The organism is uncultured Chloroflexus sp., assembly GCF_937129525.1.
Taxonomy (GTDB): Bacteria; Chloroflexota; Chloroflexia; order Chloroflexales; family Chloroflexaceae; genus Chloroflexus.
Genome location: NZ_CAKZNK010000154.1, coordinates 1 through 49268 on the forward strand (window position 1 = coordinate 1; position 49268 = coordinate 49268).

The following is a 49268-nucleotide window of genomic DNA, read 5'->3' on the forward strand; positions in this document are numbered from 1 at the left end:
ATCGGCTATCGGCTATCGGCTATCGGCTATCGGCTATCGGCTATCGGCTATCGGCTATCGGCTATCGGCTATCGCCTGCGCCAGTCTCCGCCGGAACTGGCGCAGCCATGTGCCGAGTTGACGCCATTCCTTTCGATCGGTGGAACGACGCGCGTAGGCAGCGCGGTGATACGCTTCGGTGAGCGCCTCTAACTCGGGACTGCCTTCTGGCAATTGCTTCGTGATCATCGCAGCGAATTCAGCCGGTGTCTGCGAGGGATAGCGTCGGTAGCCGTAACGGGCAGCTTCGCGTAGCGCAGTGTGATAACTGGTGATTGCTATATCCGTCAACCTGACCTGTTTAGTGGTCGGTTGGCGTCGCTGATTGGCGACTGGCTTTCGCCGGTATCGCCACCGCCCAAAGCGCCATTTCCGCAGCGCCATTACGAACTGCTCTGACCAATGCTGAAATTGATCAGCTACGTTGTGCATCCATTCCTGACGCCGAATGATTGTCCAGAATGCCAGTCCGACCAGCAATAACATACAGATCCAGAAGATGATTCCAGCCCAGATGAACGGTTCACTCTCTGGCGGCGCTGCGATGGCAGGCGGTTGCAGTGGCTGAGCCGGGGCTATGTCGGAATTCTGAAACCGGTCAAGCAACATCAACAGGAGCAGGGGGAGGAGCGCGATCAGACTTGCCAGCCCGATGAAGAAGAGGGCGAGGATGAGTGTAATCAATAAAATGATACTTGCCAGAACCAGCATCGTCTCGCGCCATTCGGCTGGTATCAGGGAAATCTGTTGTCCGGGGAGAGATACTGCAAACAGGATGATCAGTCCGATCACTACTATACTGATCCGGCTCCAGTGCCGATTCAAGTCAGAAGAGATTTCGGCCTCTTCGCTCTGCCAATCGGCCAGACGCGCCCGTTGTTGCGCAAGCATGATCAGGATGAGACCACCACCCAGATAGATCGCCATGATGCCTGTCGCAGTCCATCCCAAACCGGACGGGATCTGTTGCGGATCGAAACTCAGGGCCATCACCAGCCCACCCCAGATAACGCCGCGGCTGATCGCATCGACTGCTGCCTGTCGCCGCGCCACGGCGTCGCTGCGGTAGAACAGTAAATCCAGACTCTGCAAAGGTGTCTTAAGGGGTGGGTTAGGAGTGAGGGCAGCGATGGCAGCGATCCCGCTACGGCTGAGAATGGCGACGAACAGCAGGGCAAACAGGCAAAACAGGAAGGGAACGTCGAATGCAGCCAGCGGATCGGGGATCCACGTTGCGATCGCGGTGATGCCGTTCATACCCTGGCCAAGCGTGGCTACAATCCGGGCCAGCGCCACCAATCCAAACACCTCGGCAGCGAGATAACGCGCTGCGCCACCATGGGTTTCGTGCAAGCCAGCCACCATGCGGCTACGCAATGCAATTGCTTCCAGGCTCACCAGCACACTGGCGCCGCTCAACCAGATCGATTGCCAGTCGGTATGCGCAGAAACCCGCTCGCTCAGCATGGTTAGCGGGAGCGTAATGAGGATGGCGATGATGAATGCCGGGCCAAGAAGTGATGGTTGGGTCATTGCGATGGTATCCGTTTTTGCACACGTGCCAAAACCCGATAGCGCAGGTTGTCGCATCAGTGTAAAGGTATTGTACTCGATCGTATTTTCACCTGCTCATCAGGTACGATGTTAGCTCATCGTGCTATACTACCCGCGACGCCTGCGCCGGCGTTATGTTGTGATCTTTTGCATCGAGTGCATCTATGCGCTGCGTGTTAAGGATAGTATGATTCGTTTACGTCGTTTGCATGCTCATGGTCGCAATGGCCGCAATGGTCGCAATGGTCGCCGCCATGTGCCTCCTCGTTTACTGCGCGGCAGGCCGGTGCCGCCTCCAGTTGCCGGTCGCTGGATCATCAATGTCTTGCTGGCTGCGCTTGGCTTGATGGTTGTTGGGCTGTTCGCTCTGGTCGGGCTGGCATACAACGCCTATGCGCAGGTGGCCGAGAGTCTGAAGCCGCGACTGGCTTTACTCGATAACCGCGAGCTGTTTGAAAACTCGCGCATCTTTGATCGGAATGGCGAGCTGCTCTACGAGTTCTTTGATACTGGCAAACGCACCAAAGTCTCGATTGACGAGATTAGTCCGCTTCTCATTCAGGCCACTATCGCTATCGAAGACAAAACCTTCTACACCAATCCCGGTATCGATCTCGCCGGAATTGTGCGAACCCTGATCGACAGTCTGCGCGCAGGTGAAGAGACCGGAGGCGCTTCGACGATCACCCAGCAGGTGATTAAGAATAGCGTGTTGACGCCGGAAGAGCGACTGCCGGAGCGTCGCTATGAACGTAAACTGAAAGAGATCATTCTGGCTCAAGAGCTGGATCGGATCTATACCAAAGATCAAATTCTTGAACTGTACCTGAACGAGAATTTCTACGGCAATCTGGCCTACGGCATTCAAGCGGCCAGTGAGGTCTATTTTGGCGTGAGCGCCGCCGATCTTGACCTTAATCAAGCTTCACTGCTGGCCGGGTTGCCCCAGTTGCCATCGGTCTATAATCCGGTGAACTATCTCGAGCGCGATGAGCAGGGTGGCTATTTGCCGCCGGTCTACGTCGGTGATAACTGGCTCGATCCAAATGCCCGTCTCCCTGCTAACACGCCATTACCCCGTGTTCGGCAAGTGGCTGTGTTGCGTCGCATGGTCGAAGATGGATATGTAACTGAGGCGCAGGCTCGTCGCGCGTTGGCTACGCCACTCCGTTTCGCGCCGCAGGAGGCGCCGCTCAACGCACCTCATTTCGTCTTCTATGTGCGTGACCTGCTTCTGCAACGCTACGGTGCCCAGATTGTGTATGGTGGCGGATTGCGTATCACCACCACGCTTGATTTGCAATTGCAACGTATGGCGCAGGCCGCAGCCTTCGCCCGCATTACCGAGCTGGAAACGCGAAATATCCACAACGCTGCGGTAGTGATTATGCAGCCGAACACCGGCCAGATTCTGGCTATGGTCGGTAGCATTGATTACAACGCGGTCAAACCTACAACAACACCCGGCGAGTCGGGGAATGTGCTCGATGGACAGGTCAATGTGGCGACCCGTGAACGTCAACCCGGTTCGGCGCTCAAACCATTTACGTATCTGGCGGCAATGGAACAGGGTATGACGCCGGAGACTGTCTTGTGGGATGTGCCAACTGAATTTCCCACCGGTACCGGTGATTGGTACGCGCCACAGAACTATAACGGTCAGTGGAATGGACCAATCCGGATTCGCACGGCGCTGGCTAATTCGCTCAATATGCCGGCAGTGAAGGCGCTAAAATTTGCCGGGATTGACTATACGATTCGGTTGCTCGAACGAGTCGGTATTCGCACCGGTCTTAAGCGCGGCGCCGATTTTTACGGTCTGTCGTTGACCCTTGGCGGGGGCGAGGTGTCGCCATTGGAGCTGACTACAGCCTATAATACGCTTGCCAGCGGTGGTCGCTACTTTGCGCCGGTAGCGATCCTCGAAATTACCGACTCGCAGGGCCGCGTATTGGAACGTTTTAGCCAAACCCCTGGTGAAGAGGTAGTCGATCCGGCTTTGGTCGCGATCATTTCAGACATGCTCAGTGATGACCGCGCCCGCCAGGCGATCTGGGGGCTTAATAGTCCGTTGCGGTTAAGTCTGCCTGCCGCAGTTAAGACCGGCACAACCAACGATTGGCGGGATGCGTGGGCCGTTGGCTATACGCCATTCGTTACTGTCGGCGTCTGGACAGGCAACAACAATAATGAACCGACGGCGCGGGTAGAGAGTTTGACCGGCGGCGGGATTATCTGGCGCAATGTCATGGAGAGCATCTTCCGTCTGATAGCCGAGGATGAACGCTACCGTGAACTCTTCACCGCTCCTTTCCCCAATAACGAGCTACCGACCGAGTTTACATTGCCAGAAGAGGTTGAGCGTCGTCCGATCTGCGAATTGCCTGGCCCCTTCGGCGGCTACCGTGAAGAGCTGTTTACCCGCGCAATGCTCAAGCAGTTGGAAGAAGCGGCATTGCTGAACCCCACGCCGACTGCCGGTGTTGTCGGTCAGGTTGCGATTGAGGGTCTCTGCTCGGCGTATGATAAGGTTATCGTAGTGCGTATTCCCACTCCCGAAGAGTGGACGAGCACCGGTGATCTGCGGCCCAATCCTCCGCTACCACCACCGACCGATCCCAAGGAGTCGCCGCCAGCGCAGGATCTGAGTGCTCTGATCGATGGCGCGTATTGTCGTCCGGCGCCTGAGGCTGCTTATCCGCCTGAGCTGGTACGCGAGATCTATCTATGGAAATTGCCACCGCCCGATCCTAATGAGAAGGTTGAGTATAAGTGGCGTGGTGGCGATGCAACCGTCTCGCTGAGATACGAAGATCTACCTGAATGCACTGAGGCAATGTTCCAGCCACCCATTCCGGTGCCGCCGGTTGAGGGGGCAATCCTGATGCCCGATTTGCGTCGGTTAGGAGAAAATCAGGCTAAGGATGCGCTGGCGTTGCTGGGAATTGATCCCGCTCGGATCTACGTCGATTATCAAGGGCCGGATCGAGCCGGAGAGGACTATTATCGGTATGGGCCGTATGTAGTGTTGAGTTCACTGCCGGCGGCAGGTGAATGGATTTTGCCCGATACTACGATTGTGCTGGGCATTCGCGCGCCCGATCCGGAACCGGCACCAGCGCCCGAATCACCGCCACCAGAAGAGTGAACGAGTGTTTGCCGTCGTTGTGGATTCTTCAGGGGCGGGATGCTGCTGACGGGTTTGAGTTATGAGCACTGGTTGCCTGTGCTGTCGGCAGAGTGTAACTTTTCGTCGATTCTATGCATCGTATTTCACGGGTAACCAGTTTCTCACACCATCCAGATGATGGGGTACGGGTATGAAACAGATTGTTGTGATCGGTGGCGGTCCGGCGGGAGTTGAGGCAGCAGTGGCCGCCGCCCAGGCTAACACACAGGTGACCTTGATCAGTGAGGGGCCGATCGGTGGCCGCACCGGTTGGGATAGTCTGTTGCCGAGCAAAGTGTGGCTGCACGTCGCTGAAGTTGCGGCTGAGGTCGCTCATGCGAGTGTGGCAGGAGTGACGAGTCATGGCGCGCAAGTAGATCCGGTGGCAGTGCTAAATCGAATCAAGCAGGTTGCCGGTCAGTGGAGTGAGCGCGAGACGCAACGTTTGCGCGCTGCCGGCGTGAAGGTCATCAATGGCGTAGCCGCGTTTAGCAGTCCTCACGAGTTGATTGTGCGCAGTGATGACAATCAACAGGCCTTGACTGCCGATGCGGTGATTATCGCAACCGGTTCAGTGCCGCGCTTCCCGCCAACGATGAAGCCTGATGGCCAGCGGATTATTGCGCCGCGCTTTGCCAGCCATCTGAGTGCGCTACCGCCGGATATGATCGTCATCGGTGGCGGTCCGACCGGTAGTGAGTTTGCCTCACTCTTCAGCCGACTCGGTGTCAAAGTAACGTGGCTGGTGGGGTTACCTGGAGTGTTGCCGATGTTTGACCCGGCTGCTGGCGCGGCCCTGGCTGAGGCGATGACGGCTCAGGGGGTGGCGATTCACCAGGTTGATGTGACCAGCGCCGAACGAACTGAAGATGGCGTTGTGGTGACCGCGACTGATGGCACGACCTATACCGCTGCAATGGCCTTCCTGGCGATTGGGCGGGTTCCTGATCTGAGTCGCCTCAATCTTGCTGCTGCCGGGGTGCCGGTAGATGCCAACGGCCAGGTCACGGTGGATAGTTACGGACGCACAGCAGTGAGCCATATCTTCGCAGTCGGTGACGCCGCTGGTGGGCCGATGCTGGCCAATCGCGCGTTGGCCCAGGCCTGGGTGGCCGGTCGGACTGCTGCTGATGTCCCCACGCCGGCCTATTGCCCATACACTGTGGTCAGCGCGGTCTATACGGTGCCAGAAATTGCCCAGGTTGGAATCGTTACCGGTAGTACTGATGAGCTACAGCGCGCGCGTGCCTCATATGCCGTGTCACTCAAATCGTATTTAGCAAATACGACTGAAGGGTGGATCGAGTTAACATTCGATCCAACCAGCCGTCAGATTCGTGGTGGCGTTGCTGTGGGCGCGCATGCAGCCGATCTGCTGGCGCCGGTAGCGCTGGCAATTCAAACCGGTGCGACCCTCGCCGATCTGTCGGCTATCTTTGCCGCATACCCGACGCTCAGTGAAGCAGTGTTTGCCGCAGCGCGGGCGGCAGCCTGATGAGGGCGATCACGCGATAACGATGGCGCAGGCGCGCAGGGCAGGGCTGTCGTTTAGCGACAGCTCGCACTGCCGCTATGAATCACGTTGTGCCTGCGCCATCTGATGGCCGGGTTCCACTGCCATTCGCCGCAGTGCTCGCATCAGCAAAGTCAAGAGCACCAGCAACCCCAATACCCCATACTCAAGTATTGGCACGCGCAGCACATCCGGCAATCGGCGCCACTGGCGCCGCGCGCCGTAATAGCTCAAGACCGAAGCGGCATAGGCAGCGCCAATGCTCCACCGCGCTCGCGCCGGCAGATTGAGGCCGTGCATCTGGTTCATCACGAACATTGCCAGCAGACTGAAGGTAAACATTGCGCCTAACCCGCTGCGCTTATAGAGGGTAGAAACGACTGCGTGTGGCAAGACCATCATCTCGAGCGCTAATGTCCAGCGCGGATCGCGATGGGCATGGGTGTAGAGTAACGCCGACTGCACAAAGAGTAAGAGCGTATGGAAGAGACCGGTGTAGTGCAGCGGTTTAGGATCGATCGGGTGATACCAGAAATTGTAGGTTGCGGCCCATGAGAAGATATAGCCGTGAAAGCGACGGGCAAAACGCACCAATTCCGCCGGTGGCAGCACCTTTCGGCTACCGAAAAAGAGACCTCGGCGCGGCGCTTCAAGGGCTAAGGTCATCATCAGAATAAACGAGACCGATCCCAATGCGCTGCCCTCTGGCACATCGCGAGCCAATCCGTCGTAGGTATAACGGGATTGGAGATAGTGCAAAAGAACGCCGCCAGCATTGACCGCCAGCGCGATCCAGTTGAGCCGGCGGAGATCGGCGGTGTAGCGCAGGCGCTGACGCTGACCGGCATAGACACAACCCCAAATCGCCAATTGATGCGCCAGATAACCGCTCCAGGCCAGCCAGCGTTGAGCCGGGTGCGGATTGGCTGCAATCCACCGGTAATCACCATGCCGGCCACTGTATTCGATGTACTGTTCTGGCGCTCGCCCCACCAGCGCCGCCGCACCGACCGCAGCGGCACACGTCGCGATCGCCGGCCCCAGCAGGTCGTGAGCGTTTGGTGGGGCCGGCGCATCTTCTTGATCGCCTTCGACCCACCGGACATACCGTTGCAATGACCAACCGGTCACGGCTGCGCCTGCTGCTGCGGCCAGCCCGCTGACCAGTGCCCGCCAGGGATGACGACGCGGATCGGCAGCCAGCCCGGCACAGGCTGCGCCTGCTGCGCTGACCAGCGCCAGCCCAAGACCGGGGCGCTGCCCACGGGCGACATCGAGCCAAAACATCGCCGCCATCGGATTAAAGAGGGCTGCGCCTGCAAGCGCATAGTTCGAGCGTGGATTGCTCATTGCCGGCCTCCTGCTTGGCAACGATCGGTCTTGCGGATGAACATGAGACACTACGCTCTGCGGACATCATCCCTCGTCAGGCGCACACCCTTACGCTGTGGCGTTGGGGATGGACATCAATGAATCATAATATGTGCAAAACTCTGACATATCATACCATGCCTGTTAGTGTGGCGAAAAGTTGAAACTTCGAAAGTTAAGAATATACTATGGTTGGTAAATATTTGACTACTCAGATTTGACAGAATGGAAGATGCCTCGTAGGATGAGGCGCTGTGGTGAAATAAAACGCCGATAGTAGAGACGTTGCACTGCAACGTCTCTACTGCAACGTCTCAACCTCCTGATTCAAAGGGGTACGGCACCGCCATGCCCCTACGCCGGGACAGGCAGGGTGTGCGGGATTCGCCAACGCGATAACTGACGAGAGGAACGCAATGACCACGATGGTACTCTATAACGGCCCGATCTACACCCTCAATCCGGCTCAGCCGGTGGCGCAGGCGCTGGCAATTCGCAACGAACAAGTTTTGGCCGTTGGCGATGAAGACTCAGTGCGAGCTGTGGCCGGGCCGCAGATTGAGCCGATCGATTTGCAGGGACGGGCTGTCGTGCCGGGTCTGACCGATGCGCACGTTCATGTCGTCTTGTACGGTCTGGCGCGCCAGGAGGTGCGGCTTACCGGCTGCCCTGATCTTGCCACTGCGCTGGAACAGATTGCTGCTACTTCGCGGCGTCTTCCGCCAGATGCCTGGTTGCGTGGCAATGGTTGGGATCATACCCTCTGGGGTGGACGCTGGCCTACCCGCGCCGATCTCGATCGCGTGTGTCCGGATCGACCCGCCGTTCTGTGGCGCAAGGATGGCCATTCACTCTGGGTTAACAGCCGCGCGCTCGCCCTGGCCGGCATTACCGCAGCAACCCCCGATCCTGATGGTGGTCAGATCCAGCGCGATGAGCACGGCGAACCAACCGGTATCTTGCTCGAAGCGGCGATGGAGCTGGCGCGAACTATTGTGCCGCCGCCGACCCGCGCTGAGCGTCTCGCTGCGCTCGAGCTGGCAATCGATGAGGCGTTGAGTTACGGTCTCACCGGTCTGCATGTGCCGCCATCAACTGATCCATCTGATGGCTCGGACACACTAATCGATCTGCAAGGTGCCCGCGCTGCCGGCAAGCTCAAGCTGCGCGTTCTGATGCATATTGCCGGAGCGCAGCTCGATCATGCTATTGCGCTGGGGCTACGGAGCGGCCTGGGTGACGACTGGCTCCGCATCGGCGGATTGAAATTGTTTGCCGATGGTTCGCTCGGTTCCGAGAGCGCCCACATGCTGGCGCCTTATGAAGGTCGCAATCATACCGGCATTGCTGTCATTCCACCTGCCGAAGTGAAAGCGATTGTGGCGCGGGCCAACGCTCACGGTATCAGTGTTGCGGTTCATGCGATTGGCGATGCTGCCAATCGCAGCGTGCTCGATGCCATTTCCGCTGCCCGCCTGACTGCTGCCCGGCTTGCCTTCCCTAACCGGATTGAGCACGCTCAAATCCTCGATCCGCGCGATATACCACGTTTTGCCGAACTCGGAGTCATTGCCTCAATGCAGCCGATCCATTGTATTGCGGATATGGCGATGGCTGAACGGCTGTGGGGTGCGCGTTGCGCAACCAGCTATGCCTGGCGTAGTCTCCTCAATGCCGGCGCAACGCTGGCCTTTGGCTCTGATGCACCGGTTGAAACGCTTGATCCGTGGGCAGGTATCCACGCTGCTGTAACCCGTCAAACGACTGATGGCAAGCCGGAAGGTGGATGGTATCCTGAGCAGCAACTAACTGTCGCTGAAGCATTAGCAGCCTACTGTGTCGGCCCGGCGTTGGCCGAAGCCGCTGCCGAGCGCAAAGGGCGATTGATTCCTGGCATGCTGGCCGATCTGGTTGTTTTGAATGGCGATCCGTTCCAGGTGCCGGCAACCGCTCTGCATACCTTGCGCGCTGATCTGACGATAGTGGGTGGGCGCGTGATGTTTGAGCGTTCGAGTCAGGTCTGATGCAGAGGTTCGTACTCGCGATGGCTCAGCGCTATAAAAACGATTGCGCAACTGTTGCAGAGAAAGGAATGACCATCCATGTGGCGAAATCGGGTCTTTACGGCGGTTGTTGGCGGCCACTTCATGGTTGATGTTCTGAATAGCGTCGGTGCGGTCTTGCTAGCAGTGCTGGCCAAACCACTCGATCTCAGCAATCAACAGATCGGTCTGGCGCTGACCGTTTATACCCTGCTTGGCGCTCTCTCACAACCGCTCTTCGGCTGGATTGCCGACCGATTGCCGGGTCGCAAGCTCCAACTGGCTGCGCTCGGCGTAGTGTGGATGGCTCTCTGTTACATCGGTGTAGCGCTGGCACCCAGTTGGACGGTGCTGTTGCCATGTTTCTTGCTCGCTGCCCTGGGCAGTGGACTGTTCCACCCAATCGGCACTGCCAGCGCCGCGGCTGCCGTGCCCGATAAACCGGCCAGCGCCACGGCCATCTTTTTCTTTGGCGGGCAGGCCGGTTTCGCAGTTGGGCCATTGCTGGCCGGATTTACGCTGGCTGCTGCCGGCGCTCCGGGTATCATGCCGATGGCTTTGGCCGCCAGTGTGCCGGCAATCGTGTTGCTACTGGCTCAGCCGACTGCGCGGAGTCGGCGCGCTACTCGCGCTCCAGCTTCGAATGCGCCGCAGGTTTGGACGACGCTGGCGATTGCGATCTTGCTCGCCTTTATCGCTCTGGTCGTGGTGCGCTCGTCGATACAGGCAGTGTATCAGTCGTTTCTTCCCAAATTGTTCAGCGATCGCGGATGGGAACCCGCTGTCTATGGCGCTCTGGCCAGCGTGTTTATGGCAAGCGCAGCAGTGGGCAATGTCCTGAATGGCTGGATGGCCGATCGGTTTGGCATGCGGGCGGCGACTGTTTGGCCGCTCATCCTGAGTGTGCCGGCTGGACTGGCCTGTTTTCTGGCTACACCATTGTGGGCAATTTTCATTGCCTGCGGTCTGGCCGGCATGCTGGTCGGGGGTCAGCACAGCATCCTGGTGGTGCATGCCCAGCGCATGCTGCCGGTCAGGCAAGGGCTGGCTTCAGGATTGATCCTGGGCTTTACCTTTGCGACCGGAGCGATTGGCACCTGGCTGAGTGGTATGCTGGCCGACGTGATCGGGTTAGAGATGGTGATGATCGGAGTAACCTTGCTCGGTTTACCGGCGGCGGCACTCGCCTTGACCCTACCCGGTCGCACTCGTTCAGTTGTGACCGAGCCGGCATCAGCAACGGTAGCAGCGCCATCACAGGGAGACTAGGGCAAATTGTTCCGCGCTGCGCGGTTGCGGCATTTGGCAATGGTTGCTATGCCAGCATTCGATAAGACAGCTTATAATAAATAGTATCATCTCACTGAAACGGTGGGCTTAGAAAGGAACTGTAATGACAGTGACGGCTAACAATGTCCCTACTCGCGCCGAACTACCGGTTGAGTATACCTGGGACCTAAGCCAGATCTTTGCCGATGTGACTGCCTGGGAGCAAGAGCTGAACGCCGTCGAGCAGCGCGCCCATGAGCTGGCGGCGTTGCAAGGCACGCTGGCGCAGGGGCCAGCGCAGTTGCTAGCAGGGTTGACGTTGCGCGATGAGGTGGCGCGTCGATTGTATGCATTGTACGTCTACGCAATGCATTTGAAAGACAGCGACGGCACTAATCCGGTTGGGCAAGGCCTGGCCGAGCGTTCTAGCAGCTTTGCGGCGCGCATACAGGCAGCGTTGGCCTTTATCGAACCGGAGATTTTGACCATTCCCGCCGAGACAATTGAATCCTGGCTGGAGTCTACTCCTGATTTGCAGGTCTACCGCTACGAACTTGAGAAGCTGAATCGGCAGCGCGCGCATATTCGCTCGGCAGAAGTTGAGCAGGTGATGGCGGCGTATAGTGATGTGGCGCGCGCGCCATACGCGACGTTTTCAATGCTGACCGACTCGGATCTGCAATTTCCCACGGTCGAGGATGAACACGGTCAGCCGGTGAAGTTGTCGCATGCCCGCTACGGTCGGTTGCTCGAGAGTCCGGATCGACGGGTGCGGCGAGATGCATTTAAAGGTTACTATAGCGCATTTCTGCCCTTCCGTAACACGATTGCCACCACGTTAAGCGCGGCGATCCGCACGCACGTGATCGAAGCGCGATTGCGCAATTATGGATCTGCTCTTGAGGCGGCACTGTCTCCAAACGAAATTCCGGTTGAGGTTTACCACAACCTGATTGCGACAGTTGAGGCCAATCTGCCACGCTTCCATCGCTACCTGTCGTTGCGGCGGCGACTGATGGGGTTGGATGAGCTGCATTTCTACGACCTCTACGTGCAGCCGGTACCCGATGTTGAGCTGACCATTCCTTATCAGGAAGCGTGCGACCTGATGCGCGCCGCCTTTCGTCCGCTTGGGGCCGAGTACAGTGCGGCGCTCGAGCAGATGTTTACCCGGCGCTGGATCGATGTCTACGAGAATGTGGGCAAACGAAGTGGCGCCTACAGTGGTGGTTCGTATGGCACACCGCCATACATCTTGCTCAACTACCAGGATCGGTTGCGCGATGTCTTCACCCTGGCCCACGAGTTAGGCCACTCGCTGCATTCATATTTCACCCGCGCCACCCAACCGTTTGTGTACGGCAACTACACAATCTTTGTCGCCGAAGTGGCCTCGACGCTGAACGAGGCGCTGCTTACGCACCATCTGTTGCAAAGTGGCGCTGATGAGGCGCTGCGGCGGCGCCTGCTGGCTCAACAGATCGAGGAGATTCGCGGTACCATCTTCCGGCAGACCATGTTTGCCGCATTCGAGTTGTGGATGCACGAGCGGGCCGAGCGCGGTCAGCCATTGACTGCCGATGTGCTTAGCCAGCACTATCGCGATCTGGTAGCTCGTTATCACGGCCCTGAGCTGGTGATCGATGACGAACTGGCTTATGAATGGATGCGCATTCCCCACTTCTACTACCAGTTCTATGTCTACCAGTATGCAACTGGTATCTCGGCAGCGCTGGCGCTCAGCCGGCAAATTATCAATGAGGGCCAACCGGCGATTGAGCGCTATCTACGCTTCTTGCGCAGCGGTTCGTCGCGTTCGTCAATCGAGTTGTTGCGTGACGCTGGCGTCGATATGACCTCGCCGGAGCCAATTCAGGCGGCAATGGATACCTTTGCCGATCTGGTTGATCAACTGGAAGCGATTGCAGGGTAGGATTGCCTGACAAACAAGCATGGCCGCGCCCATAAGCGGCCATGCTTTCTGATGTAGTTACCTGCCACACTCGATCCCGCGCGCGCGGTAGTATTCATCCACCGCATCGGTTAACAAGACCGTGTTCGGATCGATACTGGTTTGCAACACCCCCAGCGAACGCAACAATTCCGCTTCTTTGGCCCAGAGCTGACGGTCACTAGCGCCCACGCACTGCGCGCCGATGCCGTAACGCAACAGTTTGATCGTTTCGGTGGCTTCAAACTCAAGATGACCGCGGTCGAAGTCGGGGCTGCGAGCGAGAATGATGTCGATTGCCGCTGCCGGATCGGTTAGCGCCTCTTCCCAACCACGCAGCGTTGCCTGTACGAAGGCGCGTACCGTGTTAGGGTTGTTGCGCGCAAATTCAGCAGTGGTGAAGAGAACATCACCCATCAGCTCGACCCCGTAATCACGGGCGACGATCAGCTCAATATCGGCGCCGGCGGCGCGAGCTGTGTAGGGCTGGTCGGTTGCATAAACCGGCCAGACATCGGCCTGTCGTTCGAGGAAGGGGGCCAGGCTGTAATCGCCGGGTATCTCGTTGACGCTGGCCGGATCGACACCGGTTGCTGCCAGTAAAGCCCGGTATTCGGTCTCAACATTATCGCCGTAGAACATACCAACCCGCCGACCAACGAAGTCTTGCGGCGAGCGAATCCCGCTGTCACGATGCACCATAAAAGCCACCGGACTGGCCTGAAACCAGGTTGCCAGCGCGACAACTTCGATGCCCTGTTCGCGGCTGATCAATACCGTATCGGCACCGGTGCTGCCAAAGGTATCGGCGCCGGTAGCTACCAGTGGCAGCGGCACAGCGTCTGGGCCGCCGGGCAGGATTGTCACCGAAAGGCCGGCGTCACGGTAGTAGCCGCGCGCTTCGGCAACCAGATAGCCGGCAAACTGAAATTGCGGCAGCCATTGTAACCGCATCGTGACCTCAGTGACTTCAGGCGCATTGGTAGTAGCCGGCGTGTTGGTGGCCGGGTTTGTACTGGCACAGGCGGTAGTAAAAGTAAGTAGTACTACAATAAGTAGAATAAAAAGATGACGACGCGCCATAACCATAACCTCTCATCACATTGCACCACGCCACGTTACCGATCTCGTTCCCAATAGACGACGATGCGTTCGAGCCAGAGAAAGCAGCCGTGGAGGGCTAGCGCCAATCCGGCGGCGGCAGCAACCGCAGCAAACGCGCGATCGGTGGCCAGCCGGTAAGTTGAGGTGGTGATCAGGTAGCCGAGACCCTGACCGGCGCCCGACAGTTCACTGACCAGGGCGCCGATGACTGCCAGCGCGCCGGCAACGCGCAGGCCGCTGAAGATGAACGGTAACGCTGCCGGCAGGCGGAGCAGTCGAAAGATTTGCCATTGCGATGCGCCATACGCTTGCATCATTGCCAGTTGTTCCGGGGCGGGGCGGCGCAGGCCGCTGATGGCAGCGATCAAGAGCGGAAAGCTGGCGAAGAGTGCCGCCATAGCGGCGCGAGGAGCCAGACCACTACCGAGCCAGATGGTGAGCAGTGGAGCCAGTGCGACTGATGGCAGGCTTTGACCGAGCAAGACCCACGGGTAGAGCGCATCTTCGAGTGGACGGAGGAAGAGAAATGCGATCGCCAGCATGAACGCCATGAAGGCTCCGATGGCAAGACCGATCAGCGCCGCGTTGGCGGTTGCAAGCGTGTGATAGGCTAAGCGCACCTCTGGTTGGAGGGCAGCGGCTACCACTCGCGACGGTGGCGGTAACAAATAGACAGGAATGCCGGCAGCCGGCAAACCCCATTCAAGCGCGACGAGAATGGCAATTCCGAGCAACAACGCCGGTCCAATGCGACGGATCAGGTTGTGTGGCGTGATATGTCTTTCCATAGCGCCTTATCTTACCATGAAGCGAGCGGGAAGATGGCGGATCCACTGCGATGAGCGTGAGAGGGCATTTCGCCGTCTGTTTGATGGAAAGCAGGTTTCGCGCAATGTAAGATACTCGCGTTAGCGGGCCTGATGGTAACGAGACGTTGCGGAATTGGTCTTTCATCATCGCTCGCTATCATCGGGCATTTGTCAGTCGAACCGTTACCTGGGGTGGTAGGTGTATTCGTCGTCAATGAGTTCGGAAGCCGGGGGAAAGCTGCTGTTGCAGTGGTCGCGACAGTTCGTTATTGGATCTGTCACCTGCTCTGGCGACCTCCTGCCGCTTCCGGTCTCCCCATCCCTGTCGCTCTTCAAGGCGATGCCCATCCGTTGCCAAAATTGCCCTTTTCGGTCATACTTGCGCCGGAAACAACTGCCAGAGCAGGCAGTTTGCTAATTGAGGGAGCAATATGTACGAAGGTGAGCGCACTCAACGCGAAGCAGCGCGTTCGTTAGCGCGGTTATTACCGCGAGTGGCGCAAGCGTTTGCCGATGCCGGCGGCAGTGCTGATGATTGGACGGTATTCGAGCAGCGCTTGCGTCGGGAATGGCCACGTCTCTTTGCATTGTTACTTGGCTTGTATGGGACGCAGTACGACTTCTTCTATCACCTCGAGCAATTATTGCTGGCGATGGCGCAGAGCTGGTGTGAGCGACCAGTCTGGTTGAAGCAGCGCGATGCTGCTCGTGAGGCAGATACTGAATGGTTCCAATCTGAGCGCATGATGGGTGGTGTGCTCTATGTTGATCGCTTCTGCGGCACGCTAAACCGTTTGCGCGAATTCATTCCTTATTTTAAAGAGCTAGGCTTCACCTACCTGCACCTGATGCCACTGTTTGAAGCGCCGGAGGGCAACAACGACGGCGGCTACGCAGTCAGCAGTTACCGGCGGATCAATCCGCAGATCGGCACAACTGCGGAGTTAGCCGGGCTGGCGCGCGAACTTGACGCAGCGGGAATCAGCCTTGTCCTGGATTTTGTGTTCAACCACACCTCCGACGAGCATGAATGGGCACGGCGGGCGCAAGCCGGTGATCCCGATTACCAGGAGTTCTACTTTCTCTTTCCCGATCGTTCAATGCCCGACGCATACGAACGCACCCTACGCGAAATCTTCCCGACCGTGCGTCGCGGCAGCTTCACCTGGCGGCCTGATATGCAGCGCTGGGTTTGGACGACATTCAACAGTTTTCAATGGGATCTCAACTATGCGAATCCGGCAGTATTTCGAGCAATGGCCGGCGAGATGCTCTTTCTCGCCAACCTGGGAATAGCCGTACTGCGACTCGATGCAGTGCCGTTCATCTGGAAGCGGTTGGGTACCAATTGCGAGAATCAACCCGAAGCGCACCAGATCATTCAGGCATTCAATGCGATTGCCCGCATTGCTGCGCCGGCACTCCTCTTCAAATCTGAGGCGATTGTGCATCCTGACGATGTACTCAGCTACATCAGCCCGTGGGAATGTCAACTCTCATACAATCCACTGTTAATGGCGCTGTTATGGGAATCGTTAGCAACCCGTGAAGTCAAGTTATTAGCCCATTCACTCAGCCATCGGTTTCGCTTGCCGGCGGGATGCGCCTGGATCAACTACCTGCGTTCACACGACGATATTGGCTGGACGTTTGACGACAACGATGCGCGCGCAGTGGGGATCGATCCGTGGGGGCATCGCCAGTTTCTCAACACCTTCTACACCGGTCGATTCCCCGGCTCATTTGCCCGCGGTTTACCGTTCCAGGAGAACCCTGATACCGGTGATGCGCGGGTCTCTGGCACGCTGGCCTCGTTGGCCGGATTGGAACAAGCGTTGGGCAGCGGCGATCCAAACCAGATCGACATTGCTATTCGGCGCATCCTGTTGCTGCACAGCGTGATCCTGAGCATCGGCGGCATTCCACTGATCTATGTGGGTGACGAAGTGGGCACACTCAACGACTACCGCTACGTAACTGACCCGACCAAAGCCGCCGATAGCCGGTGGGTTCATCGTCCTAAACGCAATCAGGCGGCGATGGATCAGCGCCACGACACAACAACGGTGGCCGGCAGGATTTTCGGGGAACTGGTGCGGCTCATCCGTCTGCGCGCACAGTTGCCGGCGTTACGTGATGGGGGCATGGAGATCGCGCGCAGCGAAAACCGGCATGTGCTGGCCTATGTGCGGCAAAGCGGTTCACAGCGCGTATTTGTGCTGGCGAATTTCTCCGAGTATTCGCAAACGATTGCCGGCAATCTCCTGCGCATGTATGGCCCAGGCAACGAACTCTTCGATCTGGTTGGCGAGCGAACGGTGTCGGCAAACGAGGCACTGATATTGGCGCCGTACCAGTTTGTGTGGCTGACACCCGAGCGCTAACGCTGCCCGGCGCCTCGCTGCGCGTCAGTGATGGCGCGCAGCGGGGGTATTGTACAGGCTTTACCGAAGCTAATCACCTCATAATCGACGCGACCATATCATCTTTCACCAAACGTTCCCTATAGTTGATAGGCTTCTGCGCATACGGAACGCGAGAAGGGTGTGCCACTTTAACAGTAATTGCGCATGTTGAGATTATATGGTTGTGTTAGATTGACTCTGGCATTCTATAAGCATAGAATAGCACTGAAGATTTTATCGTTTTCCTGTCTTCGTCTCTCAGTTACGCAAGCCGTGGCTGGTGACAGACAGCTTGCGCAACGGGTTCATTCAACGTAAAGCTGTCTCTTCATATACAAGCGCGCAGGCAGGATGCGTGTCAGTACCCGGAGTCTGGGTTTGTGTTTTGAGTGTTGTTGATTGCGAATGATCGCGGCTCTATTCATCGGCTACCAGATACCCTTACGAGGTTGTTTATGACAGATGCTGACACGTTAGCTCACGAAGTTGATCGCCTGCGCGCCCAAATTGCTATCCTGGAGGAACAGGTTGCCTACTGGAAAAACCTGGTCGATACGTCCAATGCGCTGATCGTCGATTCGGCAGCAGATGGCTCAGTCCTCTACCTCAATTCAACTGCGCAACGAGTCTTTCAAACAACGCTGCAAGAAAGTGTCGGTACGTCGTTGTTTGCAGTGATTGTGGAAGAAGATCGTGAACGAGTGCGGCAAGCATTCTATGAAGCGATACGCTTGCGATCGACTCACCTTACACTTCAGTGTCGGGTACAATCACCGCGCGGTAGTGAGTTTCAGGGATTGTGGTCAATTGTATTGCGTTATGATGCAGATGGGAACTATGCTGGCGCATCGGCTACAGCGTATGATGTGGGGCCGGTCGGGCAAGCGCGACGCGAGGCAGAGGCTAGTCGAGAGATGTTACAGTTGGTCATCGATAGTTTGCCGCAAGCGGTGTTTTGGAAGGATCGCGACTCGCGCTATCTGGGCGCGAACCGGCGCTTATTGGCGGATGCCGGATTGAATTCGTTGGATGAGATTGTTGGCAAGACCGATGACGAATTACCTTGGGCCGAACAGGCGCCTCTCTATCAGGCGGATGATCGGGCTGTCATGGAGCATGGGCCAAAGTTGCGCATTGAAGAGCCGTTGACACGCGCCGATGGATCGCGCATCTGGCTGCGCACCGACAAATTACCGTTGATGCGAGATGGTGAGGTTATCGGTGTGCTGGCGATATATGAAGATGTGACTGAAGCACAGCAGCGTCTGGCGGAATTGCGAATCTTTAAAGCGCTGGTTGATAATGCCTCGGATGGTATTATTGTCGCTGATCCCAATTCTCAGATTGTATATGCCAATGCGGCAATGGCAGCAATGTTAGGCTATCCATCGCTGACCGGTATGGATGCGATGCAGATCGTGCATCCTGACTCACTGTCACAATTATCTGTCTTGACCAGGAGCGTGTTGCAGGGAACGAAAGTAAATCAGGAGTTCCGTTATTGCCATCGCGATGGTTCGACAGTAGTGATGAATACATCAGGGATTGCGATCTTTAACGAACAAGGTCAGCCGATCGCGTTTGCATCGATTAATCGTGATCTCAGCGAACAGTTGTACCTGGAAGAACAACGCCGTCGCATGCAAGAGCAGATTATCGAAGCGCAACAGGCATTGCTGCGAGAGTTGAGCACTCCATTACTACCAATTGCCGATCAGGTCATCGCAATGCCGATTGTCGGTTCCATTGACAGCAATCGTGCCATGCAGATTATGGAAACCCTGCTAGAAGGGGTTGCACGTTTTGCCGCGCAAACGGCGATTCTTGACATTATCGGCGTCCAGATAGTGGATACGCAGGTAGCAGGAGCGTTAATCCGGGCAGCGCAAGCGGCAAAATTACTGGGGGCGCAAGTTATCATTACCGGTATCAGTCCCGAAGTGGCGCAAACGTTGGTGTCTATTGGCACTGAATTGACCGGTATGGTTTCAAAACCCAATTTGCAAGAAGGTATTGCATTTGCGCTGCGCCGACGCAATGGTAACGCAGGCGCGCGCAAGTTATAATAATTGAGAAAGCGTTTGCAAGCGTGAATTCCGCTCGCTGATTGCGGTAGCATTGCAGCGCATTTGACGCGAAAACGGGCGCTTCACCGACTGATGCGGCAGACCTCTGCCGCATTGTTGTCTACCTGAGCGCATTGTCTGCTGCGTTGTCAGCACGATAGGGTCACAGAAAGGAGGTGATACCGGTGAAAGCAGCGCAGTTACTGTCCGATTACGCCGATCATCCCGCGTTTCGCGCGATGTGTCGTATGGCGAAGCAGTTGATGAAAGAGGGGGTCGATCCGGTGTCGGTGCGGCAAGAGGTAGCCAAACAATATGGCCCGCCGCCGGCGGCTTTGCGCCTGCGTGATCAGCCGCAGCCGCTGAAGATTATTGGCGAGCATCTGGTGGAGCCGGGTGCGATTGAGCAGATCCGCACTGCTTTGCGGTTGCCGCCGGCCATCCGCGGCGCGTTGATGCCCGATGCTCATCAGGGGTATGCGTTGCCGGTCGGCGGGGTGATCGCGTATGACCGCGCAGTCGCGCCGTATCAGGTTGGGGTCGATATTGGCTGTCGGATGCATTTGTCAATCCTGGCCGGTTTGACGCCGGCTGATGCGCAGCGTGACCGCCAACACCTGCTCGATACCATCAGTCGAGTCACCGTGTTCGGGATCGGTTCGCCTAAGCGTCCGGTTGCCGATCATCCGATTTTGTCTGATTCGCGCTGGCGAGCAACGAAGCTGCTCCGGGAATTGCACGAACTGGCAAAGCTACAAATCGGTACGTCTGGCGGCGGTAACCATTTTGCCGAGATCGTGATCGGTGAGTGGCTCGCCGATGGGAAGTCGTTCGTTGGTTTGCTCACCCATAGCGGTAGTCGTGGCGTAGGCGCGAAGATTGCTAACTATTACGCCGAACTGGCCGACCGCGAGACGGCAAGGGTTGCCAGGGGCATTCCTCGCACGTATGGCTGGTTGAGCACGGAAACCGAAGCTGGCCAGGAGTATTTGCTCGCGATGCGGTTGGCCGGTGATTTTGCCCGCGCCAACCACGAGGTCATTCACGCGCGCTTTAGTAAGGCGTTGGGCGTCTCGGTGGAGAAGGTGATCGAGAATCATCACAATTTTGCCTGGGAACGTCCTGATGGAACGATCATTCATCGCAAAGGCGCGACGCCGGCTGAAGCCGGGGTGTTGGGAATCATCCCCGGTTCGATGGCAACGGCAAGCTATATCGTTGAGGGTCTGGGCAACAACGCAGCCCTGGCCAGCGCTGCTCACGGGGCCGGTCGCCGCTTCAGTCGCTCGGAAGCGCGGCGGACGATTTCGCCGCAGATGGCTGCGGCGGTCGCGCGCGAAGCCGGTGTGCTGGTGCGTGGTCTGGCCGTCGATGAGTCACCGCTTGCTTACAAGGATATCGAAGCAGTGATGGAAGTGCAGGTCGCCGCTGGCTTGATCCGCCCGGTTGCTCGCATGCGTCCTCTGGTAGTGGTGATGTCGGGTACAGTTGGCGAAGACTAACGAATCATCCCCTCTCCTGTTCAGGACAGGGGAGGGGATGAAGGGACAAGGTGCTGTTCATTACTTCTTGTCGATCGCCCCGTTGACAATGCCCATCATCACTTTGCCCAGTTCGGCCTGCGCTTCGATCACCCGCTGCATCGCTTCTTGCCAGCTCTGCATCACCTTCTGTACCTGTGCGCTGTCCCAGCCGCGCATCATGTTGGTCGGATCTGACTTCTTGAGCATATCGAACCAACCCTCGATGAAGCGGGCCTGGCTCTCGTTGAAGTTGCGGGTCATCTCCAGCACCTGCCGGCTCCACTCGACGACTGCCGTCGGCGAGACCGGATTGAGACCTGGCACTGCCGGCATGCCCGGCACGGTCGGCATTGTCGGCATATTGACGCTGTTGGCGGCAACCGTCTCGGCCCAGAGCCGGGTTAGCTCAACCTGCGCTTCCAGCGCCTGCTTGACCGTTCCACGCCAGCTATCGACGGTCTTTTGCCATGCCTCCGGGCTTTGCGGGGCAGCCATGTATTGCATCGACGCCATCCAGCTTTCCCATACCTTCTGCTGCGTCCCCGTCCACATCTTGATCATGTCGTTTGCTTGCTTTGCCCAGTCCATTGGAACCTCCATTCAGCGTCATCCGCTGTCTTCCCCTGATTTGTGCCGCGCGTTGTGCGGGTCTGTTGTCAGGGTAGAGGAATAGGTTACACTAGAGTTACTAATCCGTTTCGATGCAACTGTTTGCGCGGCAAGAGAGTTACAGCCCCATGCGAATGTAATGAGGTTATGGTATACCATTTGACAGAAGTGAAGCGTCTCTCTACCATACTGACAAGTCCACGAACTTGTGTATCTTTGCATCTTTGTGTCACCTGTTTGAAGGAGGTCGATGATGACCATCATGGAGATTGCCGCGCTGCCGCGCTTTGTGCATATTCGCGAGGTGGGGCCGCGTGATGGTCTGCAAAATGAGCCGGTGATCTTGAGCACAGCCCAGAAGGTGAAGCTGATCGATATGCTGGCGGATACCGGCTTGCAAGCCATAGAGGTAGGGGCGTTTGTGCGTCCGCAGCAGGTGCCACAGATGGCCGATACCGAGGCCGTCTTTGCCGGGATCGCTCGCCGTTCAGGTGTGGTTTATAGCGCGATTGCGCCAAATGTGATTGGGGCGCGCCGCGCGCTTGCCGCCGGCGCGGACGTGGTGCAGGTTTTTTTGAGCGCCAGCGAGAGCCATAATCGCAGTAATGTCAATATGAGCATCGAGCAGTCACTGGCGCAGGTGGCTGAAATGGCGGCGCTAGTACATAGCGCCGGTAAGCCGTTTGATGCAGTGCTGTCAGTGGCATTTGGGTGTCCGTTTGAGGGTGATGTGCCGGTTGAGCGCGTGCTCGATCTCTGTCAGCGGTTGCTCGATTTGGGCGCTGAGCAGTTGACGCTCGGTGATACGACCGGCATGGCCCACCCGCTGCTGGTGCAAGAGGTGGTGCGCGCCTTTCGCGCCCGCTTTCCGCGACAACCGCTGCGGTTGCATTTGCATAGCGCGCGCGGGGCCGGTCTGGCTAACCTGCTGGCCGGGTTGCAGTTGGGCATCGATCTGTTCGATTCGAGCATTGGCGGAATCGGCGGCTGCCCATTCGCTCCTGGCGCGCCCGGCAATCTCTGCACTGAAGATGTGGTGCATCTCTTGCACGAAATGGGAATTGCAACCGGCTTGAATTTGCCGGCTTTGATGGCAACGGCCCGCGAACTCGAGCGGATGTTGGGTCACGAGGTGCCCGGTCAGACGATTAAAGCCGGGATCTGTAAACATTTGCGTGATCGAGGTGATAGTTCGCTGTCATAGCGAGGGCGCTTCGCCGTGGATTGCAAAGGGGCGTTGTGACCACTGGAGAGTAGATTTGGATCCGCGTCATCGAGTGGTGATTATTACCGGCGCTTCGAGTGGCATCGGCGCGGCAACTGCGCGTTGTTTTGCCGCAGTAGGCGCGCGATTAGCCCTGGCGGCTCGTTCGGCAGATGCGCTGACGCGGCTCGCGGCAGAGTTGCCGCAAGCGATTGCTGTGCCGACCGATGTGTCCGATCCGGCGGCCTGCGCTCGCCTGGTCGAGCAGACGGTAGCTACCTATGGCGGAGTTGATATTCTCATCAACAATGCCGGTATCGGTTTGACCGGGCCGGTGACCAGTCTGGCTCGCGCCGATCTCGAACGGGTGCTGGCTGTCGATCTGCTCGGCCCGATCTGGTTGATTCAGGCGGTCGCGCCGGTGATGCGAGCTGCCGGGCGGGGACAGATCATCAATGTCTCGTCGGTGCTGGCAGTGCAGCCGTTGCCCTACCTGGGGGGCTATGCCGCAGCAAAAGCGGCGCTTGAGCAGATTAGCAATGCGTTGCGGATCGAATTGCACGGTAGTGGCATTGTGGTGACGGTGGTGCGCCCCGGCACAACTCGCACTGCGTTCAATCAGCGTCGATTGGGAAGCGGACGCGAGCGGCGGTGCATTGCCCCGCCTGGAGTGCCACCGGAAGCCGTCGCTCGCGCTATCTTGCGGGCAGCCCGCACTGAGCCACGGCTGGCCTACGTGAGCTGGATCGATCGGCTCGCCCTCCTGGCCGGGAGGCTGGCACCTGGGCTGATTGATGCCGTGTTGGCCCGCGCGTTCGGATGGGAAGAGCAGCGGTGAGGCAGGTCGATCCGCTGGCAGAGATGGGATATTCAGCAAACTCAACCCACAGCTCAATCACGCTTGACTCTGGTTGATCACTGCAATGATGAATGGAGCAGCCTTGTCGTCTTCACCTCAAGCTTTCTTGCGCCAGCCGGCACTCGATCCTGATGGTCGCCAGCTTGCCTTCGTCACTGCCGGCGATGTCTGGCTGGTTTCAATCGACGGCGGTACTGCCGAACGGTTGACAGCGCATCCGGCGCGTCATTATGGGCCGCGGTTTAGTCCTGATGGCCGCCAGTTACTGTTTGCTGCCGGACGCGATGGCGCCGGCGATCTCTATGTGCTCGATCTCGATGGTGGCGCGCCGCGTCAGATTACCTTTCAGGATGAACCGTGCTATCCCGAAGATTGGGCCGATGATGGCAAAGCAGTCTTCTTTTCCTGCGATATGGAGCAGATGGGTTTTGCAATCTATCGGGTGAGCGTGTACGGCGGGACGCCGGCGCCGATCTATCTTGAACCGTATGAACAACTTGACCAGGCTGCCGTGTCTCCCGACGGCCAAACCCTTGCGTTCGTCAATCGGCGCGAACGATGGTCGCGGCGAGGCCCCCACCCATTCTCGCCTGACGAGATCTGGCTAGGGCCGACTCGGCCTGATTATCAGGCATTGCGGCAACTGGCCGGCCCGTTTGGTGAACGATTCCAGTACGCCGGCAAACTGGGCTGGCCGCTCTGGGCACCCGACGGGCGGGGGATATATGTGGTGTGCGATTGCGACGGTCACGAGAATCTCTGGTATCTCCCGCTTGACGATGGCGTGCCACGCCAGATTACCTGCTTTCGCGGTGGCCGGTTACTCTTTCCGGCAATTGCCCGCCGCGCCGGCACGATTGTGTGTGAACGTGGCGATGGACAGTTGTGGCGGATCGATCCTGTCAGTGGCGATGCTGCTCCCATCCCGATTCGGGTGCGGATCGATATCAAGCGCACGCCTGTGCGGATCGAGCACTGGAGCAGCGGTTTCAGCGAGGTTCGGCTCAGTCCTGATGGCAAGAAAGTGGCGCTGGTGGCGCGTGGCGATGTCTTTGCCGATTTTGCCGATAAAGAGACTGATCGGGAATTGCGCCAGGGGCCGGCGTTTCGCATCACCAATACTCCCGCTCGTGAATGGTCGATAACGTGGACCCCCGACTCGCGCAATCTGCTCTACCTGTCTGATCGCAATGGCGAAGTAGAGCTGTTTCGATACGATTTTGAAACCGGTAGCGAGGTCCAGCTTACCCATGATGGCAGGCCTAAACTCTTGCCGCGCATCGCTCCTAATGGCAAAGCCATCGCCTATATACGAGATAGGATGGTCATCGAATTGCTGGAAGAGTCAGGTGCCCAACCGCGTGAACTCTGTCGGGCGCGCTTCACTGTGGCTGCGGATCTCTGCTGGTCGCCTGATTCTCGCTACCTTGCCTTCATTGCCCAAGATGACCGCCTCTTCAGCAATGTCTACATTGTGCCGGTAGCCGGTGGCGAGCCGCGTCAGATCACCTTTCTCAGTAATCTGGGTGGCGGTAATCTAAGCTGGTCGCCTGATGGTAGCTTTATCATTTTCACGACCGAACAATACCGGCTGGAAGCGCAGATTGCGCGGGTTGATCTGCGCCCACCGCCACCTGTCTTTCGCGAGACAATATTCGAGCAGTTGTTTAAAAAAGGCGAGAAAGAGAACAACAAAACCGATCATCGATCTGACCAGGAGAAGCCGGCGGTGGTCAGTGAGCCGATCGTATATGAAGGCATCGAACGACGACTACGATTGCTCACGCCACCACAGATGAATGCAATCGCCGGCCCGATCAGCCCAAACGGAAAAGACCTGCTCTTTCTGGCCTCTGTTGCCGGCAAAGTTGATGTCTGGACAATGCCGCTCGATGAGCCACGGGCCGATGAGCCACCGCGTCAGTTGACCGCTAATGCCGCGCATAAAAGCTGGTTGCAATTCGCGCCCGATGGGCGGAGCTTCTACTATCTCGAAGACGGTCAGCTTGTGGTGCGTCGCTTTCCCAGTGGCAATGAGCCAAACCGATTATCGTTGCGGGCCGAAGTAGAAGTGGATTTTCACCGCGCGAAAGAGCAGATCTTCACCGAGGCGTGGCGCGAGTTACGCGACAGCTTCTACGATCCAACCTTCCGCGGCCAGGATTGGCAAGCGGTGCGTGAACGGTTTGCGCCGTTGATCGGCGCTGTGCAGACCACCGAAGAGTTGCATACGCTGATCAACCTGATGGTTGGCGAATTGCAGGCTTCGCATCTTGGGAGCGGTTTCTACGGTTGGGAGAGTGACGATGGCTTTATCGGTATCATCTTCGCGGTCGAGCCGCTGTTGCGCGAGAGTCGGCTAGTGGTGGAACGGGTGTTGCCCGACGGCCCGGCGGCGCTGGCGTCTGAGCCGCCGCGTCCCGGCGAGGAACTGGTGGCGGTCGAGGGAACGCGCCTGAGCGCAACCGTTTCGTTGCACAAACTCTTGTTGCGCAGTGCTGGTCGGCGCGTGCGATTGACATTCCGCGCTGCCGATGGCAACGAGCGCGATCTCGTCGCGCGTCCGATTAATGCCGAAGCCTACAGGCGTCTGCGCTATCGGGATTGGGTTGCGACCAATGAACAGTACGTGCATCGGATGAGCCGCGGAAAGCTGGGGTATGTCCACATCGAGGAGATGAGCTATGCAGCCTATCAGCAGTTTCTGGTCGATCTCGATGCCGAGACGCACAGCAAAGCAGGCGTCATTATCGATGTGCGGTACAATAGCGGCGGCTATACGGCCACGTTCGTGCTCGATGTGTTGATGCGACGTTCAGCGTTACGGAGTGGATTTCGCGATCTCGGCGTGACCGATGCCAGCCATCTGGCCGGCAATCGCGTGCTCGATCGACCCACGGTGCTGGTAACCAATGAACGCTCGGCCAGTAACACCGAGATGCTCAGCGAAAGTTACCGACGGTTGCGGTTGGGGAAGGTAGTAGGGCGACCGACGGCTGGCGCAGTCATCTGGACGTACCGCATCCAGTTGCTCGATGGAGCCTGGCTGAGGCTACCGCAATTCTATGTGGTCACGCCAGAAGGGGAAGATCTGGAAGGTCGTGGTCGTCCGGTTGATGTGGAGGTTGCGCGCCCCTTAGGTGAATGGGCACAGGGACGGGATCGACAACTCGATGTTGCCGTGGCAACGCTCCTCAAAGCAGTGCGACGACGCAAAGAGCGGTAGATGCGCATTCGCTGCAAGGTTGTCGATCGACAGTATAATGGGAAGTACAATGAAAGAAACCCGAATCGGCTTGTGGACGGAAGAAAAAAAGTTCCTTTCTCACGCTATCCGGTCTCATTTGCGCCCAAACCGATGTGGCGCGGAAAAGAGAGGTTGAAGATGTCGACCCTTGCACCCCTTCGCTTCTCAGTCTGTCTCGATATGATCTTCACCGATCGTCCGTTTGAGCAGCGACTTGAACATATTGCCGATTTGGGCTTTCGCGCCTACGAATTCTGGACGCGACGGGGCAAAGATATGAATATCACCATCGCTTTGCAGACAGCGCTACGGCTGCACTGCGTGGCGATTGTGGGTAGCGAAGCAGCGCCGAACGATCCCGATCAGCGCGCGCAATTTCGTGATGAGATTACCCGCAGCGCTGCGCTGGCGGTTGACCTGGCCTGTGATAACCTGATTGTGTATGGCGGGGTCACGCGGCCTGACCTTGATTACACCAGTCAGCGTTCATGCCTGATCGAGGCGCTGCGCGAAGCAGCCGAGACGGCGGCTGATGCCGGCTTGAATCTGCTCCTCGAGCCGCGTAACCAGATTGATCACCCGGGGAGCTTTCTCTGGTCGTCAGATGAAGGTTTTGCTATTGTGCGCGAAGTCGGTCAGCCGCGCGTCAAATTGTTGTTTGATTGTTATCACCAGCAGATCAGTGAAGGCAATCTCACCAAACGCATTCTCGCCAACCTTGATCTGATCGGTCATATCCACGTGGCCGATGTGCCCGGTCGTCACGAACCCGGCACCGGCGAGATTAACTACGAGCATATTTTTGGCATCCTGCGCGAACACGCTTATAGCGGCTATGTCGGTCTGGAATACACACCACGGATCGACTCTGCGGCCAGTCTGCGCGCAGTGCGGATGATGGGGCAGTAATGCGGGCTGCTGCGTGTTTTGTCATATGTGGCTGATACCATTCTCACGGTAATCGTACTTGATATCATCGTTGTCTAGCTAACGTGGGGAAGGTGATGAATAACTTCTGCCGAATTGGTGTCTTCTACGATGGTTCCTACTTTTCCTATGCGCAGGCATATTTCTACAATGAAAAGAAGGTTGGCTGGCTCTCCTTCACACCGTTCCATCGCTTGATCGAGCAATTTATCAGCAGCAAAGAACAGCGCTACGCGGCGCACCGGATCGTGTATGCGAGCTGGCATCAGGGACTCTTTCCGCCATCACAGACCAACGAAAAACAATTTCAGGTTGAGCGCAATCGCCATATCGACTTGATGCATGCCGGTATCGAGCCGAAGTATGTGCCGATGTCGCCAAACGGGCACGAGAAGGGGGTCGATGTATCGCTGGCTATTGATGGGATGGAACGGGCCATCGAGGGCAAGATTGACGTTGCAGTGCTGGTTTCCGGCGATGGCGATCTGACGCCGCTGACCCGATCGCTCATGAAGCACGGGGTGCGGGTGGCGGTGTTCTATTTCGAATATGACTCGTCAGCGCGCAATAGCCGGATCAATGGCCGTTTGCTGAATGCCTGCAATTACTCATTTAATGTGAACAGTCTTGAGAATGATCCCCGGTATGCCGCAGTCTTCCAGAGCCTGTTTCGTCAACCACAAGCGGTAGCGGCGAAGAAATAGGCCGGCGCCAGCGGGGGGATGTGTGCATTGCGCAGGCGGCTTTCGCTCTCGTTCCGCACAACGTCTGAGCGCATTCAAGCCAGGTAGCGAAGGTAAGTTGTCACGCGGGGCTGTCATCCCGTGATGCTGCCCTGCGCAATCGCGTTACTCGACTCCTTCGAGTGTCCGCGCATCCAGTAAATGCCCCATTCGCAACTGCTTTGTCAGCAGATACGGCGCGCTATAGGCATTGGCCGGGGCCTGTAACGGTACCCGTTCGCGCACAACGATACCGTGGCGTTCGAGGCCGGTAATCTTGGCAGGATTGTTGGTCAGCAGTCGTGTCGTTGTAATACCCAGATCGCGCAAGATGGCGGCGGCAACGCCATAGTCGCGCATATCGTCGGGGAGACCCAGCGCCCGATTGGCGTCAACGGTATCAAGCCCTTGCTGTTGCAGCGCGTAAGCGCGAATCTTGTTTACCAGCCCGATCCCGCGCCCTTCCTGTCGCAAATAGAGCAAGACCCCGCGGCGTTCGTGTTGGATGGCTGTTAATGCCGCCGCCAATTGCTCGCCACAGTCGCAACGGTGCGAACCGAAAATGTCACCAGTCAAACATTCAGAATGAAGCCGAACCAGTATTGGTTCCGACCCGACCAGATCGCCGCAGGTGAGCGCTACCTGCTCTCTCTGGTGGGCATCGAGATAGACGACAATTTGGAAGTCACCGAACTTTGTTGGCAAATGTGCTATTGCTGCGCGAGTGATCAGTGTTGTCATGACAGAGCCTCTGAATCTTCGGAAGAGCGAAACATACGCGGTGGGGATGGCGTCGGTCGAGCGAGCGCAATCAGGCTGATCAGCCATGCGCCGGTAAGCAGCACGCTACTGCCGAGGTAGGGAGCGGTAGGGCCAAAATAGTCGAAGCTGATGCCAAAACCAGCCGGTCCGAGCAGTAACGCGAGACTGATCAGTGCCTGCATACCGCCAAGTACTGCGCCCTGGCGACCAGATCCAGCGCGGAGCGAGACCAGGCTGGTGATGGCAGGCACAGCCAACCCCATCCCAATCGCGAGCAGCGCTGCCGGTGGGAAGAGCATCCAGCCAGACTGTTGGATCAGTCCGACGAAGGCGAAGGATAATGCCATCAGACCCAATCCACCGCCGGCCAGACCGGCTTCGCTAAAACGTGGTTGTAACCGCCCGACGAGCACACCCTGGGTGAACGCAGCGCATAATCCAACAAACACAAACAGGAGAGCGTTTTGCGCTGGTCCCCAGCCAAACCGGGTTAGCGTGAAGAGCGCAACATTGCTTTGCAGGCCGGAAAAGGCAAGATTGAGCAGCGTTACGGCAATCAGCAATGGGCGCACAGTCGGAAGCTGAAGCGCCGTCAGTGCCGGCGCAAGCCAGTTGTGAAAGCGAATCGGGTGGGAGCGGCGGCGCGCTGGTGGCAACGATTCGGGCAGCGCGATTGTGGCATAGAGTGCGTTAAGGAAGGCAATACCTGCGGCCAGGAGAGGTGGCAGCGCCAGACTGTACTGGCTGAGGAAACCGCCCATCGCTGCCCCACCGATCAGCCCCAGACCAAATGCCGCCCCCAGCAAACCCAGGCCGCGTGCCCGGTCGTCAGGCCCGGTCACATCGGCGATGTAGGCTTGAGCTACCGGCATACTCGACCCGGCAGCGCCGCTGATGGCGATTGCTAACGCCAGCATCGGCAATGAATTGGCCAGCGCCAGCCCCAGATACGCGACGGATGAACCAAACAGACACCCCAGGATCACTGGTCGTCGGCCAATCCGGTCGGAGATCGTTCCCACCAGTGGCGCCACCAGCAGTTGCATCGCTGCGTAAAGTGAGCCGAGCAGGCCGACGATGGTAGCGTCGCCAGACCATGCCTGTACCATGAAGGGTAATAACGGCATGATTAAACCGTAACCCAGCATATCAACCAGTACCGAGCCGGCGACGATGTAGCGATGGCGCATCGGCAACGTCTCCTCCAGGCTATCTATGACAGAATGTCTTATCGCGCGTCTGCGCGGTCATCGTTGGCGCAATCTGCGCTATTGGTGCGTTCCCCGCTGGCCTACGATATTCCGTTGATGCTGTATACAGATGTCATCTGTTACAGCATCATGCCTGCATCGCCTGCTGCATCAGACGGTGAGCAATCGCCAGGACTGCCGGACGAAGGCCGGTAGTGGCCGTCAGCATTGGCCCAAACTGCACGCGCACCGGCGCAGTGGCAAGATGTGGCCACAGTACCTGCACGATAGCGGCCAGCCACTGCCGTTCAGCCGGATCGCGGCGCAGGCGGGTCAGAGGATGGCGGAGCGCAGCCGGCGCCTGCACATCACTCACGATGGCCGTCACGACAGGCACGCCCGGCGCTAATCGTCCGAAGAGATCGAGGCTGCTCGACCAGGCCGACAGACTGGCAGTTGCCGCCGGATCGCGGGCCGGATCTGGCTCGATCTGTCCGGCAGGAAAGGTCAGGATGGCTCCGCCCTGTTGGAGATGGCGAATCGCGACCCGGATCGCAGCCATTCGACTCAGCGGTGTCGTACCGACCGGAATGATGGCGGTAGCAGTGTTGGGTAGCGCGCGCAGCAATGGTCGCGCAATGGCGATAATGCGCAAATCGGCGCGGCCAAGGGCTGTAATCAGCGCGGCAGCGTCGAGCAAACCGGGATGGTTGGCGACTACAAGCAGCGGCCCATGACGTGGCGGCAACGGGCCATCGATGCGCAGACCGGGCGCAAATCGGGAACAGATCCACTCGCTACCAGCCGGCAATCCCGCGCTTGCCACCATGTGATCGAACATCAGTAACTGACGGGCAAACCGGCGCGCTGCTGGCCGGGAGAGCACCGTGACAATGCCGCCAAGCCATGGTGGACGGCTGATCCCAAAGCCTCGCAAGATGTCAGCCGTATTGAGCCAGATCAGATCGGCGAGAGTATCCGAAGGTAAACGCTGCGACAGTGAGTCGCAGCGACGGTGACAAACAGTAACAGTAGCCACGATAGATACTTAAAACCTGTAAGGTTGAGTTGCGATCGATTAACGCTGTATTTGTATCATACCACTACTTGCCAAAAAATCGCGGTACAATTAAGGATGCATACCCTTTCCAATAGAGGAGCATGGCTATGACGACAGTCACGATCAACGATGTCGAGATGGAAGCGCGACCTGGCGAGCGCCTCCTCGACATTGCCCGGCGCAACGGCGCTCACATCGGCTTCGTCTGCGATGGCACTGGTTTCTGCCAGACTTGCAAATTGAAGGTACTTGCCGGTAGTGAATCGCTCAATCCACCGACTGAACTTGAGAAGACCTGGATTCCCGAGCAACGGTTGCAAGAGGGATGGCGACTGGGATGTCAGGCGGCAGTGCGAGGTAGAGGGCCGGTTGTTGCCCTGACGAACGCCGAAGAGCTACGACGGCAGACGTTTGCCGTGTTCAATCCACCCCCAGGGACGAATGTCGCCGATAATGTCAGTGCCCTCACCCGAAACATTTTGCAACAGAACATCGATCAGATTGCCGGTTATCCGTTCAATATGCTCAACGCTGTGAGCAGGATCGGTCTGGGCCGACTGATCAATCCCTGGCAATCGGTGGAACGCTTCAATCAGTGGCTATCCGACACAGCAAAAGTCATCGATCAAACTCTACGCTCCCCGGTTCCGGCGCCATCCGCTGACCCGCTCGATCGGGTGCGGGCAGCGGCGGCTGACGCGCGGCGAGCCAGCGAATAATCGATCCTGCTGTGATGCAGAGTGGTGAATTTGTTCCATCCAGCGCTGCTCTGCATCACGACAATATCTCAGTGGTACGCCTAATTTTCCACTCGATGGAACACCTCGGCCAGTGGCACGCCAAACGCTTCTCCCCGCTCAGCAGCCCACTGGCGTACCATGGCAGCCAGTTGCGTCTGATCGGTTCCTAATTGAGAAACGTGACAGCGCAACGCAGCCAGCTTCTGTTCAATCGTCGCGCTAATATCAACCGCCAGATTCACGACCGGCGCGCCCATTACAAACAGTTCACGAACGCGCGATGGCGGGTAACCCTCGGCAAGCAATTCGGGGAAATCCCAGCTATTCTGCGCTGCCGGATACACGGCGGCTAAGGTTGCGTTGGCAGCAGCGAGATGGTCGGGATGAAATCGCGGAAGGGAGTACTGCGGCGTCCAAACCCGATCAGGAGACTGACAAACGACGCGCTGGACCCGAATTCGCCGAATCTGGCGCACAATATCGCGGCGCAATTCGAGGGTTGGTTGTAGCATACCGTCAGGGTAATCGAGGAAGACGACCTCTTTCAAGCCAAGAATGGCAGCAGCCGCTTGCTGCTCGGCTTTGCGAATGTCACTGATTCGCCGACGGGCCTCTGGACCGACATCGGTCGCATCATCAGGGCCGCCACTACTGCCATCGGTGCAGATCACGAGCGTAATCTCCCACCCCTCTGCTGCCCAGGCTGCCAGAGTGCCGCCACAACCAAACTCTGCATCATCAGGGTGAGCTACCACAACCAGGGCAGTCTTAGGGGTTGATGTATCGTTGTCCATGTCTCCTCCTGGTAGTATTGTGTTATCTGATGTTAGGATAACATACCTTGTCGGTATCGATCTGTTCGCTGTCTGGTATGTCAGCCTCACGTCTCAGGTGACATTCCAATCAGTTGACGCCAAACTCAGACTCGGATATACTACCAGAGGCGGGCCGGTAGCTCAGCGGTAGAGCACCTGACTTTTAATCAGAGGGTCGTGGGTTCGATCCCCACCCGGCTCACCAGCTCAGGTAGCCTGATGTCGTTTCGGCATCAGGCTGCTTTTTTGTTGTTGACAAATTGATAGAGACATGTAGGGCGGCAAATGCAGGAGTAGGGGCTGAGCGGGTTTAGGTTCGGCGCCTTGGGCAATAATCTTCGCGCCTCGATCAATTCCTGCTGTAAGGCATAAAAATGTTGGATAGGGCAAACGCTGAGTCTTTTTTGGCGTGATATTCCGATCTTGCAAAGCGAGATGTGATGTGTGGCCCCTGGCGGGCAGGCGAGTCACATCGATCACTCATCAAGAGTATGCCATCATTTTGCTGAATTTGAGATCAAGTGATGGAAGAAAGGGCAAGAGAACAGAGGTGGTTCCTGGCTGGAAGGACATACTTTTCGTAAAAAGTTTGAAAAATTGGATGACGGCGCATCTGCGCAGAGGAGTTTCTTGTTGTGAAATGTGCTCGTTCGTGATTGGCTAAAGGTGAAATATTCGCTGTCAGGTTCGATCCCTACCCGGTTCACCAGTTTAGACTGACTGGAGGCAATATCGCCTCCAGTCGGTTTGCTGTACACGCGGCATTACCGTCTACCAGCTTTCACTGGCAAAGCGGAACAGGGCCAGACCGCCGGCAAAGAGGATGGTTGGCGCAAGGGCCAGACATGCCGGCAGTCCAAGCTGCTTGAGACTGAAGACGCGCCGTCGATAGCCAAGCAGCGCTGCCATCACCATGGTAAAGATGGTGAAGATCTCGCTCATAATACCGGCTACGCCGAAAAGCGCCAGCGGCCAGTAGAGCAGGGCAAGCCCGCTGTGAGCGAGAAGAATGAAGAGACCGTTCAAGACCAGCAAACCGCCAAAGTCGCTCCAATCAAGCACGGGACGCTCTGGTTCTGGATTGCTGCGGAGTGTATGGTTGAAGACCCACAGGATAAGTGGGGTGATCGCGATACCGAATAGTGCGCCTGTGATTGTGCGCACATCGTTGCGCGGCAGGTAGAAGTAGGTTTGCCCCGTATCTTCAAGCACCGAATTCACGCCATCGACGAGCATCGTCAACACGCCTGCGCCGAGTGTGACCAGCAACGATAGCGGAGGGAGTGACGCGGCGCGGCTGTGTCCGCGCAACCAGAGGTAGAGCAGGCTGATCAGAAAGCTACTGTAGATGCCGAGATTGCGCGCGCAGAGTGGCAGTGGTTGCTCACCCAAAAAGATGAGGTGTTTTTGCGCAACCAGACCATGCACGGCGGCGTACAGCTTCCATTCGAGGTCGGCGCCTGGCCAGAGAACGAAGATAAGGATCAGCGTAGCAAGCAGAAACAAAAAAGCAAGACCCCAGACTCGTTCCGCTCTGGTTGGCTGTCCTGCTGCTATGCGGCGGGCTGCAATTCGCTGGCGGGCCAGTTCCAGGATTTCTTCAGGCGATGGCTGGTTCATACGCTTGGCGGTGATAGCGCGAATGATTATCGATGATTGTTACTATGATAGCCGGATTGTTCGCGCTCTGGCAAGTGGCGGCTGTTGGACTGGCATGCAGCTTGTGGCGTTGCTGCGTTTCGGCTGCGTTTTGCGGTTGAGATGGTCTTGGTTGCAGCGGTAGCCGGCTTGATGAGTGCGAGCAGCTAAAACCGCACTGCTTGCCGGCACGTCGTTAACCTCGCGTCAGGTGGCGAACGCAAACGAGCTATCGCCATCCGGCATTGTGCATCGTCGCTCGGCTCTGTCTTCCGGTTACGCACCTCGCAGCTCAGGGGAGCTTGCCCATCCGTCGCCAGCTCTCAAGCAGGATACTCAGCCCGATCAGCAAAAGCAGACCGGGGAAGAAGAGGCGTGGCATGAGGAAGAGAAATCCCAGGCCAAACAACCAGATTGCGTTGCGAATGCCGCTGATCAGAGCGCCGCGCTGGAAGTGGACGATTAGCTGAATAATGCCGAGGAGCATCAGTATATTCGGCCAAACTGCCAGCGGTAGCCGGAGGAACAGCGGGATAAGCAAGGCAGCGCCAATCAGCAGGAAAACAATACCTGCTTCATTCCCGCGCGAAGCTGGTTGTGGTTGCGGCGTTGGCGCAGTTCGCGCTTGAGAGCTGGGCGCCTGCGCAGATCGGGCATGGATCGGTTCACCGCAGTAGACACAAAAGCGGGCATAGCGCGGATTGACAAATTGACAATGCGGGCACGTGATAATCGTATCGGCGCTGGCCGGCAATTGAACAGTTTCACCGGTATTTACCCGAACTGCTGTGCCGCATTCGATGCAGAAGCGAGCATCATTGGGTAGTCTGGTTTGACATTGTGGACAATGCATCACGCTCTCCTTTTCGCTCACGCTCTGAGTGCAGGCGCGCAGGCATTCATGCGGTGCTCGTCAGATTAAGCCAAACGGGTGAACATGATTGTAGCAATAGTCTGGTTTGCTACCATTAAAACTGATTGTGCTACCCTGCGACATTCTCACTCTCTTGCGCAGTCTTGCGTGAATTTCCTGCTGATATGACGCAACCATTTCAATTATGGTTGCGCATACCGGCGCAAACAGGCCAGAGCTTCGCGTTGCATAAGAGTCGGCGCATTGTCCAGAGATAATTCGCCAATCGTTGCGCTGTAGAGAAACGACTCGACACCGAAGATGGCGCAACGAGCTGCCGGGGTTGGCGGCAAACCGGGGGCGGTGGCGGCGTGAGCGGCGGCAGCGGCGCGGGCCGGATCGGTCTGGATGCTTTCATCGGTGAGCAAGGCGCGCAGAGCCGGCAATCTACCCAATGCAGCGCTGAGGCGGAGCTGCACTGCCGGCTGGTAGAGGGCTTCCAGCAGGCCGGCAATATCATCGGCATCGGCTTGCCCGGCACGATGACGTATGAGCAGGCTGCCCCCAATTAAGGGGCGGGCCGGAGTGCCGTTGAAGGCCGGCAATGGCGCGATGTTGACCTGAAACGTATCACTGATTGCCCGGTACGTTGACCATGCCCAATCGCCATCGATAGCATATGCCGCAAATCCCTGCGCCAGCAGCCGTTGACCGCGCGCGTAACTGTCGCCATTGCGCGGCGCTGCCCGATAAAGTTCCCGCAGCAGGTTGAGCGTTGCGCGCATCTCTGGGGTGTCGAGCGTTGGTTCGTTGCCATCAGGGGTGGTGAATGCGCCGCCGGCAGCATACAGCCACGGCGCCAACCAGCGCGCTGCGCCCCAACCCTGCACAAACCCGGCCCGTTCGGATGTGCGCGCGGCCTGTGATAAAGCTACCAGCTCGGCGGCAGTATCCGGTGGTGTCCGGTCAGGCTGATAAAGCAGTATCAGCATATCTTGCGCAGTCAGTGGCGCACCCCACAACGCATCATTGCTGCTGGCGAGCGCGCGCAATCCCGGCAAGAGGTCAGTGGGCAAGTCGGTTGCCAGCGGCGCTAGCGTTTCAGCAGCCAGCAGGCCGACCAGCGCTTCTTGATCGGCCCAGATCAGATCGGGCGGAGGCAGGCCGAGCAGTTGATCGGTTGCCAGACCGATCAGCAAGCCATCGGGGTCGCGTGGCACGATCGTGAGTTGCAGACCGGCGCTTTCGGCAGCGTTGCGCAATTCGGCGGCAACGACCGGTTGCGCCTCTTCTCCTTCGGCCAGCCAGATTGTCAGGCGACGCGCAACTGGTGTCGCCGTTGGGACGCTGGTGGCGGCAGGCATTGGGGTCGCCGTGGGCGCTGCGGTCATCGTAGGCGCTATCGTCGCGGTAGGCGCTGTCGTCGCCGTGGGAACCGGCGTTGGCGCAGCGCAAGCAGCGCAGATCAACGCCGCGATGCCGATCAGCACCGCGGCGCGGGCAATGCGAGCACTCACAACGTTATCCCTGCAAATGGGCCTCGAGGAACCAGAGATCTTTGTCGATTGCGCGGGCAATTTCGGTGAGCAGATCGGCGGTAGCCTGATCGCTCAGCTCGGCGGCAAAATCGATAGCCTGGCGGGTCGTCTTGCCATAAGCGGCAAATCGGTCAGCCAATGCCGCAACGTGAGCCAGGCCATCGGTAATGTCAGAAGGGTATTCCGGCAAACGCGATGTTGTTGCCGCCATGCGCGCTGTGCCCATTGCCATGCCGCCGAGTGCGGTCACTCGCTCGGCCAGCAGATCAACAAATCCGCTCAATTGTCCGGCCAGCTCATCAAACAGTTCGTGCAGTTCCAGGAACTGCGGCCCCTTGACATTCCAGTGGGCCTGTTTTGCCTGACTCATCAGATCGAAGGTGTCGGCCAGTTGCTGGTTGAGCATCGCAATTAACGAACGACGTCGCTCAAGCGGTATGTCGATTCGAGTGGCAAATTCGGTCGTCTGAGCCATTGCATACCTCCTTTATTTCATTCCTCTGCCGATCCGCAACGTCGCGGTCGGTAAAGTTGAAATTCACCTCAGTGCTTTCATCTTACCAGAGTCGCAGTCGTTGTGCCAATCGGCGGATAGGGTAAATAAGTCCGGATACCGAATTCTATGGCCGATCATATCTCTACGGAATCGATATAACACCGGTGGCTGCGCCTGCGTTGTCATTGGCTGGCGCGTGATGTAGCGGTGATTGCAGCCAATGATTCTGGGTCAGGCAGTGTATCGGCTACGGCGCATTAGCGCCAGATTGCTCGAGTTGGGATACATTGCTTTCGAATGACTGCGCGTAGAGAAGCAGTAACGCACTGGCGCCTGTCGCGATTGCTTGCCGCATACGTTTCGCTCGAGCAGAGTTGTGTTACCATGCCAATGCCTGAACAACGAAGGCGCAGTGCCTTTGTTCCCACACAAGACATCTTAAGCGCGGAGTTTGAGCGTGCCTACCGTTTTCGAAACCACTATTGCCGAAATTCATCGAGTTTCGACTGCTATCCGCGACCGTATTGGCCAGATCATCGTTGGGAAAGAAACTATCATTGACCTCTTGCTGGCCGCATTGTTGTGTGAAGGTCATGTCTTGCTTGAAGATGTGCCCGGTACCGGCAAGACCACGCTGGCGCGCGCGTTAGCCGGCGCGCTCGGTTGTAGCTTCCAACGAATTCAGTTTACGCCCGATCTGCTGCCGTCTGACGTGACCGGCCTCTCATTCTTTAACCAGAAACTCGGTGAGTTTCAGTTCAGACCTGGCCCGATCTTTGCCCAGATTGTGCTAACCGACGAAATCAATCGAGCGACTCCACGCACCCAGAGCGCGTTGCTTGAGGCGATGCAAGAGCGAACAGTCTCGATTGATGGCGAAACTCGTCAGTTGCCGCGTCCATTCCTGGTTATTGCCACCCAAAACCCGATTGAGCTGGAAGGAACCTTTCCGTTACCGGAAGCGCAACTCGACCGATTTTTGATCAAGGTAGCGATGGGCTATCCGAGCGTTGCGGAAGAAGAAGAGATTGTGCAACGATCGCTTACCCCACTCGTTGCCGCCGATCAGCCACCGGTCGTGACCGCCGAGACAGTGCGCGCGCTTCAGGTTGCGGCGCGTGGGATAGCGATTAGTCCTCCGGTGCGCCAATATCTGGTTGCCATCGCGCGCGCCACCCGCGATCATCCCGACATCGAGCTGGGCGCCAGTCCACGCGGTTCGTTGGCCCTGGCCCATCTGGCTCAAGCAAGGGCAGCGATGGCCGGGCGCAGTTTTGTCTTGCCCGATGATGTGAAAGCGATTACCATACCGGCGCTTAATCATCGGTTGATCCTAACCGCAGAAGCGCGCTTACGCGGTCAGACTGCAACTGCGATCCTCGAGCGGATACTGGAACAGATTCCGGCGCCGGTAGAGGGCTAACATGGGCTAACATGGATGGAGAGTATCCTGTTAACGGATATGCGCTCGCAACGGCACATATTTCTCTCAATCGGTCAATAACCGTTTGCCTTGCGAATGCATAATCAGCGGCCACACCTCATCGGCAGGCACTGGCTGCGCGATCAAGTATCCCTGCAACACGTCGCAACCCATACTGACGAGTGCCGCGCGTTGCTGCTCGCTCTCAACGCCCTCAGCGATCACGGCGAGGCCGAGACTATGGGCCAGATTGACAATTGCGCGCAACAAGGCCCGGCTGTTGGTCACCACATGACTCTGTTCATCGATTGCGCGCACAAACGCCTGGTCGATTTTGAGCGCATCGAGGCGAAGCTGACGCAGATACGCCAGCGATGAATAGCCGGTGCCGAAATCATCGAGCGCAATCCGCACGCCCATCTGGCGCAACTGATCGATCTGGCGCGCGGCGTAGATCGGGTCATCGAGCATGACGCCTTCGGTAATTTCGAGTTCGAGGTACGGCGCAGGGAGACCGGTCGTATTGAGGACAGCCGCCACTTCGGCAACGAATTCTGGCCGCAGCAACTGACGCGCCGAGATGTTAACGCTGATGCGCAGCAGCGGGTACCCGGCCTGATGCCAGGCCATGACCTGCCGGCACGCCTCGCGCAAGACCCAGGAGCCAAGCTCAATAATTAAATCGCTCTGTTCTGCAATCGGCACGAACTCACCAGGTGGAATCGAGCCGCGTTGCGGATGATTCCAGCGCACCAGCGCTTCGACGCTGGTGATCGTCTCGCTGACCAGATCGTATTGGGGCTGGTAATAGACTGCTAATTCATGACGTTCAATGGCGCGACGCAATTGCGCTTCGAGCGCGAGGCGGGTATGAGCGCGGCGACTGTGTTCAGGCCGGTAATGGAGAAAGCCGCTGCGTTTGAGTTCCTTTGCGCGGTGCATCGCGCTATCGGCGTTTTTGAGCAGCGTTACCACATCGACCCCATCGCGCGGAAACAGGCTGATGCCAATGCTTGCGGTGAGGCGTAATTCTTGCCCTTCATGGACGTATGGCGTCTGAAGTGCATCAAGCAGCCGTTGTGCGGCAATATCCGCCAGGCGGGCGTCGGGCAGATCGGGCATCACCAGCAAAAACTCATCGCCCCCCATGCGACCGAGGGTGTCTTGCGGTCGAACACATGCCGCAAACGCTTGACTGACATGCTTGAGAAACCGGTCACCGATGGGATGCCCTAACGAGTCATTCACCTGTTTAAACCCATCGAGATCGATAAAGAGCAGCGCGACACTATGACGTCGTTCGCGCGCATCGCGCAGCGCCAGTTCGATCCGTTCTTGCAACAGATGGCGATTGGGAAGGCCGGTCAGCGCATCGTAGCGCACCTGATAGTGCAGTTGCGCGTTGAGCTGGGCATGTTCGGCGATGAGGTAGAAGAGTTCGGCAGTGATGCGCAGCAAGGATTGATCACGCTCATGCATCCAGCCGGTTTGCGGGCACAAAATGATGAGGGCGCCGTTGGTGTTGCGCAGCGGCCAGACCCATCCACGCTGCACACCATACTGGTGGAACTGTTCCCAGAAACCGTGCAGTTCGATGAGATGCGGCGGCGACTGGTGGTGTGCGATCAATGTCGGGACACGCGCCGCAATCTGCCCGGCATCTTCAGCCAACCGTTCGCTCCACGCTGCGGCCTGATTGCCAATGCCAACCCAGACTAACCAGTGCGGTCGTTGCCGTTCAATCAGATTGACCAACCGTTCGAGTATGGCAGTCGTCGGCGCGTGTTGCAACAGAAGGGCGAGAATCTCGGAACGGTCATGTTCGAGGAACGTTGTCAGCTTTTGAGCGCTAATATCACGATGGAGCGCAATATAGTGCGACGTCTGTCCGTGTTCACCCGTTACAGGTGAGAGGCTCAGATCGACCCAAATGGGTTCGCCGGCACGGGTGTAGTACAAAAGTTCTAACCGTATCGGTTGGCGTTGTTCCATCGCCTCCCACAGCGCGGTCAGCGCTGCCGCATCGGTGGCCGGGCCGTGAAGAATGCGGAGACTCCGCCCGATCAGTTCGTTGACCGCGTAGCCGGTCAGGCGGCTACACGCTGCGTTCGCGTAGCGAATGAACGGGCCAGGCGCGTGGATTGGTTCGGCATCAAGAATCAACACCGCGTCATTGGTCTGTACCACCACTGATTCCAGCAAGCGCAGACGCTCTTCGGTATACTTGCGCGCGGTGATGTCGCGCGCGACAATCAAGGTGCCGCCGTTTGCCAGCTCATCGTGGTAGAGTGGATCGATGCTCACGTCAACGATCAGTTCGCGTCCGTCAGGCAGCCGGTGAATCATTTCGCCCCGCCAACCGGCGCCGTTTTGCGCCGGTGACGAAGCGCGCGGGTGCGGCAATTGCTCGGCAGTAAACAACACGCTCAGCGGTTGATTGATGACCGCTTCCGGTCGAACGCCGTACAGATACGCAGCCATATCGTTCAGGTACATGATGGCGCCGCTACTGTCGGTGACAATCACCGCTTCACTGATTTGCGCTAATACCCGCGCTCGCACATTGAGCTGCCGCTCTGCTTCCAGCCGATCGGTAATCTCATACCCGATACTCAAGACCTGCCATTCACCAAAGCTCTGGATGAGCGTACCTTGCACCTCGACCACGCGCATCACCTGATCGCGAGCGTAAATGCGGAAGCGCGCCGGCGTGAGTGTTCGTTTCTCGCGCAACTCCCGACGACGCTGCCAAAAGAGATCGTGTTCTTCGCCGGCGAGAAACTCGGTGAGCGGGCAGTTGATAAGGTCAGCCGGATCGTCCACGCCAAAGATACGCGCGCCGGCGGGGTTGCAGTACCGAATCACGCCTTCGGGAAAACTGCTGATCATAATCAGCATTGGCGCCAGGTCAAGCACCTGCTGATGACGGCTTTCGCTCACTCGCAGCGCATAATCGGCTGCGAGCGGCGCCGTCACGTCGCGCCCGCTGACAATAAATCCCTCAATTGCGCGATGATGCAGATAGTTACAGCAACACAGCTCGAAGATGCGCCAACCACCTTCAGCGTGGCCCAAACGAGCATGCACCCGCCTCGGTACACATTGACCGGCTTCCAGGCGCGCCAGTTGTGACTGCAATGCGTGGTGATCGTCGGGATGCACCAGATCGGAAAAGGAGCTGTGGAGTATTTCTGCAGGTGTGTAGCCGAGCAGCGAGTGAACTGATGGGCTGGCGAAGCGGATTGTGCCATCGGTGGCTACGACCAACACAATTTCAGTGAGATGCTCTAACAGCGCATCGAGCAGTGGTGCGGTGGTTATACCGTTGAGAAGTGTCGGTTGATCGGGTACATGATTGTCAGTCATAAACTGGCCAGATCGGGTGTGGATCGTTTGCCGCTGCTGCTAAGTATACCGCGTTTACTGCAGAGCGTTGCAATGATAATGAAAAAAGCCTGCCGGTGGCGGCAAGGCGTGAACGACAGGGTTCAGCGACCAATCGGGATCAGGTGAAAAGTTGCCAGACATCAAACCCAAGTGAAAAGAGGATGATAAAGAGAATAACACTTGACAGCGGGAGCATGTCGAAACGACGAGGGTGACGGGTTTGCCAGAAATAGCGCAGACTGCGCACCAGCATGGCAATGGCCAGCAAATCAAGCAAGACGACCAGCGGCAACGAAATGTCGGTAGTCAGCCCGATGAGCGGTAAGACGATCGGCAACAAGACGTATTGCAACGTACAGCGGGTGGCCGAAATGAACAACGAGAGACTGAAAGCGCGTTCGCCTGGTGTTGCCGGCACTACGTCGTCAATTGCGCTATCGTCAAGATCTTCGTCGGCAGACTGCAGCGCCGCCGGTTGCGGTGGCAGGAAAAGAAGCCGATCAAACATGCGATCAAGCGTGTCGGTGATGGCAGACATAGGCAATTACCACCTTGCGCTAATTTCTTCCTTGCTTTGTCATTATACCAGCATTTGCTGCCATATCAAAACGGTGTCGTTTCCTCCACTGACGGAGATATATCAGATCAGGTTGGGGTATACTGAGCTTAGCGAAGCAATATCGCTGGCAAGCGCATGCATCGTCGGCCAGATTGATGCGCGCGGTAACCCACAGATGTTGCTGGTCTGGCTTGTGGTAATATCGACCTGTTTTTACATTTGGTAGAATCTGCTCTATGCAACACCTCAAAAGTGTCATTGCGCTCGGATTGCTTCCACTTGCCGGCTGGTGGTGGTTTGAAAGCAATGTCTTTATCACAGCATGGCTGCTCGGCCATAGCGAAGGCTTTCAGCGGTTTGTGATCTGGATGATCTCAACGTTGCAAAGCAGTGGCTATGTGACGATCATTGTTCTCGGCGTAGTGTATCTCCTGTCCAGTCTGATCGAGCTAATCTGGTGGCCGACGGGTGGCATGGCAAAGCGCTGGGGCGTCACGGCGGTGATCTTCTGGCTGGTGGTGGTGGGCTTGGAAGCGATTGGCATTTTCAACGGCTACAGTGTGCGCTACTTCGGCATGTTTGCAGTCGATGGCCAACCGCCGCCCGAGTGGGGGCTTTGGTTGAGTGGCGTGCCGCTGGCGTTGCTGTTTGCTGCCGGCCCTGAAGGTGTGATCCGGTGGGCGCTGATCACGATCGCTACCTGGTCACGCCAGATCTTCTTTCGCCAGGCGCCGGCGCGCGAAGGGTGACGGCTCAACCGGTGCCGGTTGACAACCGCCGCGCCACCGACCAGATCAGGGCGAGACACGGTCTCGCCCTGACAGGCGCCTGACTGTTAATTCTCTTCCTCTCTGGTGAGCTGTTCAGGAATCAACCGCTCGACAATGACGACATCGCGCCAGCGGCCATCGAGGCGGGCATGTTTTTCGTAGATCCCCACTTCGCGAAAGCCAACCGATGCCAGCATCGCCCGACTGGCGGTATTCTCAACGAACACCCGTGAAAGCAACTTCCAGAAGCCGGCGCGGGCAGCAGCTTCGATCAGCGCCAGCATGGTGAGGCGACCGATGCCGCGTCCTCGCCATTCCCGCTCGACATACACCGAGAACTCGGCGATGCCGGCGTAGCACGCCCGCGTCCGGTACGGGAAGGTGGCGGCAAAGGCGACGATCTGGTCGTTGACCACCGTGACTACAATCGGGAAGCGGTTGCCAAACCATTGCGCCACCTCGTCGGCAGTGCGCATGCGTGTTTCAAAGGTGGCAATGCGGTCGGCAATGCCCTGATTGTAGATGGTGGCAATCGCTGCCGCATCAGCCGGTGTGGCCAAACGGGTGAATACACTGCTCATCGGTTGACATCCACTACCACCCGCCCGCGCGTCTGGGCATTGGTGATCTGCTCGGCGTAGGCCGGTAGATCGGCAAACGGGATAACGGTTGTCATTCGGTCAAGAAGATCTGGCGAGAGATCGCGCGCCATGCGTTCCCAGGCCCGTAGCCGTTCCTCGCGCGGCACCATCACCGACTCGACACCGATCATCGTTACCCCACGCAGAATGAACGGGTACACCGTAGTGGTAAACTCGGCTCCGCCGGCGTTGCCGCAGATCGCAACCGCGCTCCGCATCGCCATCGAGCGCAACACTCCGGCGAGTACGGCTCCGCCAACCGTATCAACGGCGCCACCCCAGCGTTCGCTTTCGAGCGGACGACCGGGCGCACTCAGTACGTTCCGGTCAAGAATGCCGCTAGCGCCAAGTTCGCGCAGATATGCCTCTTCGTGGGGGCGACCGGTGGCAGCGATCACCTTGTGACCGGCTTTTGCCAGTAAGGCGACGGCGACGCTGCCAACGCCGCCGGCAGCGCCGGTAACCAGCACTTCGCGGTCGGGAATGAAGCCGTGACGTTCGAGAGCCAGCACGCAGAGCATCGCAGTGAACCCTGCTGTACCCAGCGTCATCGCATGCAGCAGGCTCATTCCTGTCGGTAGCGGCACCAGCCACTCGCCTTTGACACGGGTATACTGACTATAACCACCCCAATGTCGCTCGCCAACTCCCCAACCGGTGAGGATAACCTCATCGCCGGGCCGGTAACGCGGATCTGCCGATTCGACGACGGTGCCGGCGAAGTCAATTCCCGGCGCGAGTGGGCTCGCGCGCAAAATTTTGCCTTTGCCGGTAATCGCCAGGCCATCTTTGTAGTTGAGCGTCGAATAAGCCACTTTGACTAACACCTCGCCAGAGGGGAGTGCGCTTAACGGCAACTCGCGGAACTCGACTCGCCGGCCATCAGCTCCTTCTTCCACGACCAGGGCGGTAAAGCGTTCTTCGCTCATCGGTATGCTCCCTTGCTGCTGTAGCGCTTGTCTGCTGTACTGTCGATTATAATAAATGCAGATGCCTTTGCCAAACCGGGTAGCTGTGGTAACATCAGGCGTCAGGATATGCATCTGGTGCGGTAGCTGTCAAGATTTGTTTGTATGTCTGGCAGCGCTGCAAGTGTATGAGCTACGATACAACGGTCGCTACCTGATCAGGAGCAGTTTAGTCCGTTGCCTGTCCTGACCGCATCACATTCGGAGTCATTATGATCCATGCACTTGATCACGTCGTTATTCTTGTCGAACATCTACCGTCGGCAGTGGCCGCGTATACCGCAGCCGGTTTTGTCGTTGCTCCTGGTGGTGAGCATGCCGATGGCGCAACTCATAACGCGCTGATTAGCTTCCCCGATGGTACCTATCTGGAGTTGCTCGCCTTTCGGCGCGCTGCGCCCGAACACCGCTGGTGGCGACATGTGGCCGCCGGGCCGGGGTTGATCGATTTTGCCCTGCTGCCGACCAATACCACTATTGCAGTCGCCGCCGCTGCCGATCGCGGTCTGATGATGAACGGCCCGGTTCCCGGTGGTCGTATCCGACCCGATGGGTTGAGTCTGGCCTGGGAAACGGCGTGGCCGCCGAGTCCTGATCTGCCGTTTCTCTGCGGCGATGTGACCGACCGCGCCTTTCGCGTTCCCGATGCCGATTTTTGGGGGCACAGTAACGGTGCGCGCGGGATTGCTGAGGTGATCGTGGCTGTCACCGATCTGGTGGCTAGCGCCGGACGGTATGCTGCTCTGCTCGGCATCACGCCGCAGGCTGCTCCCGCTGAAGCGCGCATTCCACTCGGTGAAAGCGCAATTGTGTTGCGCGGTCCCGACTCTGGCGACCAGCAGGTGCTCGATCGACTGGCGCGGCGCGGTGAAGGGATCTGCGCAATCACGCTGCGCGGCCTGAACTTTCCCGATCTTTCTGCGACGTTGGGGGCAGCGATTATGGCTGCGCAATAAACGCTTTACACATCAGTAGTGAGAGTAGTGAGGTTTGCATTCATTTTGTTTCAAGACCCGACCCTCACTAACCAGCTTTCATCATGTCAAACGATTTTGACCATTTTAGCCAGCGAGTGCGCGCCGAGCGCGGCAATTTTTTTGATCGCGAACGTTCGATCACACTGGTGCGCGCGCCGGGATGGGTTGATCTGTTCGGCGGTCTGGTCGCCGACACCGGACTTCTCTCATTGCTCTGGCCAACCGGAGGCGGGGTACTGGTTGCGATCCAACCTGATCCCGAACCGATCATCCGGTTTCGGGTTGGTCAGCGCACCGACTCGATCCCCTGCACGGCGCTCTTTCTGCCCGGCGGGCCGCGCGAATATGCTGACGCGGTCGGCGAGATTGATCGCCATCAGCCGCCGCGCAGTCCATGGTGGGGGCCGGCGCTGATGGCATGGGTAGCCCTGATGCGGGAAGAGTTTGTCCGGTTTGGCGGCGGCGCTCGCGTCATCCTTCAATTTAGTGACACTTCGGTCCCGGCAGCCAGTGTGATTGTGGCGGTCGCGCAGGCCCTTGTCACCGCTTACAGCATTCACGTAGCGCCGCGCGAGCTGGCAATCACCTGCGCCGAAGGGTTAGTTCGGCTGACCAACCGCGGCGCCGAACTGCCTGGAACACTGGTCGCGGTGAGCGCTCAGGCTGGCGAAGCGATGATGGTGAACGCGCGCGCGGCCCAGATCGCCAGCAGCGTCCATCTCCCGCCTGGCTGCGCAGTATGGACGATACGGGCAGGCGATGAGCCGCGTCAACCATTGGCGCGAGTGCGTTCGGCGTTAGCCCGCATTGATCAACTCGTGAGCGAGAGCAAGGCCGAGGCGACCCTGGCCGATCTTGGGATCAGAGGCGTGCTTCATCATTTGCGTTATCAGTTGACGGAAACGATCTTTGCTGGTGAGCGTCAGCCTTCCGTAACACTGACAGCGCTGGCCACGTTTGCGTTAGCCGAGCATCAACGATCCAGAATCGGCCTGGCGTTGTTACGCGCCGCCGCCAACCGCATGCAACGCGAGGATGATCTGCGTCTCACAGGCGAATTGTTGACCCAAAGCCATTGGGAACAGGCAGCACTGGGATTAACCGATCCGCATGCCGATGCACTGGTTGACCGGCTTGTTTCACCGGCCATCTTCGGAGCGCGTCAGCCGGTGGCGACCACACAGGCTACGCTGGTAGTGTTTGGTCGCAGTGATGCCGATGATGAGGTGCGACGGGTTGCCGCTGACTATCACGCTACCACCGGCTTGCCGGTCAGCGTAACCGGTGGCAGTGTAGCCGGGGTGAGCGTGTCCGGGGTGCGAAGCGGAGGACACAACTGACACCTGATCGGTGCCCTCGCCAGGAGTTAACGATATGTCGCATCCACACTATTGCGCGCAATGCGGTTCGCCGGTGGCAGCCGATGAGCGATTTTGCCCTCATTGTGGCGCGCGGATTCCGGAACTACCGCTACCGGTCATGCCACCGTTACCGCCGGCGCCGGCCAGCGTCGCGCCGCAGCGCACAGGTAGCAAGATCGCGATCTGGATTGCAATCGGGCTGATCGGGCTGGTTATTGTGGGTGGGGGCATTAGTTTCGCGTTGACGAATCGTTCTGCGACAACAGCGAGTCCATCCACTGCAACTGCCACGCTGCGCCAGCCGGAAACTGCGACCGGCGTACCGCAGCCATCGGCCACACCGCTAAGCGGGGTGATCGGCCAGCCAACTCCGATAGGCGCTGCTGCGCTGGCCCGCGCGACGCAAGCGCAGACTGCACAGGCTCAGGCCCTGCGCGCTCCTACACAAACTGCACAAGCCCTTACTCAGACTGCACTGGTCATTGAAGCTGAAGTGAATGCGCTTTTTGCCGAGTCCCGGCGCGTGTTTTACGATGAATTCATCGATAACCGCAACGCCTGGTTTACCGGCATCTTCCAGGAGATCGAACTCGATCTGATCGAAGACGGCGTGTTTAAAGTGTTCTGGACTGGCAAAGGCACATCATATGAACTCTACGAACTCAGCTCATTCACCAATTTTATCAGTGAGGTAGATTGTCGTATCGCGCGCGGTGGCGGCGATGGCAGTTGTAGTCTGGTCTTTGGGCATCGCCGTGATACCGGTTTTTACAAGTTTGAATTCTTTATCGACTACTACCGGCTCTTTACCGTTCCGATTGAAGGCGAGCTGGTGACGCTTGCCGAAGGCGATCCTCGCCAGTTCACAACCATAGGTGAGATGAACCGGTTGCGTGTCATTCGCCAGGGTGACCGGATTCGTTTATTTATCAACGGTGTTCTGGTCGGTGACCTGCGCGATACCACCTTTGCCGCCGGACGCATCGGGGTTTCGACCACATGCTATCGCGATGAAGGTGGGGTTGAAGTCCACTTCGATAACTTCGCGATCTGGTCACTGCCGGATGGTTCATGATCGCCCGGCGGCTCGATGGCATCGTTAACAGAAACAGCGAGGAGGTGACATAGTGGAGTCTCCTTTTCCCCATCTTCTTGAGGAATTTATCGTTGTCAATGCGCCGATGGCGCAGGTCGAGCGCGTGATGACTGAGCAATCACTCATGCAACGCTGGATGTCGCTGGCGGTTCGGTTCGAGCCACTCGATGGATGGCGATTCGACGTGGGCGCGCCATGGCGGTTGCAGCTCACCGGCCTTGGCCCGCTCCTTGAAGCCGGTTATGTGGTGGCCGATCGGCGGCCCGGACTGGTATTGTGGGCGTTTGATGGCTTCTGGGAGGGATTTGATGCCTGGCAGTGGTTGCCGTGGCAAGGTCGCAGCGATCAGACCCTGATCCACAACCGAATCGAATATCGCTTGAAGGTTCCCGGTCTCGATCTGATCTGGCCGTTGACTATCGCGCCCCTGATGAAATTCGATGCCGGCGTTCAGATGAAGCGGTTGCAGCAGGTATGTGAAGAACATTGATCACATATGCGCGATGTGCTCCATGTGTTAGTGGAAATCTGCACTATATTATATCATTATACGGTTGCGACTGATACCAAACTGCCCTGAATGCCTGACGCCATAGATACCGTGTTCGCAG

The 49268-nt window shown here is 57.8% G+C and carries 37 protein-coding genes and 1 tRNA gene; 21 read left to right on the forward strand and 17 right to left on the reverse strand.

Annotated elements, in window-relative coordinates; genetic code table 11:
* Positions 1-54 precede the first annotated feature (54 nt).
* Entirely contained in the window at positions 55-1572 is a 1518-nt protein-coding gene (locus Q0650_RS18355) for a DUF4129 domain-containing protein (protein ID WP_298821654.1), read from the reverse strand.
* 208 nt (positions 1573-1780) lie between these two features.
* Between Q0650_RS18355 and Q0650_RS18360 the strand changes: the two genes are divergently transcribed.
* Together Q0650_RS18360 and Q0650_RS18365 are read left to right on the forward strand one after the other, a co-directional pair.
* Positions 1781-4741 carry a transglycosylase domain-containing protein gene (locus Q0650_RS18360; RefSeq protein ID WP_298821656.1) on the forward strand — a complete coding sequence of 987 codons (2961 nt, stop codon included), beginning with the start codon at positions 1781-1783 and terminating at the stop codon, positions 4739-4741.
* A 172-nt stretch (positions 4742-4913) separates the two neighbouring features.
* A complete protein-coding gene (locus Q0650_RS18365; RefSeq protein WP_298821658.1) occupies positions 4914-6257 on the forward strand; it encodes an NAD(P)/FAD-dependent oxidoreductase in 1344 nt (447 codons plus the stop codon).
* Positions 6258-6332: 75 nt separating this feature from the next.
* Here Q0650_RS18365 and Q0650_RS18370 read toward each other — a convergent pair whose 3' ends face one another.
* Positions 6333-7625 carry a hypothetical protein gene (locus tag Q0650_RS18370; protein WP_298821660.1) on the reverse strand — a complete coding sequence of 431 codons (1293 nt, stop codon included), beginning with the start codon at positions 7623-7625 and terminating at the stop codon, positions 6333-6335.
* 437 nt (positions 7626-8062) lie between these two features.
* Here Q0650_RS18370 and Q0650_RS18375 point away from each other — a divergent pair, with 437 nt between their 5' ends.
* From Q0650_RS18375 to pepF, 3 genes are all read left to right on the forward strand, one after another.
* Positions 8063-9670: an amidohydrolase gene (locus Q0650_RS18375; RefSeq protein ID WP_298821662.1), complete on the forward strand. Its 1608-nt coding sequence runs from the start codon at positions 8063-8065 to the stop codon at positions 9668-9670.
* A 78-nt stretch (positions 9671-9748) separates the two neighbouring features.
* Complete coding sequence (locus tag Q0650_RS18380) at positions 9749-10957, forward strand: MFS transporter (protein ID WP_298821664.1); 1209 nt, start codon at positions 9749-9751, stop codon at positions 10955-10957.
* Between the two features lie 124 nt (positions 10958-11081).
* Positions 11082-12890 carry an oligoendopeptidase F gene (pepF, locus tag Q0650_RS18385; protein WP_298821666.1) on the forward strand — a complete coding sequence of 603 codons (1809 nt, stop codon included), beginning with the start codon at positions 11082-11084 and terminating at the stop codon, positions 12888-12890.
* Between the two features lie 57 nt (positions 12891-12947).
* Here the strand turns inward: pepF and Q0650_RS18390 are convergent, their stop codons facing one another.
* Entirely contained in the window at positions 12948-13991 is a 1044-nt protein-coding gene (locus Q0650_RS18390; protein WP_298821668.1) for an ABC transporter substrate-binding protein, read from the reverse strand.
* A gap of 35 nt (positions 13992-14026) precedes the next feature.
* Positions 14027-14800, reverse strand: coding sequence for an ABC transporter permease (locus Q0650_RS18395; RefSeq protein WP_298821670.1), 774 nt, complete (start codon positions 14798-14800; stop codon positions 14027-14029).
* Positions 14801-15252: 452 nt separating this feature from the next.
* On the opposite strand from Q0650_RS18395, the gene Q0650_RS18400 reads away from it, so the two are divergent.
* The 3 genes from Q0650_RS18400 (at position 15253) to Q0650_RS18410 (ending at position 20794) form a co-directional block, all read left to right on the forward strand.
* Positions 15253-17205, forward strand: a complete 1953-nt coding sequence (locus Q0650_RS18400) for an alpha-amylase family glycosyl hydrolase (protein WP_298821672.1) — start codon at positions 15253-15255, stop codon at positions 17203-17205.
* A 476-nt stretch (positions 17206-17681) separates the two neighbouring features.
* Complete coding sequence (locus tag Q0650_RS18405; RefSeq protein ID WP_298821674.1) at positions 17682-19292, forward strand: PAS domain-containing protein; 1611 nt, start codon at positions 17682-17684, stop codon at positions 19290-19292.
* A gap of 185 nt (positions 19293-19477) precedes the next feature.
* On the forward strand, positions 19478-20794 hold the full coding sequence (locus Q0650_RS18410; protein ID WP_298821677.1) for an RtcB family protein: 1317 nt from the start codon (positions 19478-19480) through the stop codon (positions 20792-20794).
* 60 nt (positions 20795-20854) lie between these two features.
* Here Q0650_RS18410 and Q0650_RS18415 read toward each other — a convergent pair whose 3' ends face one another.
* Complete coding sequence (locus Q0650_RS18415; RefSeq protein ID WP_298821679.1) at positions 20855-21403, reverse strand: hypothetical protein; 549 nt, start codon at positions 21401-21403, stop codon at positions 20855-20857.
* A 274-nt stretch (positions 21404-21677) separates the two neighbouring features.
* Between Q0650_RS18415 and Q0650_RS18420 the strand changes: the two genes are divergently transcribed.
* From Q0650_RS18420 to Q0650_RS18440, 5 genes are all read left to right on the forward strand, one after another.
* The gene (locus Q0650_RS18420; protein ID WP_367280837.1) at positions 21678-22628 is read left to right on the forward strand and encodes a hydroxymethylglutaryl-CoA lyase; all 951 of its coding nucleotides are present in this window, start codon (positions 21678-21680) and stop codon (positions 22626-22628) included.
* Between the two features lie 55 nt (positions 22629-22683).
* The gene (locus tag Q0650_RS18425; RefSeq protein ID WP_298821683.1) at positions 22684-23466 is read left to right on the forward strand and encodes an SDR family oxidoreductase; all 783 of its coding nucleotides are present in this window, start codon (positions 22684-22686) and stop codon (positions 23464-23466) included.
* Between the two features lie 103 nt (positions 23467-23569).
* The gene (locus Q0650_RS18430; RefSeq protein ID WP_298821684.1) at positions 23570-26713 is read left to right on the forward strand and encodes a S41 family peptidase; all 3144 of its coding nucleotides are present in this window, start codon (positions 23570-23572) and stop codon (positions 26711-26713) included.
* Positions 26714-26872: 159 nt separating this feature from the next.
* On the forward strand, positions 26873-27643 hold the full coding sequence (locus Q0650_RS18435) for a hydroxypyruvate isomerase family protein (protein WP_298821686.1): 771 nt from the start codon (positions 26873-26875) through the stop codon (positions 27641-27643).
* 95 nt (positions 27644-27738) lie between these two features.
* Positions 27739-28365: an NYN domain-containing protein gene (locus tag Q0650_RS18440; RefSeq protein ID WP_298821688.1), complete on the forward strand. Its 627-nt coding sequence runs from the start codon at positions 27739-27741 to the stop codon at positions 28363-28365.
* 144 nt (positions 28366-28509) lie between these two features.
* Here Q0650_RS18440 and ribA read toward each other — a convergent pair whose 3' ends face one another.
* From ribA to Q0650_RS18455, 3 genes are all read right to left on the reverse strand, one after another.
* Complete coding sequence (ribA, locus tag Q0650_RS18445; protein ID WP_298821689.1) at positions 28510-29124, reverse strand: GTP cyclohydrolase II; 615 nt, start codon at positions 29122-29124, stop codon at positions 28510-28512.
* Positions 29121-30377, reverse strand: a complete 1257-nt coding sequence (locus Q0650_RS18450; protein ID WP_367280838.1) for an MFS transporter — start codon at positions 30375-30377, stop codon at positions 29121-29123. The genes ribA and Q0650_RS18450 overlap by 4 nt, the downstream gene beginning before the upstream one ends.
* Before the next feature lie 106 nt (positions 30378-30483).
* A complete protein-coding gene (locus tag Q0650_RS18455; RefSeq protein WP_298821691.1) occupies positions 30484-31374 on the reverse strand; it encodes a 1-acyl-sn-glycerol-3-phosphate acyltransferase in 891 nt (296 codons plus the stop codon).
* A 128-nt stretch (positions 31375-31502) separates the two neighbouring features.
* On the opposite strand from Q0650_RS18455, the gene Q0650_RS18460 reads away from it, so the two are divergent.
* Positions 31503-32114 carry a 2Fe-2S iron-sulfur cluster-binding protein gene (locus tag Q0650_RS18460; RefSeq protein ID WP_298821693.1) on the forward strand — a complete coding sequence of 204 codons (612 nt, stop codon included), beginning with the start codon at positions 31503-31505 and terminating at the stop codon, positions 32112-32114.
* Positions 32115-32194: 80 nt separating this feature from the next.
* Here the strand turns inward: Q0650_RS18460 and Q0650_RS18465 are convergent, their stop codons facing one another.
* Entirely contained in the window at positions 32195-32929 is a 735-nt protein-coding gene (locus Q0650_RS18465; protein WP_298821695.1) for a PIG-L deacetylase family protein, read from the reverse strand.
* A gap of 151 nt (positions 32930-33080) precedes the next feature.
* Between Q0650_RS18465 and Q0650_RS18470 the strand changes: the two genes are divergently transcribed.
* Positions 33081-33155: transfer RNA gene (locus tag Q0650_RS18470), tRNA-Lys, on the forward strand.
* Positions 33156-33721: 566 nt separating this feature from the next.
* Here Q0650_RS18470 and Q0650_RS18475 read toward each other — a convergent pair.
* The 4 genes from Q0650_RS18475 to dps all read right to left on the reverse strand — a co-directional run bounded on the left by Q0650_RS18475 (position 33722) and on the right by dps (position 37454).
* Positions 33722-34570: a DUF2085 domain-containing protein gene (locus Q0650_RS18475; protein ID WP_298821697.1), complete on the reverse strand. Its 849-nt coding sequence runs from the start codon at positions 34568-34570 to the stop codon at positions 33722-33724.
* A 310-nt stretch (positions 34571-34880) separates the two neighbouring features.
* Entirely contained in the window at positions 34881-35441 is a 561-nt protein-coding gene (locus Q0650_RS18480) for a zinc ribbon domain-containing protein (protein ID WP_298821700.1), read from the reverse strand.
* Between the two features lie 203 nt (positions 35442-35644).
* Positions 35645-36958, reverse strand: a complete 1314-nt coding sequence (locus Q0650_RS18485) for an extracellular solute-binding protein (RefSeq protein WP_298821702.1) — start codon at positions 36956-36958, stop codon at positions 35645-35647.
* A 4-nt stretch (positions 36959-36962) separates the two neighbouring features.
* The gene (dps, locus tag Q0650_RS18490) at positions 36963-37454 is read right to left on the reverse strand and encodes a DNA starvation/stationary phase protection protein Dps (protein WP_298821704.1); all 492 of its coding nucleotides are present in this window, start codon (positions 37452-37454) and stop codon (positions 36963-36965) included.
* 478 nt (positions 37455-37932) lie between these two features.
* Between dps and Q0650_RS18495 the strand changes: the two genes are divergently transcribed.
* Positions 37933-38898: a MoxR family ATPase gene (locus Q0650_RS18495; protein WP_298821706.1), complete on the forward strand. Its 966-nt coding sequence runs from the start codon at positions 37933-37935 to the stop codon at positions 38896-38898.
* A 66-nt stretch (positions 38899-38964) separates the two neighbouring features.
* Here Q0650_RS18495 and Q0650_RS18500 read toward each other — a convergent pair whose 3' ends face one another.
* A complete protein-coding gene (locus Q0650_RS18500) occupies positions 38965-42264 on the reverse strand; it encodes an EAL domain-containing protein (protein ID WP_298821709.1) in 3300 nt (1099 codons plus the stop codon).
* 139 nt (positions 42265-42403) lie between these two features.
* Entirely contained in the window at positions 42404-42823 is a 420-nt protein-coding gene (locus tag Q0650_RS18505) for a hypothetical protein (RefSeq protein WP_298821712.1), read from the reverse strand.
* A gap of 257 nt (positions 42824-43080) precedes the next feature.
* On the opposite strand from Q0650_RS18505, the gene Q0650_RS18510 reads away from it, so the two are divergent.
* Positions 43081-43593, forward strand: a complete 513-nt coding sequence (locus Q0650_RS18510) for a hypothetical protein (protein ID WP_298821714.1) — start codon at positions 43081-43083, stop codon at positions 43591-43593.
* A gap of 86 nt (positions 43594-43679) precedes the next feature.
* Here the strand turns inward: Q0650_RS18510 and Q0650_RS18515 are convergent, their stop codons facing one another.
* Together Q0650_RS18515 and Q0650_RS18520 are read right to left on the reverse strand one after the other, a co-directional pair.
* On the reverse strand, positions 43680-44195 hold the full coding sequence (locus tag Q0650_RS18515) for an arsinothricin resistance N-acetyltransferase ArsN1 family A (protein ID WP_298821716.1): 516 nt from the start codon (positions 44193-44195) through the stop codon (positions 43680-43682).
* Positions 44192-45184, reverse strand: coding sequence for an MDR family oxidoreductase (locus tag Q0650_RS18520; protein ID WP_298821718.1), 993 nt, complete (start codon positions 45182-45184; stop codon positions 44192-44194). Before Q0650_RS18520 ends, Q0650_RS18515 begins: the two co-directional genes overlap by 4 nt.
* A gap of 251 nt (positions 45185-45435) precedes the next feature.
* Between Q0650_RS18520 and Q0650_RS18525 the strand changes: the two genes are divergently transcribed.
* The 4 genes from Q0650_RS18525 to Q0650_RS18540 all read left to right on the forward strand — a co-directional run bounded on the left by Q0650_RS18525 (position 45436) and on the right by Q0650_RS18540 (position 49147).
* Complete coding sequence (locus Q0650_RS18525; RefSeq protein WP_298821719.1) at positions 45436-46179, forward strand: VOC family protein; 744 nt, start codon at positions 45436-45438, stop codon at positions 46177-46179.
* An 83-nt stretch (positions 46180-46262) separates the two neighbouring features.
* Entirely contained in the window at positions 46263-47540 is a 1278-nt protein-coding gene (locus Q0650_RS18530) for a hypothetical protein (protein WP_298821721.1), read from the forward strand.
* A gap of 34 nt (positions 47541-47574) precedes the next feature.
* Positions 47575-48636 carry a zinc-ribbon domain-containing protein gene (locus Q0650_RS18535; protein WP_298821723.1) on the forward strand — a complete coding sequence of 354 codons (1062 nt, stop codon included), beginning with the start codon at positions 47575-47577 and terminating at the stop codon, positions 48634-48636.
* A 52-nt stretch (positions 48637-48688) separates the two neighbouring features.
* Positions 48689-49147 carry an SRPBCC family protein gene (locus Q0650_RS18540; RefSeq protein WP_298821725.1) on the forward strand — a complete coding sequence of 153 codons (459 nt, stop codon included), beginning with the start codon at positions 48689-48691 and terminating at the stop codon, positions 49145-49147.
* Positions 49148-49268 lie beyond the last annotated feature (121 nt).

What these genes read in the sequence shown, in the direction of transcription:
- Q0650_RS18355 (WP_298821654.1), bottom strand. Translation starts at nt 1,572, where the DNA reads ATGACCCAACCATCACTTCTTGGCCCGGCATTCATCATCGCCATCCTC.
- Q0650_RS18360 (WP_298821656.1), top strand. Translation starts at nt 1,781, where the DNA reads ATGATTCGTTTACGTCGTTTGCATGCTCATGGTCGCAATGGCCGCAAT.
- Q0650_RS18365 (WP_298821658.1), top strand. Translation starts at nt 4,914, where the DNA reads ATGAAACAGATTGTTGTGATCGGTGGCGGTCCGGCGGGAGTTGAGGCA.
- Q0650_RS18370 (WP_298821660.1), bottom strand. Translation starts at nt 7,625, where the DNA reads ATGAGCAATCCACGCTCGAACTATGCGCTTGCAGGCGCAGCCCTCTTT.
- Q0650_RS18375 (WP_298821662.1), top strand. Translation starts at nt 8,063, where the DNA reads ATGACCACGATGGTACTCTATAACGGCCCGATCTACACCCTCAATCCG.
- Q0650_RS18380 (WP_298821664.1), top strand. Translation starts at nt 9,749, where the DNA reads ATGTGGCGAAATCGGGTCTTTACGGCGGTTGTTGGCGGCCACTTCATG.
- pepF (WP_298821666.1), top strand. Translation starts at nt 11,082, where the DNA reads ATGACAGTGACGGCTAACAATGTCCCTACTCGCGCCGAACTACCGGTT.
- Q0650_RS18390 (WP_298821668.1), bottom strand. Translation starts at nt 13,991, where the DNA reads ATGGCGCGTCGTCATCTTTTTATTCTACTTATTGTAGTACTACTTACT.
- Q0650_RS18395 (WP_298821670.1), bottom strand. Translation starts at nt 14,800, where the DNA reads ATGGAAAGACATATCACGCCACACAACCTGATCCGTCGCATTGGACCG.
- Q0650_RS18400 (WP_298821672.1), top strand. Translation starts at nt 15,253, where the DNA reads ATGTACGAAGGTGAGCGCACTCAACGCGAAGCAGCGCGTTCGTTAGCG.
- Q0650_RS18405 (WP_298821674.1), top strand. Translation starts at nt 17,682, where the DNA reads ATGACAGATGCTGACACGTTAGCTCACGAAGTTGATCGCCTGCGCGCC.
- Q0650_RS18415 (WP_298821679.1), bottom strand. Translation starts at nt 21,403, where the DNA reads ATGGACTGGGCAAAGCAAGCAAACGACATGATCAAGATGTGGACGGGG.
- Q0650_RS18420 (WP_367280837.1), top strand. Translation starts at nt 21,678, where the DNA reads ATGACCATCATGGAGATTGCCGCGCTGCCGCGCTTTGTGCATATTCGC.
- Q0650_RS18435 (WP_298821686.1), top strand. Translation starts at nt 26,873, where the DNA reads ATGTCGACCCTTGCACCCCTTCGCTTCTCAGTCTGTCTCGATATGATC.
- Q0650_RS18440 (WP_298821688.1), top strand. Translation starts at nt 27,739, where the DNA reads ATGAATAACTTCTGCCGAATTGGTGTCTTCTACGATGGTTCCTACTTT.
- ribA (WP_298821689.1), bottom strand. Translation starts at nt 29,124, where the DNA reads ATGACAACACTGATCACTCGCGCAGCAATAGCACATTTGCCAACAAAG.
- Q0650_RS18460 (WP_298821693.1), top strand. Translation starts at nt 31,503, where the DNA reads ATGACGACAGTCACGATCAACGATGTCGAGATGGAAGCGCGACCTGGC.
- Q0650_RS18465 (WP_298821695.1), bottom strand. Translation starts at nt 32,929, where the DNA reads ATGGACAACGATACATCAACCCCTAAGACTGCCCTGGTTGTGGTAGCT.
- Q0650_RS18475 (WP_298821697.1), bottom strand. Translation starts at nt 34,570, where the DNA reads ATGAACCAGCCATCGCCTGAAGAAATCCTGGAACTGGCCCGCCAGCGA.
- Q0650_RS18480 (WP_298821700.1), bottom strand. Translation starts at nt 35,441, where the DNA reads ATGCATTGTCCACAATGTCAAACCAGACTACCCAATGATGCTCGCTTC.
- dps (WP_298821704.1), bottom strand. Translation starts at nt 37,454, where the DNA reads ATGGCTCAGACGACCGAATTTGCCACTCGAATCGACATACCGCTTGAG.
- Q0650_RS18500 (WP_298821709.1), bottom strand. Translation starts at nt 42,264, where the DNA reads ATGACTGACAATCATGTACCCGATCAACCGACACTTCTCAACGGTATA.
- Q0650_RS18505 (WP_298821712.1), bottom strand. Translation starts at nt 42,823, where the DNA reads ATGTCTGCCATCACCGACACGCTTGATCGCATGTTTGATCGGCTTCTT.
- Q0650_RS18510 (WP_298821714.1), top strand. Translation starts at nt 43,081, where the DNA reads ATGCAACACCTCAAAAGTGTCATTGCGCTCGGATTGCTTCCACTTGCC.
- Q0650_RS18515 (WP_298821716.1), bottom strand. Translation starts at nt 44,195, where the DNA reads ATGAGCAGTGTATTCACCCGTTTGGCCACACCGGCTGATGCGGCAGCG.
- Q0650_RS18520 (WP_298821718.1), bottom strand. Translation starts at nt 45,184, where the DNA reads ATGAGCGAAGAACGCTTTACCGCCCTGGTCGTGGAAGAAGGAGCTGAT.
- Q0650_RS18525 (WP_298821719.1), top strand. Translation starts at nt 45,436, where the DNA reads ATGATCCATGCACTTGATCACGTCGTTATTCTTGTCGAACATCTACCG.
- Q0650_RS18530 (WP_298821721.1), top strand. Translation starts at nt 46,263, where the DNA reads ATGTCAAACGATTTTGACCATTTTAGCCAGCGAGTGCGCGCCGAGCGC.
- Q0650_RS18535 (WP_298821723.1), top strand. Translation starts at nt 47,575, where the DNA reads ATGTCGCATCCACACTATTGCGCGCAATGCGGTTCGCCGGTGGCAGCC.